Annotated in this window: 46 protein-coding genes and 1 pseudogene (1 of these 47 running past the window's edge); 19 read left to right on the top strand and 28 right to left on the bottom strand. The window is 63.9% G+C overall.

Features of this window, described 5'->3' with window-relative positions:
* Window positions 1–158, top strand: the final stretch of a protein-coding gene (locus FHW96_RS02705) for an inorganic phosphate transporter (RefSeq protein ID WP_172339029.1). The gene continues 859 nt to the left of window position 1, outside the view; 158 of the gene's 1,017 nt are visible here — the last part of the coding sequence; its start codon lies off the left edge, out of view; its stop codon occupies window positions 156–158.
* A 217-nt stretch (window positions 159–375) separates the two neighbouring features.
* Here FHW96_RS02705 and FHW96_RS02700 read toward each other — a convergent pair whose 3' ends face one another.
* From FHW96_RS02700 to FHW96_RS02670, 7 genes are all read right to left on the bottom strand, one after another.
* Window positions 376–888 carry a cytochrome C gene (locus FHW96_RS02700; protein WP_172339028.1) on the bottom strand — a complete coding sequence of 171 codons (513 nt, stop codon included), beginning with the start codon at window positions 886–888 and terminating at the stop codon, window positions 376–378.
* 2 nt (window positions 889–890) lie between these two features.
* A complete protein-coding gene (locus tag FHW96_RS02695) occupies window positions 891–1,433 on the bottom strand; it encodes a methylamine dehydrogenase light chain (RefSeq protein WP_172339027.1) in 543 nt (180 codons plus the stop codon).
* 33 nt (window positions 1,434–1,466) lie between these two features.
* Entirely contained in the window at window positions 1,467–2,066 is a 600-nt protein-coding gene (locus FHW96_RS02690) for a methylamine utilization protein MauD (protein ID WP_172339026.1), read from the bottom strand.
* Between the two features lie 4 nt (window positions 2,067–2,070).
* The gene (locus tag FHW96_RS02685; protein WP_172339025.1) at window positions 2,071–2,646 is read right to left on the bottom strand and encodes a MauE/DoxX family redox-associated membrane protein; all 576 of its coding nucleotides are present in this window, start codon (window positions 2,644–2,646) and stop codon (window positions 2,071–2,073) included.
* Window positions 2,646–3,770 carry an amine dehydrogenase large subunit gene (locus tag FHW96_RS02680; protein ID WP_253950705.1) on the bottom strand — a complete coding sequence of 375 codons (1,125 nt, stop codon included), beginning with the start codon at window positions 3,768–3,770 and terminating at the stop codon, window positions 2,646–2,648. The genes FHW96_RS02685 and FHW96_RS02680 overlap by 1 nt, the downstream gene beginning before the upstream one ends.
* A 163-nt stretch (window positions 3,771–3,933) precedes the next feature.
* Window positions 3,934–5,151 carry an MFS transporter gene (locus FHW96_RS02675; RefSeq protein WP_172339024.1) on the bottom strand — a complete coding sequence of 406 codons (1,218 nt, stop codon included), beginning with the start codon at window positions 5,149–5,151 and terminating at the stop codon, window positions 3,934–3,936.
* Window positions 5,152–5,220: 69 nt separating this feature from the next.
* On the bottom strand, window positions 5,221–5,889 hold the full coding sequence (locus FHW96_RS02670; RefSeq protein ID WP_172339023.1) for a TetR/AcrR family transcriptional regulator: 669 nt from the start codon (window positions 5,887–5,889) through the stop codon (window positions 5,221–5,223).
* A 127-nt stretch (window positions 5,890–6,016) separates the two neighbouring features.
* On the opposite strand from FHW96_RS02670, the gene FHW96_RS02665 reads away from it, so the two are divergent.
* The 10 genes and pseudogenes from FHW96_RS02665 (at window position 6,017) to FHW96_RS02625 (ending at window position 16,995) form a co-directional block, all read left to right on the top strand.
* Window positions 6,017–6,505, top strand: coding sequence for a (2Fe-2S)-binding protein (locus FHW96_RS02665; protein ID WP_371815615.1), 489 nt, complete (start codon window positions 6,017–6,019; stop codon window positions 6,503–6,505).
* Window positions 6,502–8,045: pseudogene (locus FHW96_RS26085) on the top strand (molybdopterin cofactor-binding domain-containing protein); the annotation flags it as partial. The gene FHW96_RS02665 and the pseudogene FHW96_RS26085, both read left to right, overlap by 4 nt.
* Window positions 8,046–8,051: 6 nt before the next feature.
* Window positions 8,052–8,684: a molybdopterin cofactor-binding domain-containing protein gene (locus tag FHW96_RS26635; protein ID WP_371815624.1), complete on the top strand. Its 633-nt coding sequence runs from the start codon at window positions 8,052–8,054 to the stop codon at window positions 8,682–8,684.
* Window positions 8,685–8,974: 290 nt separating this feature from the next.
* Window positions 8,975–10,699: a quinohemoprotein amine dehydrogenase subunit alpha gene (peaA, locus tag FHW96_RS02655; RefSeq protein ID WP_371815614.1), complete on the top strand. Its 1,725-nt coding sequence runs from the start codon at window positions 8,975–8,977 to the stop codon at window positions 10,697–10,699.
* A complete protein-coding gene (peaB, locus tag FHW96_RS02650) occupies window positions 10,696–12,147 on the top strand; it encodes a quinohemoprotein amine dehydrogenase maturation protein (RefSeq protein WP_172339022.1) in 1,452 nt (483 codons plus the stop codon). Before peaA ends, peaB begins: the two co-directional genes overlap by 4 nt.
* Window positions 12,144–12,485: a quinohemoprotein amine dehydrogenase subunit gamma gene (gene qhpC / locus FHW96_RS02645; protein WP_172339021.1), complete on the top strand. Its 342-nt coding sequence runs from the start codon at window positions 12,144–12,146 to the stop codon at window positions 12,483–12,485. The genes peaB and qhpC overlap by 4 nt, the downstream gene beginning before the upstream one ends.
* 53 nt (window positions 12,486–12,538) lie before the next feature.
* On the top strand, window positions 12,539–13,639 hold the full coding sequence (locus FHW96_RS02640; protein WP_172339020.1) for a hypothetical protein: 1,101 nt from the start codon (window positions 12,539–12,541) through the stop codon (window positions 13,637–13,639).
* A complete protein-coding gene (locus tag FHW96_RS02635; protein WP_371815613.1) occupies window positions 13,636–14,640 on the top strand; it encodes a hypothetical protein in 1,005 nt (334 codons plus the stop codon). Before FHW96_RS02640 ends, FHW96_RS02635 begins: the two co-directional genes overlap by 4 nt.
* Complete coding sequence (locus tag FHW96_RS02630) at window positions 14,553–16,334, top strand: ABC transporter ATP-binding protein (protein ID WP_172339019.1); 1,782 nt, start codon at window positions 14,553–14,555, stop codon at window positions 16,332–16,334. The genes FHW96_RS02635 and FHW96_RS02630 overlap by 88 nt, the downstream gene beginning before the upstream one ends.
* Complete coding sequence (locus tag FHW96_RS02625; RefSeq protein ID WP_172339018.1) at window positions 16,327–16,995, top strand: S8 family serine peptidase; 669 nt, start codon at window positions 16,327–16,329, stop codon at window positions 16,993–16,995. Before FHW96_RS02630 ends, FHW96_RS02625 begins: the two co-directional genes overlap by 8 nt.
* 69 nt (window positions 16,996–17,064) lie before the next feature.
* Here FHW96_RS02625 and FHW96_RS02620 read toward each other — a convergent pair whose 3' ends face one another.
* Window positions 17,065–19,728, bottom strand: coding sequence for a TonB-dependent receptor (locus FHW96_RS02620; protein WP_172339017.1), 2,664 nt, complete (start codon window positions 19,726–19,728; stop codon window positions 17,065–17,067).
* A 378-nt stretch (window positions 19,729–20,106) separates the two neighbouring features.
* Between FHW96_RS02620 and FHW96_RS02615 the strand changes: the two genes are divergently transcribed.
* Window positions 20,107–22,173 carry a tetratricopeptide repeat-containing sulfotransferase family protein gene (locus FHW96_RS02615; protein ID WP_172339016.1) on the top strand — a complete coding sequence of 689 codons (2,067 nt, stop codon included), beginning with the start codon at window positions 20,107–20,109 and terminating at the stop codon, window positions 22,171–22,173.
* Between the two features lie 30 nt (window positions 22,174–22,203).
* Here the strand turns inward: FHW96_RS02615 and FHW96_RS02610 are convergent, their stop codons facing one another.
* Together FHW96_RS02610 and FHW96_RS02605 are read right to left on the bottom strand one after the other, a co-directional pair.
* Window positions 22,204–22,929 carry a hypothetical protein gene (locus FHW96_RS02610; RefSeq protein ID WP_172339015.1) on the bottom strand — a complete coding sequence of 242 codons (726 nt, stop codon included), beginning with the start codon at window positions 22,927–22,929 and terminating at the stop codon, window positions 22,204–22,206.
* Between the two features lie 106 nt (window positions 22,930–23,035).
* Window positions 23,036–24,403 carry an L-serine ammonia-lyase gene (locus FHW96_RS02605; protein ID WP_172339014.1) on the bottom strand — a complete coding sequence of 456 codons (1,368 nt, stop codon included), beginning with the start codon at window positions 24,401–24,403 and terminating at the stop codon, window positions 23,036–23,038.
* A 129-nt stretch (window positions 24,404–24,532) separates the two neighbouring features.
* Between FHW96_RS02605 and FHW96_RS02600 the strand changes: the two genes are divergently transcribed.
* Complete coding sequence (locus FHW96_RS02600; RefSeq protein ID WP_172339013.1) at window positions 24,533–25,861, top strand: amidohydrolase; 1,329 nt, start codon at window positions 24,533–24,535, stop codon at window positions 25,859–25,861.
* Here the strand turns inward: FHW96_RS02600 and FHW96_RS02595 are convergent, their stop codons facing one another.
* From FHW96_RS02595 to FHW96_RS02515, 17 genes are all read right to left on the bottom strand, one after another.
* Window positions 25,862–26,485, bottom strand: coding sequence for a molybdenum ABC transporter ATP-binding protein (locus tag FHW96_RS02595; RefSeq protein ID WP_172339012.1), 624 nt, complete (start codon window positions 26,483–26,485; stop codon window positions 25,862–25,864). It lies immediately after the preceding gene.
* On the bottom strand, window positions 26,475–27,179 hold the full coding sequence (modB, locus tag FHW96_RS02590; protein ID WP_172339011.1) for a molybdate ABC transporter permease subunit: 705 nt from the start codon (window positions 27,177–27,179) through the stop codon (window positions 26,475–26,477). The genes FHW96_RS02595 and modB overlap by 11 nt, the downstream gene beginning before the upstream one ends.
* The gene (modA, locus tag FHW96_RS02585; protein ID WP_172339010.1) at window positions 27,160–27,939 is read right to left on the bottom strand and encodes a molybdate ABC transporter substrate-binding protein; all 780 of its coding nucleotides are present in this window, start codon (window positions 27,937–27,939) and stop codon (window positions 27,160–27,162) included. The genes modB and modA overlap by 20 nt, the downstream gene beginning before the upstream one ends.
* Window positions 27,940–27,997: 58 nt before the next feature.
* Window positions 27,998–30,007: an acyltransferase family protein gene (locus FHW96_RS02580; RefSeq protein WP_172339009.1), complete on the bottom strand. Its 2,010-nt coding sequence runs from the start codon at window positions 30,005–30,007 to the stop codon at window positions 27,998–28,000.
* A 51-nt stretch (window positions 30,008–30,058) separates the two neighbouring features.
* Window positions 30,059–30,742: a response regulator transcription factor gene (locus tag FHW96_RS02575; RefSeq protein ID WP_172339008.1), complete on the bottom strand. Its 684-nt coding sequence runs from the start codon at window positions 30,740–30,742 to the stop codon at window positions 30,059–30,061.
* A complete protein-coding gene (locus FHW96_RS02570) occupies window positions 30,739–32,136 on the bottom strand; it encodes a DUF4118 domain-containing protein (protein WP_172339007.1) in 1,398 nt (465 codons plus the stop codon). The genes FHW96_RS02575 and FHW96_RS02570 overlap by 4 nt, the downstream gene beginning before the upstream one ends.
* 18 nt (window positions 32,137–32,154) lie before the next feature.
* Window positions 32,155–34,095: a potassium transporter Kup gene (locus tag FHW96_RS02565; protein ID WP_216650759.1), complete on the bottom strand. Its 1,941-nt coding sequence runs from the start codon at window positions 34,093–34,095 to the stop codon at window positions 32,155–32,157.
* Window positions 34,096–34,204: 109 nt separating this feature from the next.
* Entirely contained in the window at window positions 34,205–35,374 is a 1,170-nt protein-coding gene (locus FHW96_RS02560; RefSeq protein WP_216650748.1) for a urate hydroxylase PuuD, read from the bottom strand.
* Window positions 35,375–35,473: 99 nt separating this feature from the next.
* Window positions 35,474–36,115 (bottom strand): heme-binding beta-barrel domain-containing protein, encoded by a 642-nt coding sequence (locus FHW96_RS02555; RefSeq protein WP_172339006.1) that lies wholly within the window; start codon window positions 36,113–36,115, stop codon window positions 35,474–35,476.
* 20 nt (window positions 36,116–36,135) lie between these two features.
* On the bottom strand, window positions 36,136–36,834 hold the full coding sequence (locus tag FHW96_RS02550) for a Fe2+-dependent dioxygenase (RefSeq protein ID WP_172339005.1): 699 nt from the start codon (window positions 36,832–36,834) through the stop codon (window positions 36,136–36,138).
* A gap of 1 nt (window position 36,835) precedes the next feature.
* Window positions 36,836–37,909 carry an alpha-hydroxy acid oxidase gene (locus FHW96_RS02545; protein WP_172339004.1) on the bottom strand — a complete coding sequence of 358 codons (1,074 nt, stop codon included), beginning with the start codon at window positions 37,907–37,909 and terminating at the stop codon, window positions 36,836–36,838.
* A gap of 5 nt (window positions 37,910–37,914) precedes the next feature.
* A complete protein-coding gene (locus FHW96_RS02540; RefSeq protein ID WP_172339003.1) occupies window positions 37,915–39,921 on the bottom strand; it encodes a M3 family metallopeptidase in 2,007 nt (668 codons plus the stop codon).
* Window positions 39,922–39,955: 34 nt separating this feature from the next.
* Window positions 39,956–41,032, bottom strand: coding sequence for a PLP-dependent cysteine synthase family protein (locus FHW96_RS02535; RefSeq protein ID WP_172339002.1), 1,077 nt, complete (start codon window positions 41,030–41,032; stop codon window positions 39,956–39,958).
* Window positions 41,033–41,078: 46 nt separating this feature from the next.
* Complete coding sequence (locus tag FHW96_RS02530) at window positions 41,079–43,154, bottom strand: glycoside hydrolase family 97 protein (RefSeq protein WP_172339001.1); 2,076 nt, start codon at window positions 43,152–43,154, stop codon at window positions 41,079–41,081.
* A gap of 30 nt (window positions 43,155–43,184) precedes the next feature.
* Window positions 43,185–44,789: an alpha-amylase family glycosyl hydrolase gene (locus FHW96_RS02525; RefSeq protein WP_172339000.1), complete on the bottom strand. Its 1,605-nt coding sequence runs from the start codon at window positions 44,787–44,789 to the stop codon at window positions 43,185–43,187.
* Window positions 44,790–44,801: 12 nt separating this feature from the next.
* Complete coding sequence (locus FHW96_RS02520; protein WP_172338999.1) at window positions 44,802–46,613, bottom strand: alpha-amylase family glycosyl hydrolase; 1,812 nt, start codon at window positions 46,611–46,613, stop codon at window positions 44,802–44,804.
* Between the two features lie 71 nt (window positions 46,614–46,684).
* Complete coding sequence (locus tag FHW96_RS02515; RefSeq protein WP_172338998.1) at window positions 46,685–49,471, bottom strand: TonB-dependent receptor; 2,787 nt, start codon at window positions 49,469–49,471, stop codon at window positions 46,685–46,687.
* A gap of 228 nt (window positions 49,472–49,699) precedes the next feature.
* Between FHW96_RS02515 and FHW96_RS02510 the strand changes: the two genes are divergently transcribed.
* From FHW96_RS02510 to FHW96_RS02500, 3 genes are all read left to right on the top strand, one after another.
* Window positions 49,700–50,734 (top strand): LacI family DNA-binding transcriptional regulator, encoded by a 1,035-nt coding sequence (locus FHW96_RS02510; RefSeq protein WP_172338997.1) that lies wholly within the window; start codon window positions 49,700–49,702, stop codon window positions 50,732–50,734.
* Between the two features lie 116 nt (window positions 50,735–50,850).
* Window positions 50,851–52,335, top strand: a complete 1,485-nt coding sequence (locus tag FHW96_RS02505) for an MFS transporter (protein ID WP_172338996.1) — start codon at window positions 50,851–50,853, stop codon at window positions 52,333–52,335.
* 70 nt (window positions 52,336–52,405) lie between these two features.
* The gene (locus FHW96_RS02500) at window positions 52,406–53,602 is read left to right on the top strand and encodes a patatin-like phospholipase family protein (RefSeq protein ID WP_216650747.1); all 1,197 of its coding nucleotides are present in this window, start codon (window positions 52,406–52,408) and stop codon (window positions 53,600–53,602) included.
* A gap of 126 nt (window positions 53,603–53,728) precedes the next feature.
* On the opposite strand, the gene FHW96_RS02495 is transcribed toward FHW96_RS02500, so the two are convergent.
* Window positions 53,729–54,100: a hypothetical protein gene (locus FHW96_RS02495; RefSeq protein ID WP_172338995.1), complete on the bottom strand. Its 372-nt coding sequence runs from the start codon at window positions 54,098–54,100 to the stop codon at window positions 53,729–53,731.
* 280 nt (window positions 54,101–54,380) lie between these two features.
* Between FHW96_RS02495 and FHW96_RS02490 the strand changes: the two genes are divergently transcribed.
* From FHW96_RS02490 to FHW96_RS02480, 3 genes are read left to right on the top strand one after another with little or no spacing between them, the layout of a single operon-like run.
* Entirely contained in the window at window positions 54,381–56,303 is a 1,923-nt protein-coding gene (locus tag FHW96_RS02490) for a pilus assembly protein (protein ID WP_172338994.1), read from the top strand.
* Window positions 56,303–56,890, top strand: a complete 588-nt coding sequence (locus FHW96_RS02485) for a TadE/TadG family type IV pilus assembly protein (protein WP_172338993.1) — start codon at window positions 56,303–56,305, stop codon at window positions 56,888–56,890. The genes FHW96_RS02490 and FHW96_RS02485 overlap by 1 nt, the downstream gene beginning before the upstream one ends.
* A complete protein-coding gene (locus FHW96_RS02480; RefSeq protein WP_172338992.1) occupies window positions 56,887–57,510 on the top strand; it encodes a TadE/TadG family type IV pilus assembly protein in 624 nt (207 codons plus the stop codon). Before FHW96_RS02485 ends, FHW96_RS02480 begins: the two co-directional genes overlap by 4 nt.
* Window positions 57,511–57,671: the final 161 nt, after the last annotated feature.

Raw genomic sequence — 57,671 nt, 5'->3', positions numbered from 1 at the left:
GCTGCATCATGGGCGTGGGTGCTGCCAAGCGGACCAGCGCGGTGCGCTGGGGCGTGGCGCAGCGTCTGGTTGTGGCATGGTTGGTGACCATTCCGGCCGCAGCTCTGGTGGGCGCGGCCTTCTATGAAATCGCGGTGCTGATCGACCGGGCGCTTTAAGGGGTCTATGCGAGGGTCCAGACCCTCGCGCTCCCTATACTGATCAGGTTCGGCATTTCGTGTCGGACGTAATGTAAAAAATTTCAAAGCTGCGGCGCCAATCAAAGCGCCGCAGGCTTTATCATATCGCAAAGTAAGCCAGCCCTACGAGCCGAAGCGCGCCTCCATTAACAGGATTGCAAGGGAACAAGTCCCTTTGCCCGCCGGAGGCAAAACCCTACCCCTTCTTCTCGCCAGGATAGTTCAGCCGCAGCGAAACCGGCGCATGACACTGCCGGATCGCCTCGCCCACATGCTGCGCCCGCTCGGCTGTCAGGGACCCTGAGACCAAAGGATGCCCCCTTTCGCGGGTTACTTCCTCGGCGGTAAAAGGCCGGGTGCCCACAGGGGCGCTATCCCCGCCCACCACGAACACCATATAATTGAGCATATCGGCCAGCTCGGCATTATCGGTGATCCGGCTATGCGCGATATTGGGCAGGCGCAGCAGATAGGCACGCGAGGCGGGTGTACACATCAGCCAGCCCACCCTACCCCGCAATTCAGGCAAAGCGGCAGGCGCCGAGCGCCCGTCCGGCCCATGGCACCCGCCACAATGCTCGATAAAATCGGACCGTGCGAGGTCAGGATCGCTGATGCCCTTTGCCGGATCAGCCTGCGCCGACACCGACGCCGCCAGCCAAGGCAGCGTCAGCAAAGCGCCGGCCCCGATCCACCGCGCTACTTTCATCCTCAGGCCGGCCCCACCATCACCGCGGTCGAGCAGTGATATTCCATGCTCTGCGTGCCGAAACACCAGATGATGTTATTGTTGAGCTGCGGCACATAGAGCGGCGTTTCGCGGTCCTGATTGTCGCACATGCACTGGGTGCACATCGGCTTGCCGCAGCAATCGCGATAGGCGATCATATAGGCCTTGCCGTCCTCGGGGTTCATACAGGTGCCGACCCATGACACCGGCGAGGATTCCGCGCCCGGCGGGCAGGTGTGGATGCCCCCGCCGCAGCATGAGCACAGCGCCCCGTCGATCGCGCAATAGCGCCAGTAATCGCATTTGGTGTCATCGACCGTCTGCGCCTTGCGGGCAAAGGCGGTCTTGGCCTCCGGGCTGCGGTCGGGCTTGGCGGCCCCGGCGCGGCTGACGGGCAGCAGCGGGAACACAGGCGCGGCCACCAGCGCCCCGCCAAGGCGCGCCAGCATCCCCCGGCGCGATGTGCCCCCGGCAAAGCGGCGCAGCAGCTTTTCGGCGGCGGCATCGGGATTGAACAGTTTCATCGGCAAACCCCCGTAGAAAAATGAAAAAAGCCTTCAGCCGACGACCTTGAGCGAAGCGATATAGTCCTGCACGCTCTTCACGCCCATCTCATGAGCGATAATCAGGCTCTCAAGATGCTCGCGGCTGTTCACCAGCCCCTTGGACAGCACGACCCCATCGGCATCCATCAGCACCGCATAGGGCAGCTTGCCCACGGCGAAGGCCTGACCCACATCCGGGCCATTGACGAAAGTATAGGCCTCCAGCCCCTGCTGCGCGATCAGCTTGCGCTGGGTTGCCGCATCATCGTCGCCGATGAAGGTCAGGTCGAGCCGCTCATCCTTGGCAAAGCTCTTGGCCACCGGGATCAGCCCCTTGCACAAAGGACACATGGCCGACACGAACATCAGCAAGCGCAGCGGCTTGTCCTTGGCCGGGCCGCCGATATGGACATGGCGACCGTTCAGATCATTGGCCTCGATCACCGGGCTGCCCGAACCCACCGCAGGCCCGCCCGCCGTGGTCAGCGCACCGGCAGGCGCCACGCGCATATGCAAAACGCCCACCTGCCGCGCCAGCGCCAGCAGCGCCACCACCAGCCCGGCAATGACCAGCCACGAAACAACCTGTGAAATGACCAGCGAAAGGATCATGGCTCTATCTCCGAGTGGGAAGCCGAATGGGATGCAGACTGGCCGAAAGCGGGCTGGATTGCAGCGCCGCCAAGGCATTGAACAAATGATAGCCCAACCATACCGCCAGCCCCGCGACCATCGCGGCGATCAGCGCCATGCCGTCGGGCAAAACCGGACCAAGCGCGGCAAAAGCCAGCAAGGGCAGCGCCAGCACCAGATTGCGCGCCACCAGCATCCAGCTAAGCGGTTGACGCAATTCCGCATGGCCGCAGCCGCAATCGATAAAGCCGCGTCCGCGCCGCAGATTGACCGCCATCGCCCAGCCGAACAGCAGCAGCAAACCGCCACCCGCCAGCGCACCGGCGCGCCCAACCCCCGCCGCAAAAGGCGCCATCACCAGAGCCAGCCCAATCGCCATTTCGCCCCATGGCAACAGCCCCGCCACGGGAGCGATCAGCCCATCGAGCAACAGGCGATAATTGCCGACAACCCCGACCAGCAGGCGCCGATGTCGCCAATGGCCCAGCCCGGCAAAGGCAAAGATCAACCCCGCCCCGATGCCAAAGCCCGTCAGCAATGTCGCCAGAAGCGCAGCCATCACGGCGCCTCGACCGTGGCGATAATGCCGCCGCCAATCGCGCCGATTTTCGGCCCCAGCGTCCATGTCGCCAGATCGAGGATGTAGCCGTCATTCTTGCCGGTATTGACGAAGAGCTTGGGCTTTTCCCCCTGCGTCACCTCGATATTGTCGATGTGATCCTCCAGCGGGAAGCGCTTGACCACCTTCTTGGCCGACAGATCCACGTCCCAGATTTCCTCGCCCGCATCCTTCTGGGTCCAGAATTCGCCCATATGCATCAGCACATAGAGGTGGTTGCTGGCATGATGCCATGCGGTCAACTGCCGCCCACCGGGCAGCCAGTTGACATCGAGCGGCTTGGTATCACCGGGACGCAGACCTGCGGCGGCCTGAATGGAAAAGGGCGCGGCGACTTCGGGCTTCAGTCCGATTTTCGCCATATAGATCAGCCCGGTATAGCTGAGGAACACCGCCTCCTTGCGCTTGACCGAATAGTTATAGGCGTCAAACACCGGGTCATTGGTGGCCGAAAAGAAAGGCGCACTGCGGGTGATCTCGGCCTTGCCGCCCGACAGGTTGAGCGAGGCCAGCGAGCCATCCGAACAGACCGACACCAACCCTTCAGAAATCGGCATCAGCCCCGCGCAGCCCGGCAATTCGACATTGCGAGCAAATTTGCGCTTGCCCAGATCAACAATATTGACCGACGCGGCCGGCGTCAGGTTGAAGATATAGGCGCTCTTGCCATCGGGCGAGATCGCGAAATTATTGACCTGCGCGCCAATGATCAGACGGCCCGGAAACGGCACCTCGGTCTGCAGTTTCAAGCTGTTGGCGTCATAGATGCTCAGCAGGTCCTGCCGCGTCCCCCGGTTGCCCTTGCTCCAGATCGTTTCAGAAACGTAATAGAATTTGCCCGCCGGATCGACCGCCATATCCGATGTGCGGCTGGTGTCGACCATGCCCACCATTTTGCCGGTGGCGCTGTCCACGATCTGGGTGCCCGCCGTATCAAACCCGCCGCGCACATAGAACCAGCCCGGATTGGGCGAGGCAAGCGTTGCGACATTGGGGGTTTCGGGCTCGGTGGGCACGGCGGCTTGCGCGCCAGAAGAAGCCAGCGCCGTTCCGATCAGCATCATAGCGGCACGAAGGGCGAAAGCTTGCGAAGTGTGGCGAGACATCTGGCCGAAACCCTCCTTGAAAGCGGCATAATGGCGGCAAAAACAGGCCGGGGCGCTGGTCCAACCCCCTGCGGAACCGATCATGCGTTCAGACCGGCCAAGGCTGGACGAGTGTCCAGAATTAATCAAGCCCCTTCTGATGGCCCAATCGTGCGAAAACCGGGCGCGACAATGGCCAATGCGCACAATGGCGTAAACCACGCCAGCCTATCACAACCGCGCCCACCCCGGCCAGCACCGCCAGCCCCGCGCCCAGCAGCAATCCCCCATCCGGCATCACCCAGAGCATTCCCGACCCCAGCGCGGGCCCCGCGCTCATCCCCAGATTATGCGTGGCTGCCACAAAGACCCGGAAGCGCGGCCCCAACCCCAAGGCGCTGGCCAGACCCGAGCAGCGGATGATGATCGCGGTGGACCCGACATTAAGCAGGACCATCGCCAGCACGAAACCGGCCCCAGCGCCGGGCCGCGTCAGCACCAGCGGGGCCAGTAGGGCCGCCCCCACCAGACAGGCCGTGACCGGCAAAGGCACGCGCAACCTCTCGCGCATCACCGCAATCGCCGTGGCCGCCCCCGCCAACGAACCGATCGCCACCGCGCGCCCGATCAGCCCCTCGCTGTGCCCGGCCTGCACGGCCAGTGCGCCGCACAGGCTCCACACCATCATCGTCGCGCAAATGAACCAGAAATTGGCAAGCGCCAGCGCCCAGCCCGCGCGCGGCGTGGCCCCATCACCCACCGGCATGACGCGCGCGCCGCCCCCTTCGCGGGCAAAGCGCAAAGCCACCGCCGCCGCCAGCGGCACCAGCGCCAACAGCCCCAGCGCCCGCCCCGCCCCAATCGTTGCGGCCAGATCGGGCAGAGCCAGCGAGAGCAGCGTGGCCAGCATCAATTGCACAAGCAGGACAATGGCATAGGCGCCCGTGGGCCGCGCCGCGGCAAAGCCCCCCATCGCGCGGGCATAGACGGCCCCCATCCCCAGCCCATAGATCCCGCGCAGCGCCAGCAATCCGGCCAACCCCTGCGCCAGCGGCGTCAGCAGACCCGCCGCCATCGCACCCAGCGCCAGCGCCATCACAGCCCGCATCGGCATCCTTGGCCCCAGCCACCACACCATCATTGCCGCCAACGCCGAAGCGCTTTGGGTCATGCCCACCACCCAGCCATGATCGGCGACGCGCAAAGGCGTGGCCAGCGAGAGCAGCGTGAGGAACACCGGATCAATCGCCGGTTGCAGACACCCCAGCACCGCCGCCGCCGGCAAGGCGCAACCACGCGCACGCCCCCAGCCCAGCCCCAATGCCCAGCCATCCTGCTCTGCAAGCAAAGTCCGACGCATAAACAGCCCCCTTTGCCCGCCGCGACCATCGCGACGGACCGGTGTCCTGCGTCAGAAGGCGCCGACGGCTCAGGCCGTCTGGCTTGTCATTCCGGCAATCTCTCGCGAAGTGATCGTTTTGGCAAGCGATACAAGCGCATGGGCGGCAATTGACGTATAGGCTGGCATCCGGTCGGCCCATGGCTTTTCAAAGCCCAGAAACGGCGTCGAGCCCTCCATGCTGGCGCTGATATAGATGGCCACCGTGCGCACCTCGTCCGCCGAGAGCGCGGGATTGAGCGCGGCGACATATTCGCCAATGAAATCATGTACCCGCTGATAAAAACCGCGCACCCGGTCGGCGATGAAATCATTGTGATTGGCCAGCGCCCACAGTTCCGTGAACAGGCGCGTGGTCCGCTTGCCCGCAATATCCTCAAGGCAAATCACGATCAGCAGCCGCAGCCGCTCCTCGGTGGTCAGGTCGGGCTGGCGCACCCGGTCCTCCAGCACCTTTTCATAGGAAGCCAGCAATTCATCGAGCAGCACCTGAACCAGCATTTCCTTGCGCGGGAAATGATAGGAGACATTGCCCACCTTCATCCCGCAGGCCGCCGCGATTCGCCGGATGGTAAAGGCCGCCGCGCCCTCGTCGATCAGCACGCCAAGCGCTGCTTTCAAAATCGCGTCCACCGTCTCTGTCCCGCGCGAGTAGGTGCCGGGGCGCGCGGTGCTGACGATGTCTTCCGATAGATCCATGGGGCTTCTTCTCCTTGGGGCGCCATGCCATCGGCTTGCCCGTCTTGCAACCTTCCCGGGCGCCCCGCTTGACGAAATCTTGAAGCGCGTCCAGTATCGCTAAGTATCCCATCAGGAGCCCGCAAACGTGAGCCAAGGAAAATTCGCCCTGACCATCAACCGCAAACCGGTCAGCGTGAGCGCCGATGCGGACAAGCCTTTGCTCTGGGTGCTGCGCGAGGAATTGAAGATGCCGGGCACCAAGTTCGGCTGCGGACAAGGGCTTTGCGGGGCCTGCACGGTGCTGCTCGACGGACAGGCGGTGCGCTCGTGCCAGACCCCGGTATCGGCCGCGGCAGGGCATAAGATCACCACCATCGAGGGCGCAAGCGCCGTGCCGCAAGGCGCGAAATTGGTGGAAATGTGGCGCGAGATCGACGTGCCGCAATGCGGATATTGCCAGGCGGGCCAGATCCTGTCGGCAACGGCGCTGTTGCTGGCCAATCCAAAGCCCAGCGATGAGGAGATCGACGCGGGGATGAACGGCAATCTGTGCCGCTGCGCCACATACCTGCGCATCCGCCGCGCGATCAGGAAAGCAGCCGGAATGGCCGATGTGACGGGAGACGCGGCATGAGCGCTGTTATTGATCGTCGCGGTTTCATGGCCGCCTCGCTGGTGGGGGCTGGCGCACTGGCATTTGAGGCGCGGATCGCTCTGGCGCAGGAGCCGGGAGCGGTTGCGCTCAATGCCTTCATCCGCATCGGGGCGGATAACAAGGTCGTCATCGGCTCCAAGAACCCCGAGATCGGTCAGGGCATCCGAACCATGCTGCCCATGCTGATCGCCGAAGAGCTGGATCTGGGCTGGGATCAGGTGGTGATCGAGCCCACGCTGGCCAATGACAAGATCTATGGCGTGCAAAGCGCGGGCGGGTCGAATTCGACGCCGAACAACTGGCTGCCGATGCGACAGGTCGGCGCGGCGGCGCGGGCGATGATCCTGAGTGCGGCGGCCAAGGAATGGGGCGTGGAGGCGAGCAGCCTGACCACGGCGGCGGGCAAGGTTTCCCATGCGGCCTCGGGCCGGAGCGCACCCTATGCCGCCTTTGCGCGGGGCGCTGCCTCCGAAACGGCACCCGATTTGGCCAAGGTGGCGCTGAAAGATCCCTCGCGCTTTTCCATCATCGGCCAGTCCAAGATCGGCGTCGATACGGTGGCCATCACGCAGGGCAAGCCGCTGTTCGGCATCGACGTGGATATGCCCGGCCTGATCCATGGCGCGATCATCAAGGCCCCCGCCCATGGCGCTACCATCGCATCCCATGACCCCGCTGCCGCGCTGAAACGCAAGGGCGTGCTGGCCGTGGTGCCGGTGAACAGCAATTCGGTCGCGCCCGGCAAGTTCGACACGCTGGTCGTGGTGGCCGACAGTTGGTGGACGGCCAAGAATGCGCGCGAGGCGGTCAAGGTGACGTGGGACGATGCCGCGCAAGTCGGCTTTTCCACCGAGGCCTATGACCGGCAAGCCGCCGCCGCCTTTGCCTCCGGGCCGCAGGTTACACACGCCAAAAACGGCGATGTGGCCAAGGCGCTGGCGGGCGCGGTCAAGACCATCACGGCGGACTACTCCTATCCCTTCCTCGCCCATGGCACGCTGGAGCCGCAGAATTGCACGGGCCGCTGGGTCGATGGCAAGCTGGAAATCTGGGCGCCAAGTCAGGCGCCGAACAATGGCCGCAATGACACCGCCGCCATGTTGGCATGAAGGGCGAGGACATCACCATCCACCAGACGCGGATCGGCGGCGGCTTTGGGCGACGGCTGATCAATGATTACATGGTGATGGTGGCGCAGGTGGCCAAGGCTCTGCCGGGCAAACCGGTCAAGATCCTGTTCGACCGGACCGATGATCTGCGCCACGATTATTACCGCCCCGCAGGCTGGCACCGCTTTACTGCTGGGCTGGACGCCAAAGGGGATCTGATCGCCTTCCGCGACCATTTCGTCAGCTTTGGCAAGGATGGCAAACCGATCCGCGCGGCGGAGATGAGCCCGTTTGAATTCCCGGTCAATGTGCTGGCCGATTCCGAAATCGGCATCACCTATCTGCCGACCAATCTGGCGACAGGCTGGCTGCGCGCGCCCACATCCAATGCGGTATCCTTTGTCTATCAAAGTTTTATGGACGAAATCGCACAAGCCGCCGGGATCGATCTGCCCGAACTGATGCGCCGCACGCTGGGGGCGCCGCGCGATCTGGCGGTGGTGCCGGGGCGGCCAGTGCTCAATTCGGGCCGGGCGCGCGCGGTGATCGACGGCGTGTGCAAAATGGCGGGCTGGCAGGGCGGCAAGCTGGCCCCCGGCCCCAAGGGCGAGAAACGCGGGCGCGGCTTTGGCTTCTATTTCAGCCATCGCGGCTATTTTGCCGAAGTGGTGGATGTCACCATCACCGACGGCGCGAATGTGCGGGTGGACAAGGTTTGGGCCTGCGGTGACATCGGCAGCCAGATCATCAACCCGATCAACGCGCGCCATCAGGTGCAGGGCGCGGTCAACGAAGGCCTTGGCCAGGGCATGGTCGAGCAGAAGATCGAGCAGGTGAAGGGCGTGGTGCAGGCCGAGAGCTTTGGTGACTTCCCCCTCATCCGCATCGAGCAGGTGCCGCGCGAAATCGCGGTGCAATTTCTGAAAACCGATTATCCGCCCACCGGGCTTGGCGAACCCTCGCTGCCCCCGGTGATCCCGGCGCTGGCCAATGCGATCTTTGCCGCAACGGGTCAGAGGCTGCGCCAATTGCCGCTGAAGCCGGCCTGAAAAACGCCCGAAATGCACGATAAAACCCGTCCCTTGCACAGCAGGGGGCGGGTTTTTCTGTCATGGCCCCGGGCGGTTTGCGCCAAACTGCGTATAAGGCAAAAAGGCGCTTGAAGGATTTTTGACGCCTGTCCAATCTTCTCCCCGAAGCCGCCGATTCATGGCGCCACAGTTTGAGCCAGCGAGTTCCAGCTTGGGGGGAATTTGATACTATGACCTTCCCGTCCGATCCTTCGGATATTGGCGCGCCTGCGTCATTCAAACATACGCCATCAAGGCATCGGCGCCGCTTGGCTCTGCTGGGCCTGACGGCCACAGCGCTGGGCATGGCGGTGCTGCATGGCGCAGCGCCGGCGGTGGCGCAGGCCGACGAACAGGCCGGCGAAAAGGAAGCGGGCATTCCCGTGACCGACAAGCTGGTCATCGACAAATGCGGCGCGTGCCACACCAATGACGGCAAGGGCAACCTGTCGCGCATTTCGTGGATGCGCACCACGCCCGAGGGCTGGGCGCAGGCGATCCACCGCATGGTCAAGCTCAACGGGCTGGTCATCACCGCCGAGGACGCCAAGAAGGTCATCCGCTCGCTTTCGGCCAGCCATGGTCTGGCGCCGGACGAGGCCAAGCCGGTCATGTATCTGACCGAAAAGCGCGTGCTGGATGAAACCAACATCCCCAACGAAACGGTTCGCGCGGCTTGCGCCTCGTGCCACGCCTTTGCCCAGCCGCTGAGCTGGCGCCGGTCGGCCAATGAGTGGAAGCTGCTTCAGGAATTCCACGTCGCGCTCTATTCGCAGGCCGAAGTGCAATATCGCCGCGGCGTTGACGAACATGGCATCCCGCAGGGCTATGGCGCACCGGCGGCCAAGGGGCCGACGCCGGGCGAGGTTGCGCTGGAATATATGCGCAAGACCGCCCCGCTGCATTCAGCCGAATGGGCATCGTGGAGCGCGCGGATGCGCCCGGCCGCTCTGGCGGGCAAATGGCTGGTTTCGGCCGACCTTCCCGGCAAGGGCCGCTATGCCGGATCGATGGTGATCGCGCCCAAGGGTGATGATTTCACCACCACGATCACGCTGAAATCGCTCAAGGACGGCAGCACGATCACCCGCACGGGCAGCGGCATCGTCTATTCAGGCTATTCCTGGCGCGGCAAGTCGAAGGGCGCGGGCGATATGGCCGCCCCGGATGCCCCCGCCCATGAGGCCCGCGAAACCATGTGGTTTGCCCCCGATCAGAAGTCGGCGGCGGGGCGCTGGTACTGGGGCGCCTATGAGGAATTCGGCTTTGACGTCAAGCTGACCAAGGCCAGCGCCGAACCCACCATCGCCAGCGTCACCCCCGATGCGGTCAAGACCGGCACGATGGGCGCGCAGCTCCACATCATTGGCGACAAGCTGCCGACCAAATTTGTCCTGTCGGACATCACGCTGGGCAAGGGCGTTGTGGCCAGAAAGATCGTTTCGGCCAGCGATGACGAGATCGTGCTGAGCGTCGATGTGGCGGCCGACGCCACAGTGGGCGCGCATGACGTGGCCATTGGCGGGGCGGTGCTGGAAAAGGCGCTGCCGATCTACAAAAAGGTCGATTACATCAAGGTCACGCCCGAAACCTCGCTGGCCCGCCTTGGCGGCAGCGAGAAGCACCCCAAGGGCTATCTGCAATTCGAGGCCATTGGTTATGACAAGGGCGCCGATGGCAAGGTGGGCACGGCCGACGATGTCGCTATCGGCCCGATCGACGCCACCTTCTCGATGGGAGAATTCCCCTCGGTCTATTACGATGATGACGTGAATTTCGTCGGCAAGCTTTCGACCGCCGGCTTCTTCACCCCCAACATCGACGGGCCCAACCCCCAGCGCAAATGGAACCGCAACAATTACGGCGAGGTCTGGGTGACCGCGACCGCCAAGGCTGAAAAGGGCGCCGATGGCAAGCCTTTGACCGCCAAGGCTTTCATGGTCGTAACCGTCCCTGCCTATAAGCGTTGGGATCAGCCGGAGGTGAATCAATGAGCGCGCCCTTGACCCACACCTATCGCAGCGGCGAAGTCCACCGCTTTGACGCACAGGGGCAGGATTTCATCTACCTCGTATCGGCTGGCGCGATCTTCGCGCTCGACGGCGCGGTGGGCGACGTGCTGGCCATGCTGGACAGCGCCGAGATGGCCCATGCCGATCTGGTTACGGCGCTGACCGGCTCGGGCTACAGCGCGGCCGATGCCGAAGATCTGGTGCGCGAGCTGCGCCTTGCCCGCGTGATCGTTTCGGATCAGACGGTGGCAGCCCCCGCCCCGGCCAAGCCGGAGGGCGATTATCCGCTTCAGGCGCTGGTGCTCAACGTCACCAACCAGTGCAATCTGGCCTGCACCTATTGCTATGAATTTGGCGCGGACAAGATCGCCACGCCAAACGGCAAACCCAAATATATGACGATCGACACGGCCAAGGCCTCGGTCGATCTGCTGCTGGCGCAGTCGGGCGGGCGTCCGGCGGTGCATATCACCTTCTTCGGCGGCGAAACGCTCATGAACTTTCCGCTGCTGCGGCAGGTCGTCGCCTATGCCACGGATCAGGCCACGGCCCAGGGTCGCACCATAACCTTCAGCCTGACCACCAATGCCACGCTGCTGACCGACGAGATCATCGAATTTCTCGCGACCCAGCAGATTGGCGTCACCGTCAGCATCGACGGTCCCAAGGAGATGCAGGACAAGCGCCGCGTCTATAAGAGCGGCAAGGGCAGCTATGACGTTATCGAGCCCAAGCTGCGCAAGCTGATCGCCCGCCATCGCACCCGCGCGATCACCGCGCGCGTGACGCTGAGCAAGGGCGTGACCGATGTGGTCAGCATCTTCCGCCACCTGCGCGAGGATATCGGCTTTCACGAGGTCGGTTTTGCGCCGGTCACGGAATCGGGCGAGCAGGCCTATGCCTTGGGCGAGGAAGGCATGGTCACTGTGCTGGAGCAGTTCCACCAACTGGCCGATGAATGGCTCGATTACGCGCTTAAAGGCCGAATGCACGGGTTTTCCAATGTTTCGGAAACCATTGGCGAGCTGGTTCAGGGCACCAACAAGAGCCATCCCTGCGGCGCAGGTCTGGGCCTGCTGGGCGTCGGCCCTTCGGGCGATCTCTCGCCCTGCCATCGCTTTACCGACGCCGACAGCCATGTGATGGGCCATGTTTCATCGGGCATCGACCGCAAGGCGCAGGGCGAGTTCCTGACCAAGGGCCATGTGGGCGCCAAGTATGAATGCCAATCCTGCTGGGCGCGTCCTTTATGCGCGGGCGGGTGCCATCACGAGGCCTTCGTGCGCTATGGCGACACCGGTCACGCCAATCTGCATTATTGCGACTGGATCCGCGAATGGACCGATACGTGCCTAAAAATTCAGGGCACGCTGGCGGTGCAAAACCCCGAATTCCTCGAAAAGTTTGCTGAAAGAAAGGGCCTGTCATGAAGCATTTGCGCCCCATCAACCAAAAGGCCAAGGCGATTGACGAAAGCGTGGACACGCAGATTGCGGCCATGCAGGACGATGTCGTGGCCCTGCAACAGCAAGTGCGCCCGCATGTGCCGATGGGCTGCACCCTGTCCTTCTCGCCCGGCTGGGAAGTGGATGCCAGCGGCGGCACGGCGGGCCTTTGCCAGCCCGTCGAGCGTGACATCTATGACTGCTATGTCACCTGCTTCTGGCCGGTGCAGGTGCCCGACCATGTCAATTACTCGCCCGATTGGGCCAGCAATTGCTCTGCCGCGGCCAAGGACTGGCGCAGTCTGGACATCATCTTTCCGTAATCGGGCCTTGGCGGCCCTGATTTCGCGAGTCTTCTTATGAAAGAGCCTGCCACATGACGCATTCTCGCTTTGGCAAACCTTTCCGTCTGGCCGGTCTGTTGCTGGCCGCCGCTCCTGTGGCCGCAAGTGCCGCCCCCATCGTGATGGGCACCTACCCGGACAAGCTGTTCGTGGTGGAGGAAACCACCGGCAAGATCGCCGAGCATATCAAGCTCGACACCGGCCTGCCCACCTCGCTGCGCCTGTCGAACGATCACAAACGGATCTATGTCACCACCATCACCACCGGCGGGATTGAGGTGCTGGACACCGCGACGCGCAAGGTTTTGAACAAGTTCAGCCTGAACACGCCGACCACCAAATATCGCTTTACCGGCGGCGTGCCCGATCCGACGGGCAAGTATTTCTATACGATCATGATGACGATCGACAAATCGGTCGACCGCTACAAGGTCAGCAAATGGCAATATGCCACCATTGACCTGACGCTCAAGAAGGTGGTGAAGACCGTCGATCTGCCCGACGAGGACAATGCGCTCAACGCCGCGCGTGCCAACATGATGATCTCGCCCGATGGCAAGCTGCTCTATCTGTTCCGCGACAAAGTGGTGATCCTCAACACCAGCGATTTCAAGGTGGTGGACCGCATCGACATGGCCAAGCCCGAGGGCGCCGGGCTGGAAAACACCAGCTTTGGCGGCGGGGTGGAATTGCTGCGCAACAATGACGAATATGTCTCGCTGTTTACCGCGGCCGATCCCTATATTCACAACAAGATCTTTGGCATCGGCCGCTTCAAGCTGGCGTCGAAAACCTTCGATTTCACCCCCATCGGCCCGGCGCCCTATCAGATGGCGGGCCTGCAGATCACGCCCGACAGCAAGGACGGTTATACCGTCACCACGCAGGGCACGACGGGCAACAAACGCTGCGAAATCTGGCACTTCGACCTTGGCACCAACAAGGTGGTGGACAAGGCCGAATTCCCCTGCCGCTCGCGTTTCCAGTTCGGCATGTCGAGCGATGGCAAGAAGCTCTACATCTATGGCGCCAGCTATGACATCGAGGTCTATGACGCCAAGACGCTGAAATGGGACAAGACGTGGAACCTTGACGCCGACGCCACCATGGCGGGGCTGGTTTACGCCCAGTGAGCGAAGCGCCGCGCCAGTCCGTGCTGATCCGGGGCGGCGGACTGGCGGGGGCTTGCGCGGCGCATTTGCTGCGCGACGCGGGGTTTGCGATTGGGCATGAGCCGATGCGGCGTTCGCCCGTGCCGGTGATCATGCTTTCGGACGCAGCGCTGGGGCTGATCCGCGATGCCTTTGGGCGGGATGATCTGTTTGCCGATGCCCACCGGATCGCGCGGCGCGTGGTGCGCTGGGGCGGTGATGCACTGTCCATGCCCCATGGCGCGGTGGTCGTGTCCGAGGATGATCTGATCACGGCGCTGGGCGGAGAACTGGCGGGCGATGCCGATGCCCTTGCGCCCGTCGCCACGCTCCATTGTGCCCCGCCCTTTCCTGATGCCTCGCTGATGCGCTTTGGCCAGCGGCGGGCGATGGCAGCGCGCGTGATGCTGCGGGCCGGGGCCGATCATGCGTGCTGCCATATCGAGGCGGTGGCGCAGGGCTGGCTGTTTCTGATCCCCTCCTGCCCGGCGCAATGCTGGTTGCTGGGCGTAGGCGCGCCCTTGGAGCGCCTGCTGGAGGGCAGCCTGCTGATCGCGCCCCTGATCGCGGGCCTTGGCGAGAGTTCGCCGGGGTTTGAAACCGCGCCGCGTCAATTGGCGCGGCTGGCCGGGCCGGATTGGCTGGCCTGCGGCATGTCGGCCATCGCGTTTGACCCTATCTGTGGCGATGGCAGCGCGCAATCGGTGCGCGAGGCGATCCTCGCCGCTGCGGTGATCGCGCACAAGGGCGATCCGACTGCGCTGGCCACGCATTACCATTCGATGCTGACGGCCTCTTTGCGCCGCCATATTCAGATTTCAGGTCAATTCTATGCCACCGGCGGCGACGGCCCATGGTGGCGCGAACAGGTGGCAGCCCTTGCGCAAGGTTACGCATGGACCACCGCGCAGCTCGCGCATATGCCCGAACCGCGCTATCTGCTGCGCGGGTTTCAACTGATCGAACGGGAGGCCGCGACCTGAACGCGCCGCATAACGCTTTCCATGCTTCCCCACCTCCTGCGCCATGGGCGGCCTATCGGCGGCTCTGGCCCTATCTGCGCCCCTATCTGCCGCGCCTGCCCGCCGTCATGCTGGTCAGCCTGATGGCCACCGGGCTCAGCCTGGCCCAGCCCTATATTTCCAAGCTGATGATCGATGGCGCGTTGATGCGGCACGATATGGGCGTGCTGTGGCGCGTGGCAGGGCTGATGCTGGGAGCGACGGTGGGCTCTTATGTGCTCAACATTGCGGCAAGCTGGCTGCATGTCTCGCTCTCGGCGGCGATGCTGTTTGATATTCGCATCGCGGTGTTGTCGCATCTGCAAAAGCTCTCGCCTCGCTTCTTCGGCCGCTTCCGCCTTGGCGATCTGATGAGCCGGTTGAACAGCGATGTGTCCGATATTCAGCGCGTGGCGGGCGACACATTACTGGCCGCGCTGGCCAATCTGCTGTTTCTGGCGGGCAGCATCGCGCTGATGCTCTGGCTCGACTGGCGCCTGTTTGTGGTGGGCGTGGTGCTGGTGCCGCTGGCGGTGGGGGCTTTCCTGCGCGCGCAAAAACGGCTGACCGAACTGTCGCGGCAAATGCGCGAGGCAGGCGCCGATATTGGCAGCATGCTGGTCGATACGATCATGGGGATGCGCACGGTGGTGACGCTGGGCGCGCAGGAGCGCGAGCGGGAGCGTTTTGCCATCGCCAATGGCGGCTTCGTGCGCGCCATGTTGCGGATGCAGGTGACATCCTTTCTCTCCGGCGCGGTGCCGGGCACCCTGCTTTCCGCCTCGACGGCGGGCGCCATGCTGTGGGGCGGCTATGAGATCACCGCCGGGCGCATGACCATCGGCACGCTGGTTGCCTTCCTCGCCTATCAGCAGCGCCTGTTCGCGCCTATTCAGGGCCTGCTCGGCCTGTCCGCCACGCTGGCCCAGACGCGCGTGGCGCTGGCGCGGATCTTTGAATTGATGGACACCGCGCCCGAGGTGGAGGAGGCGACCAGCCCCCTGCCCCTGCCCGCCGGGCCTTGCAGCATCCGCTTCGATCACGTGCGCCTCTCGCATGGCCGGGCGCCGGTGCTGCATGACGCCGATTTCACCATACACGCGGGGGCCTTCTGCGCGATCCTCGGCCCCAGCGGGGCGGGTAAATCGACGATGGCCGATCTGATGGTGCGGATGATCGACCCCGATGGCGGGCAGGTGATGCTGGGCGATCTGGACCTGCGCGAGGTGGCGCTGGGCGATCTGCGCCATGCGGTGCTGCTGGTCGAACAGACGCCCTTTCTGTTCAACGCCTCGCTTTATGCCAATATCGCCTTTGGCCTGAACGATCCGGGGCACGATGCGGTGATCGCCGCCGCGCATGATGCCGGGCTGGAGGCTTTGCTGGCCCGCCTGCCGCAGGGGCTGGATACGCCGGTGGGCGAGCGCGGGCTGGCCCTCTCGGCGGGCGAGCGGCAGCGCGTGGCGCTGGCCCGCGCGCTGTTGCGGCGGCCCGATGTGCTGATCCTGGATGAGCCCACCGCCGCGCTCGATGGCGATACCGAGGCGCTGATCGCCGCCGGCCTGCGCCGGGCCCTGCCCCATGCCACGCTGATCGTCATCACGCATAAGCCCGCGCTGGCCGCGATGGCGGACATGGTGATTACCCTGAAAGATGGCATGACGACTTATGGCTGAACGCATTCTGGTCGCGGTGATCGACAGCGGCGTGCATCCCGATCACCCGCATATCGACCCGGCCCGCCTGCGCCCCGGTTTCGCGATCGGCGCGGATGGTATGATCATCGAACAGGGCGCCATCCCTATCGACCGATTAGGCCATGGCACCGCCGTCACCGCCGCGATACAGGAAAAGGCGCCGGAGGCCGACATCCTGCCCATCCGCGTCTTTCACGATGCCCTGCGCAGCAGCGCGATGGGTTTGGCCAGCGCCATAGGCATCGCTGCGCAGCAAGGCGCGCATATCATCAACCTCAGCCTTGGCACCACCAATGCCGCCCATGCCCCGTTGTTTGCCGAAGCCATCGCCGGGGCGCCGGGCGCGCTGGTGTTGGCCGCCGCGCAGGCCGATGGCCTGCCTTGCCTGCCCGGATCGCTGCCCGGTGTCTTGGGCGTGGGGCTGGATTGGGATATTCCGCGCGAGACATTCCAGTGGCGCGATGGACAGATGGTCGCCAGCGGCTATCCCCGGCCAATCCCCGGTGTGCCGCAACGGCGCAACCTCTATGGCATCAGCTTTGCCGTGGCCCAGGCCAGCGGATTTGCCGCGGCTTTGGCGCGGGTGCATAAGACGTCCGTCGCCCTGCGGGCGGCGCTATCTTCCCATCCCGCCCTGTAAAAAACGCCCCCATGGCGCGAACCATGGGGGCTTAAGTTGTCCTTCGCAGGGTGAAGAGAATGAGTCAGGTCAGAATTTCTGACCAAACTTGATGCCGAAGATCTGCGGGCGCACGGTAAAGTTGCGCGAGGAACCGGCACAGAAATCAATCGAACAGAACGTATTGGTGGTCAGCACGCCTCGACCGTCGAAGGCGTTCTGGATATAGATGTCAAAGGCCCAGTTATCCTTTTTCAAACCGGCCGAAAAATCGAAGGTGGTAAAGCCCTTCGTCGTGCATTGACGCCCTGCCGCCGTTTCGGCCGCTGCAATATCCTGACAGTTCAGCAGGTTGTTATTGGACAACTTAAGGTCCTGCGTGGCGCTGCTCTGATACAGCGCAGAGCCGAGCAGATAGGCCTTATAGTCACCAAATTCGGTGTCATAGCGGACCGAAACATTGCCCTTGAATTCCGGCTGACGCGGCAGGCGGCTACCGCTGGCCGCGGCGATGCCCGAAGAACAGGTGGGGTCGGCGGCAATCGTCAAATTGGTCTTGTCGGCCTTGAAATTGCAGAAATTGCCATCCAGCCGCGCGCGGTTATAGGCGCCCGAACTGGAAACCGTCACCTTGCCCAGCTTGAGGTCGGCTTCATATTCCATGCCATAGACCTTGGCCTTGCCGGCATTGCCGGTCATGCCCGCGCCCTGGGTGCCGGCCACCACGACGGAATACTGGATATTATTCCATTCTTCCATGTAGATGGCGGTGTTGAAGCGGAAATTATTGCCCCATTGGGTCTTGATGCCGATTTCGTAATTGGTCAGCGTCTCCGACTTGAAGGGATCGACCCTGAACACGCCCACCCCGCTGACACGCAGCGGACGGTTATAGCCGCCGGGACGGAAGCCGGTGGAATAATTGGCATAAACCATCTTGCTGGGCGTCAACTGATAATTGACCGCGACCTTATGTGTCTCGCCCTGCTCGCTGTACCGACCGATCTGGTTGGGATCGAGCATGTTGGTGTTGCGGCAGGTCAGGCGCTCGGTCGGCAGCGGCAGCGAACAGCCCATCGTGCCGGTCAGCATGTTCTTCGATGTCGTCGTGCTGCGGGCCGAAGCGGCCACACCGGCAAAACCGGTGGTCCAGTAATCAGTCCAGAAATAGCGCAACCCGCCCGTGATCTTCAACTTGGGCGTGATGTTGTAATGGCCTTCGACAAACACCGCAGTGTCATGCGTGTACTGATTGTTTTCGTTGATATAAAAGCCATCGCCCTTTACCGCAGGCGAGCCGAGGATCATGGTGCCGCCCGCCGTGGTGGGAATGCCGAAACCGGCCGGATTGCTGTCTCCGCCGCCCGCCTTGGTATAACCGGCAATATCGGCCAGACCATGGATGCCATAGTAATTGTTGTTCTCGGTCTTCTGCCACTGATAGAAACCGCCAAAGGTGGCGTCAAAGGGCCAGCTCTTAGGGGTGGAGAGGCGCAATTCCTGGGTCAGCTTTTCCGAATAGGTCCAGCCTTCGAAATACTGGGTCGGATTGATCAGCTTGTTGCACTTCATCGAAGCACCCGAACCAGTGCAACCATCCTTGCTGAAGAATTGCAGATAGTTCTCATAGCCCGGACCAAAATTGTCATAGGTCACGGTATAGTAGGTGTAGTCGTTTTGCAGGTGAACCTTGCGACCGAAATAGCCGGTCGAGGACACCACATCGAAATCGCCAATATGGCCATGGACCGACAGCGCGCCCTGATACCATGAATCCTGACGGCGCGTCAGGTCATAGTCATGCACCTGAAGATCGCCGACGCGCGGGTCATAGCCGAAATAGCCATAGGCCGTCTGCGACTGGCCCGCCAGTTCGGGGGTGATCTGCCAGCCCGGCGTCGGTTCCCACAGCACCGAAAGGCGCCCGCCGTACATATAGACGGGGTTGTAATCCTTCTTGGCGATGGCAGCATTGTTCAGCGTGTAATTGGTAGCCGGATTGGCATCGCCAAGCTTCAGGGTCGAGGTCGTACCATCGTTGAACTTGCCATTGTTGGGCGTGTTATCAACATAGCCGCCCTCCTTGCGATAAAAACCCACCACGCGCGCGGCCAGATTGTCGCCAAAGGGGATGTTGGCATAAGTGGCCAACTGGCCGCCAAAAGCGCCCTTGCCGTATTTGTTGGCCTCAGTGTCATAACCCCATTCGAACTTGCCCAGTTTGGGCTTGTTCGTGATCATGCGGATGGTGCCCGCCAGCGAGCCTGCGCCATACAGGGTGCCTTGCGGTCCCGACAGGCCCTCGACGCGCTCCATATCATAAACGAATATGTCGGGAACGCCGGTGCCGGTGATGGGAATATCGTCAAGGTAATAGCCGACCGAGGCGTAAGTGCCGCCCGCCGGAACAATGCCGCGGAAATAAGCGGTCTGGCGCCCCGGCCCAAGCCCGGCGAAAGAGACCGAGGGCATCAGCAAAGCAAAGTCGGACAAACCTTTAACGTTGCGCTCGGCCAGCTTTTCCATGCTCAGCGCCTGCATCGAGATCGGCACTTTCTGGACGCTTTCCGAACGGCGGGTGGCGGTCACCACGATGTCGCCCAGACCGCCGCCATCGGCAGCCGCCGGCGCAGGATCAGCCGCAGCATCGGTGCCCGCGGCATGGGCAGCCCCAACCAGCGCGAAGGGCGTCAGGAATGTCGCCGCGCTCAGCGCGATCACCCGGCGCGATCTTTTGGAAAACTCTGCAATCATCGTAATGCTTCCCCCATTACTGGCCAATCTGCCCCGAAATCCTCAGCCCTGTTCTTCCCGCAACGGGCTCAGGCCATGTTCGCCAGACAAGCGGGATCATCCGGCGAAAACAATGTTTTACGCCAATGCACCCGCCGGATGCCGAAACGTCATTGAACCCCCTGGCGACCCGATTGGCTGCGCTGCGTCTGGTGCCCCTTACGCGATTGCAGCAATTAGTACGGTCGTCCGGTTTCGCAAGAATGTCATAGGTGCCCCGCGAGTCAAGGGAGCAAACAACGCAAGATGTCCCGAGGGGTTACGTCGTCTGACGTATATGTTTACGCAGGTGCAGCGCGCGACAACAGCAAGCCAGACCGGCCTGCTGAAAGGACATCCATGGCTCTTGGGACCATCGCTGCGCGACCTTCGCCGCGCCCATCTGCGCAGGCTGTGCCGGGGGCGGCGCTGGCCGAGGCGGCGCGTTTGCTGGACAGCGATCCGGCCATGGCACTGGCGCGGGCAGAGGCACTAATCAAGGCGCATCGCGGCCTTCCACCCGCCGAACTGATCGCGGCGCAGGCCCTGCGCCGGATGGGCAAAGGGCAATCGGCGCTGACCCGCCTGATCGCGCTGGACCGGGCGCAGCCGGGTGTGGCACCGATCCTGTGGGAACTGGCGCAGGCTGCCGGCGAGGTGGGCGATGGCCGCCGTGCCGTGGCCGCGCTCGAAACTCTGACCCGCGCGCAGCCGCAGGTGGCCAGCGGATGGTATCTGTTGGCGCGCGAATGGCGGCGGCTGGGCGAGACGGACAAGGCATGGCGCGCGGATCTGTCGGCGATCCACGCATCCTCCTCAGACCCCGAACTGGTCAAGGCCGCCTTGGCGATGAACGCGGGTGAATTGGACGCGGCCGAGGCGATGCTGCGCGCCCGCCTCGGCCGCGTCCCGGACGATGCCTCGGCCACCCGGCTGATCGGGGAAATCCACTGGCGCCGGGGCGATCTGGCCGAGGCGATGGTATGGGTGGAAAAGGCGCTGGACATGGCGCCCGGTTTCGATCTCGCGCGCGATTTCCTGATCCGCCTGCTGCTGCAGACCAACCGCCTGCCCGAGGCGCAGGCCCATGCCGAAACGCTCTGCGCCTCGCCGATGCAAAGCCCCGCGCACCGGCTGTTGCGAGCCTCGGTGCTGGTGCGGCTGGGCGATCAGGAGGGCGCGGGGGCGATCTATGAAGCATTGCTGAGGGACGCGCCCGACAACGCTCATGTCTGGCAAAATCTGGGCCATGTGCGCAAGACGTTGGGCGATCAAAACGCCGCGGTCGAGGCCTATCGCCGCGCCATCGGCATCACCGCCACGATGGGCGAAGCATGGTGGTCGCTGGCCAATCTGAAAACCGCCAAATTCACGGCCGAGGACCGCGCCGCGATGCAGGCCGCGATTGCCACGGGTCCGACCGGCGAAGACCTGTTTCACCTCCACTTCGCGCTGGGCAAGGCGCTGGAGGATGCCAGCGATTACGCCGCCTCCTTTGATCATTACGCGACAGCCAACCGCCTGCGCCGCGCCGAGATCGACTATAGCGCGCAAGGCACACATGAGGCGGCGGCCGAACATGCGGCCACTTTCACCGCGCCTTTCTATGCCGCGCGCGATGGCGAAGGCGGCTGCATGGCCCCCGATCCGATCTTCATCCTCGGCCTGCCCCGCTCCGGCTCGACGCTGGTGGAACAGATCCTGTCGAGCCATTCGATGATCGAGGGCACGCATGAACTGCCCGAGATGATGATGATCGCCGGACGTCTGAAATCGCGCGCCGAGCAGGGCGAGTACGCCTCCTATGGCGACCTGCTGGCCTCGCTCTCGCCCGCCGACCGGACGAGACTGGGCGAGGAATATATCGACCTGACTCGGATTCATCGCCAGACAGACCGGCCACTGTTCATCGACAAGATGCCCAATAACTGGCAGAATGCGGGGCTTATCAAGATGATCCTGCCGCGCGCCAGGATCATCGATGCGCGGCGTCACCCGATGGCCTGCTGCTTTTCAGGCTGGAAACAGCATTTCGCGCGCGGTCAGGTGTTCACCTATGATCTGGCCGAAATCGGGGCATATTACCGCGATTATGTCGCCCAAATGGCTGCTTTTGACGAGGCTGTGCCCGGCGCTGTCCACCGGGTCATCTACGAACAGATGGTGGCCGACACCCAGGCCGAGGTTGCGCGTCTGCTGACCTATGTCGGTGTCGATTTTGAAGAGGCCTGCCTGTCCTTCTGGGAAAACAAACGCGCCGTACGCACCGCCAGCAGCGAACAGGTCCGCCGCCCGATCTATCGCGACGGGCTGGAGCAATGGACCCATTACGCCGATTGGCTGGCCCCGCTGCGTGATGCGCTGGGGCCGGTGATCGAGGCCTATCCCGATCCGCCGCAGGATTGGGCCGCGCATCTGGCCCAATGAAAAAGGGCGCCGGTTGCGGCGCCCTTTTGCTTATTGCCCGTTGGGATGGATATCCCGAAAGGCAGCGTTGAACCCGCTGCTCGGCCCGCTGGCGCTGGGCACCGGCGGCGGGGCGTTGTAATGCGGCGGCGTATAGGCAGTGTGCGCAGCCGAGCGCCCAGAGGAACCACGACCCGACGAACGACGCGAGGCATAGCGCGAGCTATGGCGCGACTGGCGTGCCTCACGCGCGGCGGCGCGGCGTTCGGCGCGGGTCATGCGATGCGCGGGGGCCGCCTTGGCAGTCGCCTTTTGCGCCTGGGCCAACGCCCGCTTTTCCGCACGGGTCAGCTTGCCGTGCTTTTCCGCCTTGGCCATTGCGCGCTTCTGCGCCCGCGTCAGCTTGGGTGCAGCCTGCTTTTCAGCCTTGGCGGCACGCGCCAGTTCGCGCTGCTGCGCACGGGTCAGCCTGGGCTCGACCTTGTGCTTGCCACGGGCCAGTTCGCGCTGCTCTGCCCGCTTTTGGGCCCGCGTCAGCTTGGGCCGCGTCTTCGCCTTGGCCTCAGCCCGCGCCAGCGCACGCTTTTCCGCCCGGCTCAGCTTCTTTGCCGCAACCTTGCCGTGAACCGCCTTCTCGGCCTTGCGCCCCTTGACGGACGTGGCAACGGCTTTCTTCTTCGTGACCTTGGCCGCCGTATGCGAGGCCCTATGATGCCGGGCCTGGGCCGGCGCGGCCACCATCAGCATCGCCGCAACCGCCAACACCAATCTCTTCATCGAAACAAACTCCTGCGAACCCGTGGCGCGTGGTGATAGATACTCGATGGCTATAGGCAAGCGCGTTTTTGTCGCAGGCCCGTAACGGAACGGTCCAGCCGTGCGATCAGCAAGCCGGAACGCAAACCGCCAATCCGCCCAGCGAGGTTTCCTTGTACTGGCTCATCATATCTGCCCCGGTACGGCGCATGGTTTCGATCACCTGATCCAGACTGACCAGATGCGTGCCATCCCCGCCCAGCGCCAGACGGGCCGCATCAATGGCCTTGACCGCGCCCATCGCATTGCGCTCGATGCAGGGGATCTGGACCAATCCGCCAATAGGGTCGCAGGTCAGGCCCAGATTATGCTCCATGGCGATTTCGGCGGCATTCTCGATCTGGCCATTGCTGCCGCCCATGATCGCGGTCAGCCCCGCCGCCGCCATCGAGCAGGCCACGCCCACCTCGCCCTGACAGCCCACCTCAGCGGCCGAAATGCTGGCGTTGCGCTTGTACAATCCGCCAATCGCGGTGGCGGTCAACAGGAAGGTCCCCTTGGCCGCATCGTCGGCGCCATGGTATCGCTCGGCATAGCGCAGCACCGCCGGGATGATCCCAGCCGCGCCATTGGTGGGGGAAGTCACCACCTTGCCGCCCGCCGCATTCTCCTCATTGACCGCAATGGCCCAGAGATTGACCAGATCGAGCGTAGCCAGCGGATCGGCCAGCACCCTTTCGACCCGCGCATAGAAACGCTCGCGCAAGTGGGCAGCCCGGCGCTGGACCTTCAGCCCGCCGGGCAATTCGCCGCGCTGGCTCATGCCGCGTTCGATGCAGGCGTCCATCGCCGCCGCGATCCGGGCAATGCCCGCCTCCGTCTCGGCGCGCGGCCGCCGCGCGTCTTCATTGGCCAGCGCAAGGCCCGCAATCGTCAAGCCGCCCTGCTGCGCCATTTCCAGCAGTTCGGCCGCCGTGGTGAAGGGATAGGGCTCGTCGTGATCCTCGACCGGGGCGTTCGCCGTGGTCTGATCCTCGTCCACCACAAAGCCGCCGCCAATGGAGAAATAGGTGCGGGTCAGGAGAACCCCGCCCTCCGCATCAAATCCGGTGAACCGGATGCCATTGGGGTGAAACGGCAGGCTCTCGCGCCCCAGCCACAAGATGTCGGCCCGCTCGTCAAAGGCAATGTCCTGCACCCCGCCCAGCATCATCCGCCCGCTGGCGCGCACCTGCTCGATCAGCGCCACGGCGGCATCGGGGTCGGCCTCTTCGGGCGCAATGCCATGCAGGCCAACGATGGTGGCCGTATCGGTGGCATGGCCCCGCCCGGTCAGCGCGAGGCTGGCATAGAGCGCCACCTCGACCCGCGCCACGCGGCTGATACTCTCGCCCAAGGCCGAGACGAACCGACAGGCCGCCGTCATCGGCCCCATCGTGTGGCTCGATGACGGCCCCACACCGATCTTGAACAATTCAAATATGCTGACTGCCATCTGGCTTCTCTTCCCGCGACCTTGGTTGCGCTTTCCTGCCGCACCATGCTGGCCGCACAATACGCTCCTTGACGCAGCGCGGCCAGTAAAGCCTTATGCAACATAACACATTCACCTCAGGAGATCCCGATGCGCCGCGCGATGCTGCTTTGCCTGCCCTTGATGATGGCTGCTTTTCCCGCCCTTGCCGCCCCGGTCAAGCCCGGCACCGCCGCCCGCATCGACGCGCAGACCACCAAGAACTGGCCCGAACTGGAAGCGCTTTACAAGGATCTGCACAGCCACCCGGAGATCGGTTTTACCGAGACGCGCACGGCGGGCATCCTGAGCGAAAAGCTGCGCAAGCTGGGTTTTGAGGTGACCGAGCATGTCGGCAAGACCGGGCTTGTCGGCGTGTTGAAGAACGGCCCCGGCCCGGTGGTCATGGTGCGTGTGGAAATGGACGCGCTGCCCATGGAGGAAAAGACGGGCCTTGCATGGGCCAGCAAGGCGCAGCAGACCGGAGCAGACGGCAAGACCACCTATGTCATGCATGCCTGCGGCCATGACATCCACATGGCATGGTGGCTGGGCACGGCGCAGGCGCTGGTGGCGATGAAGGATCAGTGGAAGGGCACGCTGATCATGATCGGCCAGCCTTCGGAGGAAATCGGCGAAGGCGCGCGCGCGATGATCGACGATGGCCTGTTTACCCGCTTCCCCAAACCCGATTACGCCTTTGCCGCCCATGTCGGCGCGGCGCGGGCGGGCGACATCGAGGTCAAGCAGGGCGTGGCCACGAGCAATTCCGATTCGGTGCGCATCATCTTTCACGGGCAAGGCGCGCATGGCTCGATGCCCAATATGAGCATCGACCCCATCGTCATGGGCGCCCGCTTTGTCGAGGACGTGCAGACCGTCATCAGCCGCCAGAAGGACCCGCAGAAATTCGGCGTCGTCACGGTGGGCTATTTCCGTTCAGGCACGGTGGCCAACATCATCCCCGACACGGCGGAACTGGGCCTCTCGCTGCGCTCCTTCGACGATGAAACGCGTAAACTGCTCAACACCGGCGTTGATATCACCGCCAAATCGGTGGCTGACATGTCGCGCGCGCCCGCGCCCGAAGTGACCCGCCGCCATGGTATTTCCAGCGTGGTCAATGACGAGGCCCTTGGCGCCAGCACCTATGCCGTGCTGTCTAAAGCGGGCCTGCCCGGCGCGGTGCGGCTGGAGCCTGCTTATAAGCCGGGCTGGACCGCCAGCGAGGATTATTCCGAATTCGTGATGGCGGGCGTGTCCAAATCGGTGTTCTTTTCCATCGGCGGCAGCGATCCGGCGATGCTGGACCGGCTGAAGGCCGAGGGCAAGCCGGTTCCGGTCAACCACTCGCCCTTCTTCGCGCCCTTGGCCCAGCCCTCGATCCGCGCCGGGGTGCAGACGCTGGCGCTGGCCGTGCTGTCAGTAGCGGGGAAATAATCAGTCCATCTCGACAATCTGGCCCGCCAGTCGCTCCACCTCGCGCCGGTCATGGCTGACGTAAAGGATCGGCAGGGCCAGTTCGTCGCGGATGCGCTCGATAACGCGCATGATCTCCTCGCGGCGGTCCGCATCCAGCGAGGAAAGCGGCTCGTCCATCAACAGGAAACGCGCGCCCGAGAGCAGCGCGCGGCCAATCGCCACCCGCTGCGCCTCGCCCCCCGACAGGCGGCGCGGGCGGGCGGTGAGCAAGCCGCCAAGGCCAAGAAACTCCACCACCTGTTCAAAGGCGATCCATCGCGCATCGGGCGCGGCCATGCGCCAGCCATAGCGCAGATTGCCCTCGACGCTCATATGCGGAAACAGGCGGTAATCCTGGAACACATAGCCGCATCCGCGCACCTCCGGCCGCAGGTCGATCCCTGCCTCCGCATCGAACAGCACCCGCCCACCGACCGCGATCCGCCCCTCATCGGGCCGCGCCAGCCCCGCGATCATGTCCAGCACGCTGGTCTTGCCCGCGCCCGACCGACCAAACAGCGCGGTGATCCCCGGCCCGGTCGCAAAGCCGGCGGCAATTCGGCGGCTGCCGCGCGTGATGCTTACGTCAACCTCAAAGGACATGCGCGCGCATCCCCATCCGCCGCGTCAACACCTCGGACGCCACCAGCGCCACCAGCGACAGGCCAACCGAAATCAGCGCAAGTCGCGTCACGATCCCCTCCTGCCCCGGCACCTGCAAGGCGGCATAGATCGCCAGCGGCAGGGTCTGCGTCTCGCCCGGAATGTTCGAAACAAAGGTGATCGTCGCGCCAAATTCGCCAAGGCTGCGCGCAAAGCCCAGCACCATGCCAGCCAGCACGCCGGGCAGCGCCAGCGGCAAAGTGATCGTGACAAACACCCGCATGGGTGAGGCCCCCAGCGTGCGCGCCGCCGCCTCCAGCCGCCGGTCCACACTTTCCAGCGACAGGCGGATCGCCCGCACCATCAAAGGCAGCGCCATGACCGAGGCCGCCAGCGCCGCCCCGGTCCAGCGAAACATCACCGGCATCCCCATCGCTGCCAGCCAGCGCCCCGCCACGCCCTGTCCGCCAAACACGATCAGCAGCATCCAACCCGTCACCACCGGCGGCAGCACCAGCGGCAGATGCACCAGCCCATCAAGCAACACCCGCCCCGGAAACCGCCCCCGCGCCAGCGCCCATGCCAGCGCAAAGCCCACCGGCAGCGTGGCGACCATCGCCGCCGCGCTGACCTTCAGCGAAAGCCAGATGATGCCCCATTCCTCGGGGCTGATGCTATTTGGTGCCAAAGCCATAGGCGCGGAATATCGCCTTGCCCTGCGGCGATGCAAGGAAGCGGCGGAAGCCCTCGGCATCCGGGTTGGTCGAGGCCGACAGGCGGGCCAGCGGATAGACGATAGGTTTATGCGAATTAGCCGGGAAGATACCGACCACGCGCACCTTTTTATCCGCCCGCGCATCGGTGGCGTAAACAATGCCCAGCGGCGCCTCGCCGTGCGAGACCAGCGCCATGGCCGAACGCACGCTGTCGGCGCCCGCCACGCGGCCCTCAACGGCGGGCCAAACGCGCAGGGCGATCAACGCGTCGCGCCCATATTTGCCCGCCGGGACCGAGGCCACCTGCCCCATCGCCAGACGCCCGGTCGGCCCCAGCGCAGCAGCCAGCGGGAAACCCGGCGCGATGGTCAACCGCACCGCGCTCTGCGCAGGCGCAATCAGGGCCAGCGAATTGGTCAGCAGGCTGATCCGCGTACCGGGCTTTACCCGGCCGCCGGGGGCCTTGACCACATGGTCCATCCATTCCTCATCGGCCGATAGGAACAGGTCAGCGGGCGCGCCATTCTCGATCTGGCGCGCAAGGGCGGATGAGGCCGCAAAAGAGAGAACCGGGCGCGGATGGCCTTGCGCCGCCCATGTGTCGGCGGCGGCATTGAGCGATTCCTGAAGGCTGGCCGCAGCCAGAACCAGCGGCCCGCGCGGCGCCTGCGCCATGGCGGGCCCCACGGCGGACATTGCAAGCAAGGCCAGCGCGGCAAAGATCATCCTGCGAAACATTGGAGGGCGCCCCTTTCAATATCGCTATGTATATCGAAACTTGCGCCGGGCAAGCGCTTTACCGATGCATCATCGCCCGAATGGCGTCATGCAACACCGGCGCCACCGCCCGCGATCCGGCATCGGACAGGTGCAAGCGGTCGCGATAATACATCTGCCCACCCCGCATCGCATAACACAGGCGCGCATCGCACAAAGGCCCGGCCAGATCGACCAGCACCACGCCGGAAAAATCCTTCGCCACGCGGCGGACCTGCGCGGCATAGGCGTCCTGCGCATCCTCCAGCACGCCGCCGCGCGGTTCGCCGCAGGGGTGGCGATAGGCGGGGCCGTGCAGGGGCCGCAGGTCGGTCAGGCAATCGGGCGGATCAAACCCCATCCGCCGGTTGGGCAGCGTGATAATCACACCCTTGCCCGCCCCCGTCAGCCGCGCCAACGTCCGGCGCAGCGCGCGTTCAAGGCGGGCCTCGGGCGGCGCGGGCGTGGGGTCGGCGCGGTCGGTCATGTCATGGGCTGAACTGCGCCGCAGCAACTGGTCGCCATTGGCATAGGACAGCACCACCACCCGGATCGAAGGGCTGACCACCGCGTAATCCAGTGCCTGATTGGTCAGCTTCCAATTGTTGAGGCGGGTGCGGTCAAAGCTCTCGGTGGTGGTCGTGTCATAGAAAGGCGCGGCCTCGCTGGCCGAGGCGATAAGCACGTTGAGGTCCGGATAGGAAGCCAGACCCGGAAACAGGCTGAGATTGAGCGAATCGCCGATGAGCGCAACATCGGGCGCGCCGGGACGCGCCAGATAGCAGAAATCATTGCCCGCAACCCCCGGCACAAGCGCGCCCCGCCCCGGCATCAGCGCGACGCAGGCCCGCCCCTGCGCCTCGCTGCCCACCGGGATGCTCCAGCCGATCTCGCGCGTCAGCGGTTCGACCCGCGCATGGCCGGCCGAGGGGACATGCGCCCATGCCACCACCAGCCCGCCCAGCCCCAGCAACCCCATCGCCGCCAGCAGGCCCTTGACCTTGCGCGTGGCCGAGCCGCCATAGCGCAAAGGCGGCTCGATCCAGCGCGCCGTGATCCATGACAGTGCGACGGCCACGCCCACACAGACCAGCATCGCCCAACCATCGACCCATCCCGATGTCCGCGCCAGCACCAGCACCGGCCAGTGCCACAGATAGAGCGGATAGGAGATTTGCCCCAGCCAGCGCATCGGCAAAAGCGAGAGCAGCCGCGCATTGACCAGCGCCCTTGGCCCTGCCGCCAGCAACAGCACCGCCCCGCCCACCGGCGCCAGGGCCGCCCAACCGGGGAAAGGCACCCCGCCCTCAGTGATGTAGCGGAAACTGCCGAGCAACAGCGCGAGGCCGATCAGGCTGAACCCATGCGCCATGCGCAGCGGTATCGCGCCGACCCGGCGACGCTCGACCCAGGCCAGCGCGGCCCCCGCCAGCATTTCCCAGAAACGCGCGGTGGGGATGTAAAAGGCGGCCGATGTGTCAATCCGCATCAGGAATAGTTCGTGGGCCATGCTGGCCGCAAAGCCCAGCCCCAGCGCCCAAACCACCCCCTGCGCGCCCCGCCATCGCCACGCCAGCATGACCGCCAGCGGCCAGAGGATGTAGAATTGCTCCTCCACCCCAAGGCTCCACAGATGGAGCAGGGGTTTGGCATCGGAGGAGGCGTCGAAATAGCCGCTCTCGGCATAGAGGACGAGGTTGGAGGCGAACACCGCAGCCCCCGCCAGATGCGCGCCCAGTTGCGCAAACCGGTCATCGAACAACTGCACCCAGCCGAACGCGAAAGTGGCCAGCAGCACAGTGATCAGCGCGGGATAGATCCGCCGCACCCGCCGCCCGTAAAACGCCGCCAGCGAGAAGCCCCCGGCCCTCACATCATCGAAAATCGCGCCTGAGATCAGATAGCCCGAGATGACAAAGAAAATGTCCACCCCGACAAAGCCGCCGAAGCCCTGCCGCCACCACGCATGAAAGGCGACAACCACGCCCACGCTGATCGCGCGCAGGCCGTCAATATCGGCGCGGTGAAAGGGTTTGGGATGGGATGCCATGCCGCGCGGCCTTGCACGCAAGGCAGGCAGCCGGTCAAGTACAGTAAGAGTTCAGCCCTCCATCAAACGATAACCGATGCCCGGCTCGTTGCGGATCAGGCGGGGGTGGGCCGGGTCCTCCTCGACCTTCAGCCGCAAGGCCCGGATCGCCACGCGCAAATATTCGACATCGCCCACATGCGCCCGGCCCCAGACCTTTTCCAGCAAGGCGGCATGGGTCAGGATGCGCCCGCCCGCCTCGACCAGCGCCTGAAGCAAAGCGAATTCCTTGGGAGGCAGGGTCAGCCCGCGCCCGTCAATGCTGGCCTCATGGCGGGCGGTGTCGATGCGCAGGGGGCCATAGGCCAGCACCTCCTGCGCCGCCGCGCCCGATGGATGCCCCGATTGCCGCAACGCCACGCGCAGGCGGGCCAGCAATTCCTCGCCGTCAAAGGGCTTGGTGATATAGTCCGAAGCGCCCAGATCGAGCGCTGCCACCTTCTCGCCCACATCTTCACGCGCGGAAAGGACGATCACCGGCACATGGGCGGCCCGCAACAGCGGGATAAGCTCCAGCCCATCGCGGTCCGGCAGGCCCAGATCGAGGATCGCCGCCGACAATCCCCCCCCGCGCAAGGCAGCCAGCGCCGCCGATGCCGTGGCCGCTCCCGCCGCCTCATAGCCCCCGCGCGCCAGCACCGCGCCCAGCAGGCGCAGGATCGCCGGTTCATCATCCACCACCAGAACCCGGTTCATGCCCCCATCCTCAATATGAAACGCGCACCGCCCAGCGGGCTGTCCTCGATGCTCACCTGCATGCCCATCGCTTCGGCAAAACCGCGCACGATGGCAAGGCCAAGCCCGCTGCCCTGCGCGCGGTCGCCGCCCTCGATCCGGGCGAAACGTTCGAAAATCCGCGCGCGTTGATCGGGCGGCACACCCGGCCCGTCATCCTCGACCCAAAGCGCAACCTGTCCGTCCCGCAAAGCCGCGCCCAACATCACCCGCGATGCCGCATGGCCCAGCGCATTATCGATCAGATTGATCAGTACATGATGCAGCAGCACCGCATCGGCCCGCACAAAGGGCAGATCGGCCGGGATCACATGGCCCAGCGAGAGGCCCGCCGGCACCACCACCGCGCCAAAGGCGGCATCGGCGGCGTCGATCAGATCGAGGCTCTCGGCCTGCGGACGCAGCGAGCCTTCCTCGATCCGTGCCGCCGCGATCAGGTCGCTCATCGTGCGCTCCAGCCTGCGCGCGGCGTTCAGCGCCTCGCCCGCCTCGGGGCTGCGGGTGGCCAGCGTCTCAAGCTGCCCGGTGATAACGGTCAAGGGCGTGCGGAAATCATGCGCGAGGCTGGCCAGAAAGGTCCGCCGCAACCGGTCGCTCTCGGCCAGAGTTTCGCGCGCGCGGCGCTCTTCCTCCAGCGCGATCCGGTCGCAGCCCTGCCCCAGCACAAGCGCGACCTGCTGCATATGCTCGATCTGGACCATCGGGCGCGTATGACCATCAGCGGGCCGCGCCAGAGCCATCAACGCATGGCTGCCCCGCCCCTTGGGCGAGAGCGGCAGAAAGGTCCATTCCGCCGCCGCCATCACGCCCGTGCCATGGCCGGTGGCGTCGCCATTATGCATCGCCCATGCAAAGGCCGCCTGATCAAGCGAGGAAAAGCCGTCCTGCGAGCCATCAATCCGCACAGGGCCATAGATCCCCGCCACATAGGCCCGCGCGCGCTCCAGCGCCTCGACCGGGGCGCCCTTGGCCAGCAGGCGCGAGATCTGCGCCAGCTCCTCGCTGATCGCGGCGCGGGCATTGGCCTCTTCCTCACGCGCGCGCAGCCGAGTGGCAAGGCGGCTGGTGACCAGCGCCACCAGCACCAGCACGAGAACCGACACCGCATGATCGGGCCCATGGACATGAAAGCTGAAATAAGGCGGCAGCAGGAAGAAATTATACGCCCCCGCCCCGGCCAGCGCCGCCAGCAGACCCGGCCCCAGCCCGCCACGCGCCGCGCCCAGCAGCACCGGCAGCAGGAACAGCAGCGCCGCAGACGCCAGCCCCCATTGCGCCAGCATCGCGCTGGTGATCCATGTCACCAGCGCGACGCCCAGCAAGGGGATCGCATAAGAGGTCAGCACGCGCCACATGGGTGGCATCTATAGCGATCAAAGCTCGATCTGTGTGCCCAATTCGACCACGCGGTTGGGGGGGATGGCAAAAAAGGCGGTGGGATCGGATGCGTTGCGATGCAGGAACTGATAGAGCAGCACCATGATGCGCGGCATGCAGGGGCGCGAACCGAAGCGGATCGCGCTGCGGCCCACGAAGAACGAGGTGCCGCCCGTGCCCGTCAGCAGGCCCTTTTCGCGCGCAAGGTCGCTGGGCACGTCGATCTTGTCCATATAGCCATACCGCAGCTTGGCCCGCAAAAAGCGTTCGTCGAGCCGTTCGAGGCACAGGCGATTTTCCGGATCGACATAGGGCGTGGTCTGGGTTTCCACGGTCAGCATGATGTTGGTGCGGTGCAGCGCCTTGTTATGCTTGAGATTATGCAACAGCGCCGAAGGGGCCACGCTGGCGTCCTGCGTCAGGAACACCGCCGTGCCTTCAACCACCAGCGGCGGGCGGGCAGAGAGCGCCTTGACCAGTTCATCAAGCGCGACGCCCTGCTCACTGGCGCGTTGCAGCGCCATCTTGCGCCCGCGCAGCCATGTGGCGATCACCACCCCGATGATCCCGGCCACCATCAGCGGCACCCAGCCGCCCTCGGCTACGCGCAGCACATTGGCGCCAAAGAAGAAGATGTCGAGCGCAAGGAAGGGCGCGATGAGCAGCATGGCCAGCATCGGGTTCCACCCCCACGACCGCCACGCGATGATAAAGGCAAGGCAGGTGGTCACCACCATCGTGCCCGTCACCGCAATGCCATAGGCCGCGGCCATCGCGCTGCTGGATCGGAAAGCGAAGACGAGGCAGATGACGCCCAAGAGCAGCATCCAGTTGACGCCAGGCATATAGATCTGACCGATCTGCGCCGCCGAGGTCTGGCGGATGACAAGGCGCGGCATCAGGCCCAGCGCGATGGCCTGTTGGGTCAGCGAATAGGCCCCGGTGATGACCGCCTGACTGGCGATGATCGTGGCCATCGTGGCCAGCACCACCAGCGGCGCGCGCAGCGAATCCGGCGCCATCAGGAAGAACCAGTCGGCATTTTGCAGCAATTGCCCATGGGCCTGCGCGCGCGCCAGTGCGGTCAGCGCCAACGCGCCCTGCCCCAGATAATTGAGCGTCAGCGCGGGCCAGACAAAGGTCAGCCAGCCCAGTTGAATCGGCTGCCGCCCGAAATGGCCCATATCGGCAATCAGCGCCTCGGCCCCGGTCACGGTCAGGAACACCGCGCCCAGCACGAACAGGCCCGCCACGCCATGCCCCAGCATGAAATTGACCGCCCACATCGGGTTAAAGGCCGAGAGAACATCGGGCGCCTCGACAATATGCCACAGGCCCAGCGCGCCGATCGCCACGAACCAGAACGCGCAGACCGGGCCGAACAGGCCCGCCACGCTGGCCGTGCCGCGCACCTGAAGCGCAAAGAGGCCGATGAGGATCGTGAGCGAGAGGCCAAGGATCACCGGCTCGCTCATGCTCTCAAGGCCGGGGACGGTCTTCATCCCCTCGATGGCAGAAAGCACTGAAAGCGCGGGCGTAATGATCGCATCGCCGTAAAACAGCGCCGCGCCGGTAGCGCCCAGCAGCAGCACGATCAGCCACTTGCCCCCCGTCGCCCGCCGCGCCAGCGCCATCAGCGACAGCACACCGCCCTCGCCATGATTATCCATCCTGCTGAGAAACAGCACATATTTCATCGTCACCACGATGATCAGCGCCCATAGCGCCAGCGCCAGCACGCCAAGGATCTCGCCCCGGTCGATGCCCCCCTGCGCGGTCTGGGCCAATGCCTCGCGGAAGGCATAGAGCGGGCTGGTGCCGATATCGCCATAGACCACGCCGATCGCGCCCAGCGTGAGCGCGAAAAGCGAAGAGGGGCCGTGATGGCCCGGACTATGTGCGGAATGTTCGCTGGTGGAGGATGCGGTCATCAACATGATGCGTCGGTTCGCCTGAAGGATAGGAACCTGACGCATCGGACGGATCGGCATTAAATCGCCATGGGCAAGGCGGGGGTCGTGCGTAAAGTCCGCGTAAAATCGCCCCCTATTGCCGCGCCCCACCGGCGATCCATGCGCCCAGTTTTACGCGTTCTTCCAACGTCATATGGGTCATATTGCCCAGCGGCATGACCTGCGCGTCCACAGCCACCTTTTTGATGCGCGGCGCGGCGGCCGAGGCATGTTCGGCATTGTCCAGCAGCACGCCTAAAGGCGGCGCGGCAAAGGCCGGATTGGTGGGATGCGGCGCATGACATGTCACGCAATGCCGGGCCAGAATGGGTTGAATATCGGCATAGCTTGCCTCGCCCACCGGCTTGGCGCCCGATTTCTCCATGGCGACATAGGTGATCGTGGCAATGCCGATCGCCGCCGCAACGGCCATGGTCGAGCGCGGATCGACGCCCTTGTGGCGCAGGTTGAATACATGGCGGATCGCCACCCCCATGGCCGAGATCATCGCCAGCACCAGCCAAGGCCGCTCTGCGCCAAAGGTCATCGGGTAATGATGGCTTATCATGATGAACAGCACAGGCAGCGTCATGTAATTGTTATGCAGCGACCTTTGCTTGCCCCGCGCGCCCAGCGCCGGGTCCGGTTCGCGCCCCTCGATCAGCGCATTGACCACCTTGCGCTGGCCGGGAATGATAATCATGAACACATTGGCCGCCATCACCGTGCCGATAATGGCGCCGACATGCAGATAGGCCCCGCGCGCGCTGAACACGCTGTTGAGGCCGTAGGCCGCCGCGACCAGAAACGCATACCACACCACCCCCAGCAGCCGATTGTTGCGCCCCAGCGCCGACCGGCACAGCCCGTCATACACCACCCAGCCCAGCACAATCGCGCCCATGCCGATGCCTGCCGCCTGCCACGGCTCCAGCGCCGCCTTGGCCGTGTCGATCAGGAAAGCGCGCGCCCCGATATAATAGACCAGCACCAGCAGCGAGAACCCGCTGACCCAGGTGAAATAGGCCTCCCATTTGAACCAGTGCAGCTCGTCCGGCATCTGGGACGGGGCGACCTGATATTTCTGCTTGTGGTAAAAGCCGCCGCCATGGACCGACCAGACCTCGCCCGAGGCCTCACCTTCCTTGGGCGGTTTCAAATGGTTATCCAGCCAGACGAAGTAGAAGGACGAGCCGATCCACGCGATGCCGGTGATCAGATGCAGCCAGCGCAGCCCCAGATTGAGCCATTCGGTGATATCCAAGGCGCGTCCCCTAATCTTAGCCTGATCTCTCCATGCGATTGGCAGTGCGTTCGATAAAGCGCAAAATTTCGCTTATCCTGTCGCAAAAATCAGAACGGCTTAAGCCTCGGCATTCTCGCGCGCCAAGGGATTGGGCACCGCCGGGCCAACCCGGTGCAACGTATTGCGGTCGGTATGTTCAAACGGCTGCTCCACCCCGCGGATTTGCAACATCGTGGTCTGCTCATAACTCCACTGATCCGGCCCGTTGATGGTGACAGTGATGGCAAAACTGTCGGTCCTGAAATTCTGTTCCAGAAATACCGCCGAGATGATGCCATTCTCCGTACTGCCCCGCTGCGCCGTCAGGGTAAAGCTGGTGGCGTCCGCCGCCGCCTCGCCCTTGGCCAGCGCCGCCTGTCCGCGCGGGATGGTCAGCGTGTGCAGGATGCGCCCCGTGGCCGGTTCCCACAGCCAATAACCGACCTGATCGTGATACATCTCGACCTCGCCCGGCTTGGTGATCGCCGTGTGATAGCGCAGGCCATAAAGCAATTGCGGCCCGTTCATCTGGGGGTCGATGGGCTGAATGGTCATCCGCTCGATATAGGCCTGCTCCTCGGCGCCATCCTCGGTGGGTTTGACATCGCGCCCCTTGATGCCTTCCCACACGCCCGCCATCGGCGCCAAGGGGCCTAGATTGGCCAGCGTATCGACATCGGGTTCGGGTTCGGCAAACAGGTGAGCGGGGAATTTCGACATGCGTTTCAGACCCTTTGGCTTCAAATCTGCGCCCAGCGGCGCAACAGGTTGTGATAGACCTGCATCAAACGGTCAATATCCGCATCATCCTTGCCCCGTCCGGGCGCCCCCGTCTGAACCGAAAGGCCCTGTATCGAACGGTCAAGGTCATAGAGCATCGCGCGCGCCTCGCCATCCTTCACCGCGCTCTGCATCCAGAAGAAGCTGGCGATCCGCATCCCCCGCGTGACCGGCGTCACCTTGTGCAGGCTGGAACTGGGATAAAGCACCATATCGCCGGCGGGCAGCTTGACGCTCTGGCCGCCGAACTGGCCCTCGACGGTCAATTCGCCGCCGTCGTAATCCGTCGGATCGTTCAGGAACAAAGTAGCCGACAGATCGGTGCGCAGCAGGCGGTCCTCTCCCGGCATACGCATCAGCGCGCCATCGACATGGGCGCCATAATGGCCGCCGTCGCGATAGAGGTTGAAACGCGGCGGATGGATCGTCACCGGCAGCGCGGCGGCGAGAAATTGCGGATTCTGGCCCAGCCGGGTCAGGATCACCTGCCCGATGTCCTTAGCCACAGGATCGTCCATCGGCACTTGCAGGTTTTGCTTTACCTGCACCGCCCGCTCGCCCGCTGTGGCCGCGCCATCGGCCCATGGGGCGGAGAGCAGGCGTTCGCGCAGGGCGGCAATCTCGCCGGGGGTAAAGAGTTTCTCGATCACGATCAGCATATTACATCCCCGTCAGCGCATCCGGCCCGATGGCGTCCAGCTTGGCGCATCCCGCCAGCACCATCGCCAGTTCCAGCTCCTCGCGCAGAATTTTCAGCATATGGGCCACGCCCAAAGCGCCGCCCACGGCCAGCCCATGCAATTGCGGCCGCCCGATCATCACCGCATCGGCCCCCAGCGCGAGCGCCCGGAACACATCCGCCCCGGTCCGCACCGATCCGTCCAGCAGGATCACGCAATCTTTCCCCAGCGCCGCGCGCGTCGCGCGCAGCAGCGTCAAAGGCGCCTCCGCCGCCTCCATCGCCCGCCCGCCATGGGTGGAAAGCACCAGCCCATCCCAGCCCAGCGCCATCAGCCGCGCCGCATCATCGGCCCGCGACATGCCCTTGGCCAGCAGCGGCAGGTCGGTTTGCCCGCGCAGCCATGCCATATCATCCCACCCCGGCGCTACGGCGGCCAGACGCGAGAGCGCGGGATTGTACCATTGGCCCGATGCCTCAGGCGCGGGCGTGAAACCGGAGAGATGCACCGCCTCGATACCGCGCGGAATGGCGAAACCGGCGCGCAGGGCCTGCGGGCTGGCGGGCTGAGCGGGGGTGTCGAGCGTCACGACAATCGCCCTTGCCCCCGCCGCCTCGGCCCGGCGGATCAGGCACAGCGTATCCTCGCGCCGAGGCTGGACATAGAGCTGGAACCACAGCGGCCCGGCGGCCACCTGCGCGATGGCCTCAATGGGCTGGCTGGCCATGGTCGAGACGGTCATCACCGTTTCAAGGCAGCCGCGCGCGGTGGCCAGTTCGCCTTCGGGATGCACCAGCCCATGATAGCCCAGCGGCGAGAGCAACACTGGATGCGCCAGTTCCAGCCCCAGCAGGCGCCGCCGCGTATGGCCCCCGCGTAGATCGGCCAGAGGCCGGTTCAGGATTGCGTGGGCGGCAAAGCTGGACTCCTCGCGCCGCCGCGCCGCACCATCTCCGCTGGCGCCTTCCAGCCAAGCCCAGACCGCAGCATCGATCCGCGCCTGCGCCTCACGCGCATAGTCGGCCAGCGTGTAAAGATGCGGCGGCAGGGGCACACGCCTTACGCCGCGATTCCCCAGCTTTCCAGCAGCGGCTCATTCTCCGGCTCGCGCCCGCGAAAGGCGGTGAAGTTTTCAATCGCCGGGCGCGTGCCCCCGCGCGAAAGGACTTCGGCGCGGAAACGTTCGCCCAATTCCGCGCGCGGGGCGCTGCCTTCCTCAAACGCGGCATAGGCGTCGGCCGACAAGCGCTCGGCCCAGAGATAGGAATAATAGCCCGCCGCATAGCCACCGGCGAAAATATGGCTGAAACTGGTAGGGAAGCGGTGCCATTCGGGATAGTCGATGACGGCGACCTCGGACCGCACCTGCGCCAGAACGTCGCGGTAATCGGGCGCATTGTCGCCGCCCGCCGCGCGATGCAGGCGCAAATCGAAAAGGGCGAATTCAGCCTGTCGCACCAATCCCATGGCGCCAAGAAATTTCTGCGCCCCCAGCATCCGCGCGATCATTGCATCGGGCAAAGGCTCGCCGCTTTCCTCATGCGCGCTCGCGGCTTTCAGCGTGGCCGGTTCCCACGCGAAATTCTCAAGGAACTGGCTGGGTAATTCGACCGCATCCCATTCCACCCCGGCGATACCGCCGATGCTGGGCAGATCAACCTCGCCCAGCAGGTGATGCAGGCAGTGGCCCATTTCGTGGAACAGCGTCACCATGTCATTATGCGTGATATAGGCGGGCGCATCGCCCACCGGCGGCGCGAAATTCGTCACCAGATAGGCCACCGGCGTGACGCCATGCTGGCGCGGGCGGGCCGAATCCATCCATGCCCCGCCGCGCTTGCCCTCGCGCGCAAAGAAATCGGCATAGAGCGAGGCCACCTCATGCCCATCACGGTGCAGGGTGAAATAGCGCACATCGCTATGCCAGACCGGCACGCCCTGCGCGGCGCGAAATTCGACGCCGAACAATTCGCGCACAAGGCCGAACAGAGCCTCCATCACGCGGGGCAGCGGCAGATAGCGGCGGATTTCCGACGTATCGAGATCGTGCAGCTTGCGCCGCATCCGCTCGCTGGCAAAGCCGACATCCCATGGGCGCAGGTCCGCAATGCCCAATTCGTCGCGGGCAAATTCGGCCAGCGCGGCCAGATCGCGCGCCGCCTGAGGCCGTGCCGCCGCGCCAAGGCTGGAGAGGAATTCATCCACCTGCGCCCCGTCACGCGCCATTTTCGCGGCCAGCGACACCGCCACCGGATCGTCAAACCCCAGCGCCAGCGCGGCCTGACCTCGGCGCGCAAGGATTTCGGCAATGCGCGGGCCATTGTCGAACTGGCCCGCGTTCGGGCCTTGGTCGGAAGCGCGGGTGTTCCATGCGCGATAAGCTTCCTCGCGCAGCGCCCGGTCCTCGGCATGCGAGAGCACCGCCATGACGCTGGGCGCATGGAGCGTGACCAGCCAGCCTTCCTTACCGGCGCGCTCCGCTGCTGCGCGCATCCCGGCCCGGTCGGCCTCGGGAATACCGGCAAGGCGCGCTTCGTCGGTGATTTCAAGCGTCCACGCCTCGGTCGCGTCCAGTACGGCATTGGAAAATTCGGTCGAGAGGCGGCCCTGTTCGATTCGGTTGGCAACGAAATCCTGCGCCGCCTGCCCTTCCAGCGCCACGCCCGACAGTTCAAAATCCTGAAGTGCCAGCGTCAGGGCGCGACGCTCCTCCTGCGGCAGGGCCTGCGGATCAATAGCCTTCAACGCCTGATACAGCGCCTTGTCCTGACCCACCGCGCTGAAATGCGCGTCGATCAGGGGTTGCGCCTGCCCATGCGCCTCGCGCAGTTCCGGCGTGGTCGCCACCATCACCAGATGGCTGACCACGCCCCAGACCCGCGAAATCGCCACATCGGCCGCGTCCTTGTCCGCCAGCAGCGCCGGATCGCCGCTCCGCGCGCTCAGAGCCTTCATCGCCCCGGCATGGGTGGCAATCGCGGCCTCGACCGCGGGCACGACATGTTCGGGCCGGATCGCGGCAAAATCGGGCAGAGCATCGGCGGCCAGCAGCGGGTTGTTCGACATAAGATCCTGCAAATGAGAATTGTATTCAGGCAATTTAGGAAGCGTAACGCCCGCTGGCAAGGAAGGCGGCCATGCGTTCTTCCTCCGCTTCGTCCAAAAGCCCCTGCGCGGCCAGCCATTCGTCATTGTAATAGGTCGAGCCATAGCGCTCGCCCGCATCGCACAGGATCGAGACGATCGAACCTTTCTCGCCCGCCGCCGCCATCTGCGTGGCGATACGTGCGATGGCCACCAGATTGGTGCCGGTCGAGCCGCCTACCCGCCGCCCCAGATAGCGCGAGAGCACCCTCGCGGCGGCGATGGAGGCGCGGTCCTCGACCACTTCCATCCGGTCGATCACGCTGCGGATAAAGCTGGGTTCGACGCGGGGGCGGCCGATGCCCTCGATGCGGCTGGTGGGGCCATCGGCGGTGGTGACGGCGGCATCGTGCCAATGGCGGTGGAACACCGAGGCCGCCGGATCGGCCACGCAGACCTGTGTGGCATGGCGGTTGTAATGGACATAGCGACCAATGGTGGCCGAGGTGCCACCCGTGCCCGCACCGGTCACGATCCATGCCGGGATCGGATGGGGTTCGCGCGCCATCTGGCTGAAGATGCTGTCGGCGATATTGTTGTTGCCGCGCCAGTCGGTCGCGCGCTCAGCATAGGTGAACTGGTCCATGTAATGGCCGTTGAGGTCGGCGGCCAGACGCGAGGCCTCACCGTAAACCGCGCCCGCGCTGTCGACCTTGTGACATTGCCCGCCCAGCGCCTCGATGGCGGCGATCTTTTCCGGCGCGGTGCTGCGCGGCACCACCGCGATGAAGGGCAGGCCCAGCATTCGCGCAAAGTAAGCCTCGGACACGGCGGTCGAGCCGGAGGAGGCCTCGACAATCGTCATCCCCTGCGCGATCCAGCCGTTGCACAGCGCATAGAGGAAGAGCGAGCGCGCGAGGCGGTGCTTCAGGCTGCCGGTGGGATGGCTCGATTCATCCTTCAGATAAATCGCGATATGCGGCAGGGCGGGCAGCGGCACCGGGATCAGATGGGTATCGGCGCTGCGGGTATAATCCGCGTCGATGCGCCCGATGGCCCAGCTGACCCAGTTGGGACAGGGTTTTTGGCTCATCGCCCTTCCCTATCCCGTGATGCGCCCGCGTCAACCGGGCTGCGGCTTATTTGCCGGGGGTGAGACGAATTGCCCCGCCTCCGCCCGGCGCCAGCCACAGTTTGATGGTGTCACCCTTGCTCACCTTGCGCGTTTCATAGGCGATGCGATGGCGCGCCTCGGTCAGGTAGGTCGCGCCCTCGCCATCCTTGTAGATCGTGGCGGTATAGGTCTTGCCCGCGTCAAGGAAGTCGAGTTTGAGATCCACATCGCGCGCAGTGGCATCATTGACCCCGCCGACATACCAGTCGGGGCTGTTGCGATCCTGACGAGCAAAGATCGCATATTCGCCCACTGCCCCGACGATCAGATGGCTCTGCGCCCAATCGGCGGGGACTTGGCGGATAAAGGCCAACTCCTTGGGATGCGCCTCAAGGTTCTCGATAAAATCAGCCGCCATCTGGATGGGCGAATAGAGCGCCAGATAGAGGCCAAGCTGTTTGGCGAGCGTCGAGGCCAAGGGCGCATGGTTGGCGCCCTCAAGACTTAGCACGCCGGGGGTGAAATCCATCGGGCCGGACAACATGCGGGTGTAGACCAAGGTCGGCTCGTGGCTCGGGCCATTGGCGAAGGCACCCCATGCGTTATATTCCATGCCGCGCGCGCCCTCGCGTGCGATCCAGTTGGGATAGGTGCGGCGCAGGCCGGTGTCCTTCACCGGCTCATGCGCGTTGACCGCGATGTGATATTTCGCCGCCACCTGCACCACGCGCAGGTGATGCTGCACCTGCCGCTGGCCATCGTGATATTCCATGCAGATCTTGGCCGGATCACTTCCGCAAGGCGCCTGAATGCCGCCCGCATCCGCCACATAGCCGGTCTTGACCGTCGACACGCCGAGGCGGTTGTACAGCTTCATCGCATCCTCAAGCTGGGCCTCGTAATTGGCGATATTGCCGCCCGTTTCATGGTGGCCAATGATGTTCACGCCCTTCTTGTGGCCATAGGCGGTGACGGCCTCCAGATCGAAACCATCGGCCGATTTGGTAAAGCTGAAGTCGCCCCCCGTGCCCAGCCAGTTGCCGTTCCAACCCTTGTCCCAGCCTTCGATCAGCACGCTGGAAAAGCCGTTCTTGGCGGCAAAGTCGATGTACTGTTTAGCCCGCTCGGTGGTGGCGCCATGCTTGGGCCCTTCTGCCCATGTCCAGTCGCCCCGGATCATGCCCCACCAGATGCCGATATACTTCTGGGGCTTGAACCAGCTTACATCGCCGATCTTGTTCGGCTCGTTGAGGTTCAATTCAAGGTCGTTTTCCACCAACCCGGCTGCATCATCGGCCATGCGGATCGCGCGCCATGGCGTGTTGAAAGGCAGATCGCGTACCACCCGCGCCCCCTGCCCCGAAGGCGAAAGGGTGGAGCGGAATTTCTGCCCCTCGGCCCGCTTGAACCACATGGCGGAATAATCGACCAGCGCAGCCTCGTGGAAGGAGAGATGCGTGCCATCGTCAAGGCGCATGGTGATCGGCGTATGGGCGGTGGAAACGGCCTCGATCGGGGTCTTTTGATAGACCTGCTCATAGCGATTCCATTCGCCCCCGGTGATCCACCATGCGGTACCCTTGGGCACGATGTCGAATTCGGTCACTTCATCGGCGATGCGCATCGTGGTCATCGCAGCCTGTTTGGGCAGCTCGTAGCGAAAGCCCACGCCATTGTCGAAGACGCGGAAATGCACATCCATCAACCGCTCGCCCTGCTCCTTGGACTGGCGCAGGTGGACGGTGATCTCGTTATAATGGTCGCGCACATAGCGGCGCTCGCCCCAGGGCTGCTCCCATGTGTCATCGCCCTTGCCGGTGTCGGCGCCGGTGATGTCCCAGCCGCGCACCATGTTGACGCCATCGGTCAGGATGAAACCCATCAGCGAGGGCGCGATCAGGGGTTTGCCCTTGCGGGTGATGCTGTAGCGGGGACGGTGGTCGCTGTCGGTGGTGATGGCAACCGCGATGGTGCCGTCGGGCGATGTGGCCGAATAGCTGGCAGGCGCGGTCTGGGCATAGGCCGAGGTGGCGGTCAGCAAAAAAGCGGCAAGGGGTGGAGCAAGGGGGAGGGGGAGGGGGAGGGCAAGCGAGCGGGCCATGATGGTCTCTCTCCGGGGGAAGAAGGGGGTTTAGGCAGACAGGGTGAAATGCGCGGCATAGGGCGGCAATTGCCCCTCATCCGCGTCGTTCAGCGCCAGCAGGATCTGCCCGTCCGGCGCGGCATGGACGATGGTTTGATCGCCAAGGTTAAAGGCGCAGACAATTGCCTCGCCACCCTCGCGCCGGGTGAAAGTGAGCAGGTCGCCATCCACGCGCAGATCCTCCATCGCGCCCACCGCCAGCGCCCTATGCACGCGGCGCAAGGCGATGATCCGGCGGGTGATGGCCAATTGGCTGTGCGGATCGGCCTCCTGCCGGTCCACCGCGCGGGCGATGTTTTCCGGCGAGAGCGGCAACCAAGGCGCACCCTTGGTAAAGCCGCCCTGCTCGTCCTGCACCTGCCATGGCATCGGCGTGCGCACACCGTCGCGGCTCAAGGTCAGCGGCCAGTTGGCGATGGCCTCGGGGTCTTGCAGCAGATGGAACGGGATGTCGTCCTGCGTCAGGCCAAGCTCCTGCCCCTGATACAGAAACGCATTGCCGCGCAGCGCCATCAACAGCGCCATGGTCAGCCGCGCATAGGCATCGCGATGCTCCGCCCCCACCCAGCGCGACACATGGCGCGGCGCATCGTGGTTTTCAAAGGCCCAGCTTGGCCAGCCCTGCGCCCGGCCATCGGCATCCGGCGCGCCGTCCCACTGCACCTGCGTTTTGGCCACCAGATCGGCGGTCAGGCGGTCGGCATAGAGGAAGTCGAAGCTGTAGGCGCTCGAAAGCCGCCCATCGCCCGCCGTATAGGCCTTCATCAGCGGATCGGAATCCTCGCCCCCGATTTCGGCCACGGTAAAGGTCGCGCCTGCCGCCTGACACACGGCCGCGATGCGTTCGACAAAGCCGACCACATCGGGGTGGTTCATGCTGTTGACCTTGGCCTGAAAATCATAGGGCCGGGTGCGGGGCTTGCCATTTGCGGGCGCAATGGGATTGTCGGCAAAACCGGGGTCGAACATCGCATGGTTGAGCGCATCGAGCCGGAACCCATCCACCCCGCGGTCCAGCCAGAAACGCAGCACATCAAGGCAGGCCTCCTGCACCGCCGGATTATGGCCGTTGAGTTGCGGTTGTTCTTTCAGGAACTGGTGCATGTAATATTGCTGGCGGCGCGCGTCCCATGTCCATGCCGGGCCGCCAAAGACGGACTGCCAATTGTTGGGCGGCGTGCCGTCCGGGTTGGCATCGCGCCAGACATACCAGTCGGCATAAGCGCTGGTCTTGTCGGAGCGGCTTTGCACGAACCATGCATGGGCATCGCTGGTATGGGCGAAAACCATGTCGATCATGACCTTCAGCCCCAGCCCATGCGCCCGCGCCACCAAAGCGTCGAAATCGCCCAGCGTGCCAAAGATCGGATCGACATCGCGATAATCGGCCACGTCATAGCCGAAATCGGCCATCGGACTGGTGAAGAACGGGCTGATCCAGATCGCATCGACGCCCAGAGACGCGATATGGTCCAGATGCGCGGTGATGCCCGGAAGGTCGCCGATGCCATCACCATTGCTGTCGGCAAAGCTGCGCGGATAGATCTGGTAGATGGTGGCGCCGCGCCACCATGGTCCTTGCGAGAGGGTCATTATCGGGGGTCCTTACTTGGTGGCGGCGCAGATGGCATAGCCGAAAGCGGGCAGGCTGATCGTGGCGCTGCCCGGCGCGGCGGGCGCGGCGGGGCATGGGCCGGACAGCGCGGTGAAGCGCTGCGTCGCGCTCTCGACGGCAACCTGCGCAGTGATGGGCTGGTCCGAGGTGTTGAAGGCCAGCAGCACCTCGGACCCGGTTTTGGGATCGAGGCGCGAGACGGCAAACAGGCCCGCCCCCTCGCCCGAGGCGCGCAGCAGCGTCCGCCCGCCCCAGAGCGCGGGGGTGGCGCGCCGGATCTGCGCAAGCCGGGCGATGGCCTGATAGAGCGGATGGCCGGGCGTGAAATTGGCAGCGGCGGTGGAGGAAGCGGTGCCGACAAGGGCGTCCTGATTATATTCCGTCACCTTGCTGGCGAACATATCCTGACGCGAGGATTGGTCGCCCCCGCGTCCGGCAAAGCCCTGTTCGTCGCCATAATAGATCGTGGGCACGCCGCGCAGGGTCAACAGCATGGCATGGCCCAACAGGTCGCGCGCCAGCCACTCCTGCGCGCCGATCCCCGGCTTGGCCTCACGCAGGGCCATGGCGAAGCGGCCATTGTCATGATTGCCAAGGAAGGTGGGCAGACGCAACGCGCCCTTTGGCCCATAGAGCGCATCATCCTCTACCATGCGGGCCAGTTCCTGCGTGCCGGTCCTGCCGCTGGCCGCATCGGTCGCCGCGCGCATGAAGGCGAAATCCAGCACCGCAGGCAGACCGGCGCGATGCACCCATCCGGCCAGCAGCGCCGGATCATAATCCCCGGTCGCCACCTCGCCGAAGATGTGGAAATTGGGGATGCCGCGCACCCGCGCCCGCGCCTGTATGGCGGGCACAAAGGCGCGCCAGAATTGCGGGTTCACATGCTTGGCCGTATCGATGCGATAGCCGTCAATGCCGAAACGGTCGATCCAGCTGCTGTATATGTCGATGAACCCTTGGACCACGCGCGGATTTTCCGTGGCCAGATCGTCCAACCCGACGAAATCGCCATATTGCGCGCTCTCGCCCTTCCAGTCGGTGTCGCCGCGATTGTGATACCAGATGGGATTGTTAAGCCAGGCCGGGTTCTTCGCCTTCTCCTCGCCCGCAGGCACATAGGGCGTATAGGCAAAACCCGGATCGGTCATATGCGCCCAGTTGGCAGGGCGGGCATCATCATCGCCCGCAAACCCGGCATTGATCGGCGTGGCCGCCACCCCGCCCCGGCGCGAAAAAGGATAATCGGCCTTGGAACGATAGAGCGCGACAGCATCGCCCGCCTCGCGGTATTGGATGACATCGGCGGTGTGGTTGACGATGATGTCCATATAGACCTTCATCCCCCGCGCATGGGCCGCCTTTACCAGCGCGGCGAAATCCGCGTCGCTGCCGAAATGCGGATCGACATGCAGAAAATCGGTGATCCAATAGCCGTGATAGCCGGCGCTTTCGTGGCCCTTGGCCCCCTGCACCGGCTTGTTCTTGAAAATCGGCCCGACCCAGATCGCGCTGGCGCCCAGCCCCTGAATATAATCGAGCTTTTGGATCAGCCCTTTGAGGTCGCCGCCATGATAGAAGCCCTTGTCGGCAGGATCGAAACCATGGGTCAGGCGATCTCCGGCGATGCCGCCCGTATCATTGGCCGGATCGCCATTGGCGAAGCGGTCGGGCAGAACGAAATAGATCACTTCCTGTTCGGGCGTGCGGGCGCGCAGATCGGAAACAGGCGTGGCTTGCGCCGCAGACGTCAGAGCAAAGGCCCCGGCCATAAATAGGCCCGCGATGGTGTTCCGCTTCATCCTGCTCTTCCCTCGGTCACTATTATGCGCGGGCGGGACCGCGAAACCCCGCCCGCATTATCCTCAAGCGATCAGAACTTGTAGCTGACGCTCAGGTAATAATCGCGGCCATAGCGCTGATAGTCGATCAGCTGGCGCACATCATTGTTCTGATAGGTGATGAAGGGCCGGTCGGTCAGGTTCTTGGCCTGAAGCATGACCGAGAGGCCGTAGAGCTTGGAGCTGGGCTGGAACTCATAGCCGATCTGGGCGTCCACAATCGCTTCGGCCTTGGCCTGACGATAGGTGGGATTGGCCGAAAGGCCCGCCACTTCGGCCAGGAAGGTCGAGCGGAAGCGATAGTTCACGCGCGCCTGGAACCCGTGCTTTTCATAATAAAGCGCCGCGTTCTGCACCCAGTCCGACAGGCCAGGCAGCGTGATCGCCTGCCCTGGATTGCTGGCCAGATAGATGGTGCTGTCGGTATAGGACAGGCTGCCATAGAAGCCGAAGCCGTCGAGCTTGGGCGTCAGCAGCGAGAAGGGCAGCGAAAGCGTGCCTTCCACACCCTTTACATCGCCATGGCCGGTGTTGGCCGGAGCGTTCACCGTGCCCAGCGTGGTGCCCACCGCCGCGCGCTGTGCGGGCGTCAGGCTGCTGAGCGCGGAGGAGAAGTCATAGAGGAAATTGTTCGACGGATCGACGAACTGGGTCAGCTTCTTGTAATAACCCGCCACCGAGACATAGCCGCCCTTGCGGAAATAACGCTCCAGCGAGAGGTCGATGTTGGTGGAGTGATAGGGGCGCAGTTGCGAATTGCCCCCGGTCGAGCTGAACACCGACATGCCCGGCGTGGTCGAGCCCAGACGGGTGGGGTCAATGTTGAATTCCTGATTGACGCGGATCTGGTCAAGGCGCGCGCGCACCATCGTGTGCGAGGCCGAGAATTTCACGAACATCGACGGGTCCATTTCCAGCGACAGGTTCAGGCTGGGCAGGACATTGGTGTATTTCGCCCCGCCCGTGGCCGGATAGAGCGAGACGGCACCGTTCGAGAAGTTAGAGATCGAACCGTTCGAGCTTTGGTTGGTATGGACCACCTGCGCACCGATGCTGCCGGTCAGCTTACGGCCCGCAACATCGCCGTCGATCTTCAGCATCGCATAGCCGGTGATGACATTTTCCGTCACCGAATTGTCGCGCACCAGCGAGACGGGGCGGTTGTCATAGGCCGCGCTCAGGCTGTTATTATACAGATACATCGGATCGAGCGCGAGCATCTTGGGCACGCCCAGATAGTCCAGCGCCACCGTGCCGATCACCGCCGCGCTGGGCACGGGGGCAAAGGTGGTGGTGCCGCTCGACACGGTGCAATTGGTGCCCGTGCCCTTGGGGCAGAGGAAGTAGGACAGGAAGTTCGAGGTCTTCTTGCGACGCGAATAATTCACGCCCACTTCCCAGCCCGAAAAGATCGAGTGGCCGCCAAACTTGCCATCGACCCCGGCGCGCAGGGCCAGCAGATCGTCCTTGAAGCTGGGCTTGTTGAGGAAACCTGCCTGAACCACGGCGGTGGTGCCATTATAGCCCCAGCCGCGCGGGTCGGTGATGCCGAAAAGGGCGGTGTTCGAATAATCGAGCGTGGGCACGATCCGGTACGTGCCATTGGGATTGGCGCTGATATGGATCGTGTCGGACGCGCCGGTCGTGTTATAGCCCGTGCCCGTATAGGTTTCGAGCAGGAAGTCGGTGCGCTTGGCCGTACTGTAGCTGGCGTCGAGCGTGATGTGGGTGTCCTCGGCCACGGTCCACACGCCGTTCCACCCGGCAGAGAAATTGTCCGCCGTGCGCTCGTTCAGGTCATTGCGCTGCACCGCATGGACATTGGTCAGCGTGGCGTCGGTGACCAGACCGTTGGTGGTGCTATAGCCCGGCTGGATGGTCGCTGCCGAGCCCCATGTCGGGGCAATCGGGAATTCGATGCCGCGCAGGTGCTGGGTTTCCTTGAACTTGGAATAGAGCAGGTCGAGCGTGGAGTGAAAATTGTCGCTGGGCGCCCATTCCAGCGTCACCACGCCGCCATAGCGCTTGAGCATGTTCGACTGCACATAGGGCTTGGCCCCGCCAAGGAACAGCGAGCCGCCCGCCGCCGCCTCATTGGGGAAGCCCCATGCGTTATAGCGCTCGTTCTGCGAGGGGGCATGGGTGGCCGACAGGCCGATGGCGATGCCGAAAGTGTCATTGGCGAATTTGTCGACATAGGCGGCCGAGGCGCGGAAACCCTTGTTGTCACTGTCGGGGTTCAGCGCCTTCATGCCGTTCATCTGGCCGCGCAGCTGCACCGCGATGATCCGGTCCTTTTGCGCCAGCGGGCGCAGCATGCGCAGATCCACCGTGCCCGACACGCCCGCCGAAATCAGCGCGGCATTGGAGGCCTTGTACACCACCACATTCTTGAAGAATTCCGACGGATACTGGTCATATTCCACGCCGCGATTGTCGCCCACGGTCACCTGTTCACGGCCGTTGAGCAGTGTGGTGCCGAAATCGGGGCCAAGGCCGCGGATCGAGAGGCGCTGGTCGCGCCCTTCCAGACGCTGGGCCGTGACGCCGGGCAGACGGGCCAGCGAGTCCGCGATGGACACGTCGGGCAATTTGCCGATGTCTTCGGCCGAAATGGATTCCACGATCACCGGCGAACGGCGCTTGAGCGAGGCCGAAGCATCGAGCGAGGCGCGGATGCCCGTCACCACGATGGCCTGATCATTGGCCGCAGGCGCGGCTTCCTGAGCTGTGGCCAGCGCCGGAAAAATGAAAGCAGACACGGCAATGCATGCGGCGGACGCACCAAGGCGCCCCGCCTTGAAGCTGCGGAAGCTCATGATATTCCTCTCCTGATCACACCGGCTGCGCATGGATGACACACAGTCCATGCGCGCCGGCTTCGTCCCGGCATAGGGCACCCCTGCCCCTTGGTTCCGGTCAACGTGGAGCCCGTTTACAGCGGTGATGGCCGCGAACAAAAGATGGCATACGTATACCCATATTATGCGCAATCGGGTAATGTTGCGCTAAGGCCACGCAAGAGCCAGTCAGGAGGTCGCACGATTATGGGGCAAAAGAGGTCGAACAGGCCCACCAGTTTCGACATCGCCTATCGCGCAGGCGTGTCCCAGCCCACGGTCAGCCGGGCTCTGCGCGGGTCGCGTTCGGTCAGCGCCGAGACGCGCGCAAGGATCGAGGCGATTGCCCGCGAATTGAATTATACGGTCGACAAAAACGCCTCCTCGCTGCGCTCGCAACGCGCCAACACGATTGCGCTGTTATTTTTCGAAGAGCCCAGCGAGGATGATTCGCGCATCAATCCCTTCTTCCTCGCCATGCTCGGCTCAATCACAAGGCAATGCGCCAATCGCGGGTTTGACCTTTTGATTTCGTTTCAGAAAATGGAGGATGACTGGCACACCCGCTATCAGGACAGCCACCGCGCGGACGGGCTGATCCTGCTGGGCTATGGTGATTACACCCAATACGAACAGCGGCTGACCGGCCTCGTCGCGCAGGGGACGCGCTTTGTGCGCTGGGGTTCAGTGCGGCCCGACAATATTGGCGCGACCGTGGGCAGCGACAATTTCGGCGCCGGGCAGATGGCGGGCGAACATCTGATCGCACAGGGCCGCCGCGACATCGCCTTTCTGGGGCAGGCGGACGAGCATTATCCAGAATTTTCCGACCGTTATCGCGGGCTTCAGGCGGCGCTGGCGCAAGGCGGCCTGCCGGTAAATCCCGATTTGCAGATTGACGCACTCACCACCGAGGAATCGGGCTATCTGGCCGCCCGCGCGCTGATTGCGCAAGGCGCGCGGTTTGACGCGATCTTTGCCGGATCGGACCTGATCGCCATCGGCGCGCTGCGGGCGCTTTCCGAGGCGGGATTGTCGGTGCCGGGCGATGTGGCGCTGATGGGCTTTGACGATATTCCGGCGGCGGGCATGACCAATCCTCCGTTGACCACGATGATGCAGGATCTGAAAGCGGCGGGCGTGTTGCTGATCGAAACGCTGCTGGCCCAGATCGAGGATCGCGCCCTGCCCTCGCCGGTTTTGCCCACAAGGCTGGTGCGGCGAAGAAGTTGCGGAGGGTAAACGGCGCCGGCCGGATGCCCAAACCACCACTAGGTATTCGTATACGTGATTGCCCCGCGCCCCGGTCCATGCAACGCCGGGCGCAACAAACAGACCACCACGCGGAAGGGGAGATCATGTCGGGCAAGCCCAAACTTGGCTGGGCCGGGCTGTGCAATGTCAGCTTTGGCTTTTTCGGCATCCAGATCGGCTTTGCCCTGCAAAATGCCAATATGAGCCGCGTTTTTCAGTCGCTTGGTTCCTCAATCGACGATCTGCCCGCGCTGTGGATCGCCGCGCCTTTGACGGGCCTGCTGGTGCAGCCGGTGATCGGGCATCTGTCGGACCGAACATGGCTGGGGCGGCTGGGGCGGCGGCGGCCCTATTTTCTGGCGGGCGCGGTGCTGGCCTGTCTGGCGCTGCTGGTCATGCCGTTGCAGGGCATATTGCTGGGCGCGGCCATGCTGCTCTGGCTGCTCGACGCCAGCCTGAATGTGGCGATGGAGCCGTTCCGCGCTTTCGTAGGCGATGTGCTCGATAAAAGCCAGCATACGGCGGGCTATGCGGTGCAGACCGCCTTTATCGGCGGGGGCGCGGTGGTGGGCTCGCTGTTCCCCTCGCTGCTCGACGCGCTGGGCGTGGCCAATGTCGCGCCTGCCGGACAGATCCCCGATACGGTGCGCTACAGTTTCTGGGCGGGCGGGGCGATCCTGCTCGCGGCCGTGCTGTGGACGGTTCTGAACACGCAGGAATATTCGCCCGCGCAGATGGAGGAGTTCGGCGAGGCCGCAGCCCCAGAAATCGGCCCCGACCTTGCTCTGGCAGCGCGTTCACCACTGGGCGCTTTGCCGTGGATCGGTGCGGGTGGCGCGCTGGCGTCCTGCGTGGCGCATTGGGCGCTGGCCAAGGAACTCTATCTGCTGGCCGGGCTGATGGCGGCCTATGGTGCGGCGCTGGCGGCGGCCATCCTGCTGGCGCGCGCGGGGCGCACCACTCTGCTCTCCAGCGTGGTGGGTGATTTTGCCGGAATGCCACCGCTGATGAAGCGCCTGGCGCTGGTGCAGTTCTTCAGTTGGTCCGCGCTGTTCATCATGTGGATCTATACCACGCCCATCGTCGCCCAATATCATTTCGGCGCCACCGATCCGGCCAGCCCGGCCTATCAGGCGGCGGCCAACTATGTCGGGCGCCTGTTTTCCATCTATAATGGCGTGGCCGCGCCCGCCGCGCTCATCGTGCTGCCATGGCTGGCCCGGCGCCTCGGCAAGGCGCGCACCCATGCGGTCAGCCTGATCGCGGGGGCGGCGGGATTCGGTTCCTATCTCGTGCTGCGCGATCCGGCGTGGTTACAGGTCAGCGAGGTGGCGATTGGGCTGGCATGGGCCTCCATTCTGGCCATGCCCTACGCGATGCTGGCCTCCAGCCTGCCGCAATCGAAACTGGGCGTGTCGATGGGCCTGTTCAATGTGTTTGTCGTGGTGCCGCAATTGCTGGTGGCCACGGTCATGCATACGGTGATGGACGCCTTCTTTCCCGGCGCGCCGGTGTGGACCATGGCTTTTGCCGCCGCCACGCTGATGGTCGCCGCGCTGTTCACGCTGACCTTGCCCAAGGTGGATTGAACAGGAGTGGATTGAATAGCAGCCATTAACCGCTACCTTGAAGGGCGGATCATCAAGGAGCCGTCCATCCATGCCCCGAATGCGCCGCTGGAAAGCCCCCGTCACCCATGCGAGAGGCAATGGCACGCCCTTTGAAACCGTAGCGCTGCTGTTGCAAGGCGGGGGAGCCTTGGGAGCCTATCAGGCGGGCGTTTACGAAGCGCTGGCCGAACGGGACATCGAGCCGGGCTGGATCGCGGGCATTTCCATCGGCGCGATCAACAGCGCGATCATCGCGGGCAATGCGCCCCATGCCCGCGTGGGCCAATTGCGCCGGTTCTGGGAGGGCGTGTCGGGCCGCTCAACCGCTTGGGCGCCATGGCTGGCCACGCTTGGCCTGTCGCATCTGGCGGTGAACCCGCATCTGCGCGGGGCGATCAACCAGATGGCGGCCGGGCAGGTCTTGATGCAGGGCGCGCCGGGGTTCTTTTCCCCCCGCCTGATCCCGCCCTTTTTCCAGCCCGACAAGACCGCCGAGGCGACAAGCTGGTATGACACCAGCCATTTGCGCGCCACGCTGGAAAGTCTGGTCGATTTCGATCGGATCAATACGCGCGAAACCCGCTTCAGCGTGGGCGCGGTCAATGTGCGCACCGGCAATTTCAAATATTTCGACAATGCCCAATGCGCGATCCGGCCCGAACATATCATTGCCTCGGGCGCGCTGCCGCCCGGATTTCCGGCGGTGGAGGTCGATGGCGAATATTACTGGGACGGCGGGCTGGTGTCGAACACGCCGCTCGACTGGGTGCTCTCCTCCGACTCGCGTCTCGACACGCTGGTGTTTCAGGTCGATCTGTGGAGCGCGCGCGGCCATATGCCCGGCGACATGGCCGCCGTCGCCTCGCGCATGAAAGAAATCCAGTATTCCAGCCGCACCCGCGCCGCCACCGACATGTTTCGCGAGCGGCAGGAATTGCGCAACGCCTTTCGCAAGCTGGCCGAGACGATGACGCAAGAGCAACTGGCCAGCCCCGAGGGCAAGCTGTTGATGGAAGCCACCGATCCGGCCCGCTACAATATTGTGCAGATGGTCTATCAGTCGCCCAATTATGAAGGCGATTACAAGGACTATGAATTCAGCCGCCAGACGATGGAGGACCATTGGCGCAGCGGCTATGAGGATGCCGCCCATACGCTGGCCCAGCGCGAAGTGCTGGAATTACCCAGCGACCCTTCCGGGCTGGCGGTGTATGATTTCACCAGTCCGGGTGGGGGTAAGAGTTAAGAGAGCCTCCGGCGGGCAAAGGGACTGGTCCCTTTGCAATCCCGTTACTGTCCTCGTCGCGCTTTAGGTTCGGCGTAACGGCAGAACGCATCGGGGCCGGATTAAAGGCCGCTTCGCGGCGCAGGCTCAGCGCTGTTCGACGCTGCGCTCGATGTTGAGCGCGGCAACCTTGTCGCCGCTCAGGTTAAGCTGCATGTCCCAGGTTGCGTAAGTGTCCACCACATCGTCGACCGAAATGCGTTCGCGATAAAAGCAATCGACCATATCGCCGCGCGCCGCGCCGCAATGCGCGCCCGCCTGACGCAACAGCGCCACGCCGCCCTGCGCATTGGCGCCCACCGGCACCGCGCGGCGCACCGCGTCATAGCCTGCCTCGGGCGCACCATTGCGCACATAGGCATTTTCAAAAAGGTGGAAATCGAGACCCGGCGCGGCCGCCTGCACAGGCGCGCCAGACAGCAGCGACACGGCAAAAGCCCAAGCCAAAAGGTTCTTCATGATGATCTCCATGTAAGGAAGCCGACTCCGACGATATGCGAAGATGGCGGCCAATCGGGGTGGCGCCGATTTACGCCTATTTCCGACACACTCAAACTCGATTCCTGCATCCGCAGTTGCAAAAGTGGTGCATTTGCGGGGATGCAGGCAGGGCCACAATACTGCCGGGGTAAGGCCAAGTCCTGAGAATTTATGAATCTTTAAGCGTTAACCACTAGGGAAAACCATTGAGCGTCCTGCCGGGCGCGCATCTTGTCCGCTGACACAAGGCCCGATCATCATGCCGCGATCCCAGCCCTTCTTGCGCCGATTGGCCCATGACCGGCGCGGCAATGTGCTGATGCTGGCCGCCTCGATCATGTTCGTACTGACGGCCCTTATCGGCGGGGCGGTGGATCTGAGCCTTGTTTATCGCGCGCAAAACCGGCTTCAGGGCGCATGTGATGCCGGTGTGCTGGCCGCGCGGCGCGCGGTGACCACGAGCGGGCTGGACGCCACCGCCACCGCGCAGGGCAAATCCTATTTCAACGTCAACTACACCGACGCCCAGCAAGGCACCAAAAGCACCGCCTTTACTCTGTCGAGCACCGACAATGGCGTCACCGTCAACGGCACCGCCACCACCACCGTGCCGCTGCGGATCATGGCGCTCTTTGGCCGCTATACCTATAATCTCAGCCTGACCTGCGCCTCGACGCAGAGCATCGGCAATTCCGATATCGTCTTCGTACTGGACACCACCGGGTCGATGTCGGACACCTATAACGGCACGGTCAAGATCACCGGCCTGCAAACCGCGCTCAAGAATTTCAACACGACCATCATCAACGCCACGGCGGGCACCAACGCCCGCGTGCGCTATGGCTTCGTGCCCTACAGCAGCTCGGTCAATGTCGGGCGCCTGCTCTACAATCTCAGCCCGTCCTATCTGGCCAGCACCTATGCGCTGCAGACCCGTGTGCCCCAGTTCGAGGCGATCACCTATGCGGTGTATAATTCGCGCACGCTGAAAACCTCCGAAGAGGTCTATAACTCAACCCCCAACTCGACCCCCGCGCTTTATTCCAGCACCGCCTATGCCAGCCAGAGCGCGTGCTTTGCCGCCCTGCCCGCGACATCGGCATGGACCAACAACGGCTCATCCACCAACAGCACCGGCAATGTCACGACCGGCTCCTATACCTACAGCGCCAGCATCGTGACCCAGCCCAAGGTTCGATCACTCTACACTTGCACGCGTTCGGGCGACAGCTATTACCAGTATCGCTATTACGCATATCTCAGCCTGAAATCCTATACATACAGCGGCCTGGGCACGGCCTCCTCGCCCACCAGCGGGACCGCCTTCGACCATTTCGACTATGTTCTGGCCAATGTGGATACCAGCACGTTCAAGACCTTTGCCGCAGCCACCACCAGCACCGGCAGCAGTGGCGCTTCGCAAAGCTCGACATGGAATGGCTGCATCGAGGAACGCTTTACCGTCTCGGACTCAGCCTTCACCTACAGCTCGCTGACCGACCGTATTTCGCCTACGACTGCCACCGATCTCAACATCGACATGGCGCCCACCAGCGACGATGCGACTAAATGGGCGCCGATGTGGCCCGATATCGCCTATTATCGCGGCACCAGCAGCAGCAATTCGATCCTGAGCACATCGGGTTCGCTGGCCAATTCCTATTGCCCGGCGGCCGCGCGCACGCTGGCCACCATGACGCAGACCGATTTCACCACCTATGTCAATTCGTTGACCCCGGCGGGCAGCACCTATCACGACATCGGCATGTTGTGGGGGGCGCGGCTGATCTCCTCGACCGGCATCTTTTCCAGCAACGTGACCGAGGTGCCCACCAATGGCGGCAATGTCACGCGCCACATCATCTATATGACCGACGGCGAGCCAAATGCTGCCTATAGCATTCAGCAGGCCTATGGCATCGAATATCACGACCGGCGCATCACCGATGATGGCTACAGCAACGATGACAACCGCCATATCGCCCGTTTTCGCGCGATCTGTGATGCGATCAAGGGGCGCGGGGTGCGTATCTGGGTGATCGGCTATTCCACCAGCCTTTCAACCGACCTGTCCTATTGCGCCTCTCCCGACAGCGGCTTTACCGCCAATAGCGCCAGCGAGCTGAACAGCGCGTTTCAGCAGATCGCCAAGACCGCCAGCGCCTTGCGGGTGGCCAGTTGATGGCGCGGCGGCTTGGCCATCTGTGGCGCGACCGGCGCGGGGCCACGGCGGTGGAATATGCCTTTGTCCTGCCGATCCTGATGCTGTTGCTGATGGGCATGGGTTACTATGGCCAGATGTTCTATGGCCGCGCGTTGCTCAATGGCGCGGTGCGTCAGGCCGCGCGCGATGCCACGCTGGAAAACGCCAACACCACCACGCTCGACCAGAACGTGGCCAAGGTGCTGGCCCCCGCGCTGCCGGGGGTGACGGTCACCTCGACCCGCAAGTCCTATTATGATTTCACCGATATTGGCCGCGCGGAAAAATGGACCGATTCCAACGCCAATGGCCGCTGTGACAATGGCGAACCCTATACGGACGAAAATGGCGACGGATCGTGGAATTCGGACATTGGCGCATCGGGCAATGGCGCGGCGGGCGACATCATCGTCTATACCACATCGGCCAGCTATACCCCGATGTTCAGCGTGCCCTTCATGAAAAGCATGTGGGGCAAGGTCACGCTGAACGCCACGGCGGTGCGGCGCAACCAGCCATGGGCAGCACAGGTCGCCTATGGTTCGGCCACGAGGACCTGCACATGAGGCTGCGCGCGCTGCTTGGCCGCCTGTGGCGCGATCGTTCGGGCGTCTCGATCATCGAATTGGGCGCCACCATGCCCGTGCTGCTGCTCATCGGGCTCTATGGCATCGAAATGGCCAATATGACGATCGTCAGCCTTCAGGTCAGCCAGATCGCCATGTCCACCGCCGACAATGCCTCGCGCCTTGAACAAAGCAGCACATCCAGCGTCAGCCCCACCGTCACCGAAACCGAGATCAATTCGGTGCTGACCGGCGCGGTGCAGGAAGGCAAGAGCATCAACCTGAGCACCAAAGGCAAGGTGATCGTCTCCAGCCTCGAACTCAATTCCTCCACCAGCAAGCAATATATCCACTGGCAACGCTGCACCGGCAGCATGACCGCCGCATCGGCCTATGGCGTTGAAAGCGCGGTCGTGACCGGCATGGGCCCCACCGGCAATCAGGTGACAGCCGCCAGCGGCATGGCCGTGATGTTTGTCGAGGTCTATTATCAGCAATCGGGCCTGTTCGGATCCATGTTCGTCAAACCCATGACGCTGCATCAGGAAGCGGCCTTCCTCATCCGCGATTCGCGCAATCTGACGGCTGGGTTGTCGGGGACGAAGACGGCGACTTGCTGATCGGGGTTTTAGGGGTTTTAGGGGTTTTAGGGGTTTACCCGCCGGAGGCATAAAGCCCCCATCAAGCTGATGGGGTGGACGCCCCCCGACGGCATCGATGTGCCATAGTGGAGGTGTTGAACACCACTGAAGGAGGCGTCCGTGTCGGAGGTTATCACAAT

The organism is Novosphingobium sp. SG751A (genome assembly GCF_013149295.1).
In the GTDB taxonomy this organism is placed as follows: Bacteria; Pseudomonadota; Alphaproteobacteria; order Sphingomonadales; family Sphingomonadaceae; genus Novosphingobium.
The sequence above is the reverse complement of the archived record's forward strand: the minus strand, read 5'-3'. Positions and strand labels throughout refer to the sequence as shown.

What these genes read in the sequence shown, in the direction of transcription:
- FHW96_RS02700 (WP_172339028.1), bottom strand. Translation starts at nt 888, where the DNA reads ATGAAAGTAGCGCGGTGGATCGGGGCCGGCGCTTTGCTGACGCTGCCT.
- FHW96_RS02695 (WP_172339027.1), bottom strand. Translation starts at nt 1,433, where the DNA reads ATGAAACTGTTCAATCCCGATGCCGCCGCCGAAAAGCTGCTGCGCCGC.
- FHW96_RS02690 (WP_172339026.1), bottom strand. Translation starts at nt 2,066, where the DNA reads ATGATCCTTTCGCTGGTCATTTCACAGGTTGTTTCGTGGCTGGTCATT.
- FHW96_RS02685 (WP_172339025.1), bottom strand. Translation starts at nt 2,646, where the DNA reads ATGGCTGCGCTTCTGGCGACATTGCTGACGGGCTTTGGCATCGGGGCG.
- FHW96_RS02680 (WP_253950705.1), bottom strand. Translation starts at nt 3,770, where the DNA reads ATGATGCTGATCGGAACGGCGCTGGCTTCTTCTGGCGCGCAAGCCGCC.
- FHW96_RS02675 (WP_172339024.1), bottom strand. Translation starts at nt 5,151, where the DNA reads ATGCGTCGGACTTTGCTTGCAGAGCAGGATGGCTGGGCATTGGGGCTG.
- FHW96_RS02670 (WP_172339023.1), bottom strand. Translation starts at nt 5,889, where the DNA reads ATGGATCTATCGGAAGACATCGTCAGCACCGCGCGCCCCGGCACCTAC.
- FHW96_RS26635 (WP_371815624.1), top strand. Translation starts at nt 8,052, where the DNA reads ATGGACGAAATCGCACAAGCCGCCGGGATCGATCTGCCCGAACTGATG.
- peaB (WP_172339022.1), top strand. Translation starts at nt 10,696, where the DNA reads ATGAGCGCGCCCTTGACCCACACCTATCGCAGCGGCGAAGTCCACCGC.
- qhpC (WP_172339021.1), top strand. Translation starts at nt 12,144, where the DNA reads ATGAAGCATTTGCGCCCCATCAACCAAAAGGCCAAGGCGATTGACGAA.
- FHW96_RS02640 (WP_172339020.1), top strand. Translation starts at nt 12,539, where the DNA reads ATGACGCATTCTCGCTTTGGCAAACCTTTCCGTCTGGCCGGTCTGTTG.
- FHW96_RS02630 (WP_172339019.1), top strand. Translation starts at nt 14,553, where the DNA reads ATGGACCACCGCGCAGCTCGCGCATATGCCCGAACCGCGCTATCTGCT.
- FHW96_RS02625 (WP_172339018.1), top strand. Translation starts at nt 16,327, where the DNA reads ATGGCTGAACGCATTCTGGTCGCGGTGATCGACAGCGGCGTGCATCCC.
- FHW96_RS02620 (WP_172339017.1), bottom strand. Translation starts at nt 19,728, where the DNA reads ATGATTGCAGAGTTTTCCAAAAGATCGCGCCGGGTGATCGCGCTGAGC.
- FHW96_RS02615 (WP_172339016.1), top strand. Translation starts at nt 20,107, where the DNA reads ATGGCTCTTGGGACCATCGCTGCGCGACCTTCGCCGCGCCCATCTGCG.
- FHW96_RS02610 (WP_172339015.1), bottom strand. Translation starts at nt 22,929, where the DNA reads ATGAAGAGATTGGTGTTGGCGGTTGCGGCGATGCTGATGGTGGCCGCG.
- FHW96_RS02605 (WP_172339014.1), bottom strand. Translation starts at nt 24,403, where the DNA reads ATGGCAGTCAGCATATTTGAATTGTTCAAGATCGGTGTGGGGCCGTCA.
- FHW96_RS02600 (WP_172339013.1), top strand. Translation starts at nt 24,533, where the DNA reads ATGCGCCGCGCGATGCTGCTTTGCCTGCCCTTGATGATGGCTGCTTTT.
- FHW96_RS02595 (WP_172339012.1), bottom strand. Translation starts at nt 26,485, where the DNA reads ATGTCCTTTGAGGTTGACGTAAGCATCACGCGCGGCAGCCGCCGAATT.
- modB (WP_172339011.1), bottom strand. Translation starts at nt 27,179, where the DNA reads ATGGCTTTGGCACCAAATAGCATCAGCCCCGAGGAATGGGGCATCATC.
- modA (WP_172339010.1), bottom strand. Translation starts at nt 27,939, where the DNA reads ATGTTTCGCAGGATGATCTTTGCCGCGCTGGCCTTGCTTGCAATGTCC.
- FHW96_RS02580 (WP_172339009.1), bottom strand. Translation starts at nt 30,007, where the DNA reads ATGGCATCCCATCCCAAACCCTTTCACCGCGCCGATATTGACGGCCTG.
- FHW96_RS02575 (WP_172339008.1), bottom strand. Translation starts at nt 30,742, where the DNA reads ATGAACCGGGTTCTGGTGGTGGATGATGAACCGGCGATCCTGCGCCTG.
- FHW96_RS02570 (WP_172339007.1), bottom strand. Translation starts at nt 32,136, where the DNA reads ATGTGGCGCGTGCTGACCTCTTATGCGATCCCCTTGCTGGGCGTCGCG.
- FHW96_RS02565 (WP_216650759.1), bottom strand. Translation starts at nt 34,095, where the DNA reads ATGTTGATGACCGCATCCTCCACCAGCGAACATTCCGCACATAGTCCG.
- FHW96_RS02555 (WP_172339006.1), bottom strand. Translation starts at nt 36,115, where the DNA reads ATGTCGAAATTCCCCGCTCACCTGTTTGCCGAACCCGAACCCGATGTC.
- FHW96_RS02550 (WP_172339005.1), bottom strand. Translation starts at nt 36,834, where the DNA reads ATGCTGATCGTGATCGAGAAACTCTTTACCCCCGGCGAGATTGCCGCC.
- FHW96_RS02540 (WP_172339003.1), bottom strand. Translation starts at nt 39,921, where the DNA reads ATGTCGAACAACCCGCTGCTGGCCGCCGATGCTCTGCCCGATTTTGCC.
- FHW96_RS02535 (WP_172339002.1), bottom strand. Translation starts at nt 41,032, where the DNA reads ATGAGCCAAAAACCCTGTCCCAACTGGGTCAGCTGGGCCATCGGGCGC.
- FHW96_RS02530 (WP_172339001.1), bottom strand. Translation starts at nt 43,154, where the DNA reads ATGGCCCGCTCGCTTGCCCTCCCCCTCCCCCTCCCCCTTGCTCCACCC.
- FHW96_RS02525 (WP_172339000.1), bottom strand. Translation starts at nt 44,789, where the DNA reads ATGACCCTCTCGCAAGGACCATGGTGGCGCGGCGCCACCATCTACCAG.
- FHW96_RS02520 (WP_172338999.1), bottom strand. Translation starts at nt 46,613, where the DNA reads ATGAAGCGGAACACCATCGCGGGCCTATTTATGGCCGGGGCCTTTGCT.
- FHW96_RS02515 (WP_172338998.1), bottom strand. Translation starts at nt 49,471, where the DNA reads ATGAGCTTCCGCAGCTTCAAGGCGGGGCGCCTTGGTGCGTCCGCCGCA.
- FHW96_RS02510 (WP_172338997.1), top strand. Translation starts at nt 49,700, where the DNA reads ATGGGGCAAAAGAGGTCGAACAGGCCCACCAGTTTCGACATCGCCTAT.
- FHW96_RS02505 (WP_172338996.1), top strand. Translation starts at nt 50,851, where the DNA reads ATGTCGGGCAAGCCCAAACTTGGCTGGGCCGGGCTGTGCAATGTCAGC.
- FHW96_RS02500 (WP_216650747.1), top strand. Translation starts at nt 52,406, where the DNA reads ATGCCCCGAATGCGCCGCTGGAAAGCCCCCGTCACCCATGCGAGAGGC.
- FHW96_RS02495 (WP_172338995.1), bottom strand. Translation starts at nt 54,100, where the DNA reads ATGAAGAACCTTTTGGCTTGGGCTTTTGCCGTGTCGCTGCTGTCTGGC.
- FHW96_RS02490 (WP_172338994.1), top strand. Translation starts at nt 54,381, where the DNA reads ATGCCGCGATCCCAGCCCTTCTTGCGCCGATTGGCCCATGACCGGCGC.
- FHW96_RS02485 (WP_172338993.1), top strand. Translation starts at nt 56,303, where the DNA reads ATGGCGCGGCGGCTTGGCCATCTGTGGCGCGACCGGCGCGGGGCCACG.
- FHW96_RS02480 (WP_172338992.1), top strand. Translation starts at nt 56,887, where the DNA reads ATGAGGCTGCGCGCGCTGCTTGGCCGCCTGTGGCGCGATCGTTCGGGC.